The organism is Vibrio sp. 2-Bac 85 (assembly GCF_037546705.1).
Taxonomy (GTDB): Bacteria; Pseudomonadota; Gammaproteobacteria; order Enterobacterales; family Psychromonadaceae; genus Psychromonas.
The window spans coordinates 57672-115342 of record NZ_JALAAB010000015.1; the positions used below are offsets into that span (position 1 = coordinate 57672).

Consider the following 57671-nt stretch of genomic DNA (forward strand, 5'->3'; position numbering starts at 1 on the left):
ATGCTCACCATAAAAATAGTCCAACACCTCATTTTTCATGCCTACTCTCATAACTCGATAAAGTTAATAGATGAAAATTTGAAAATGTTTATTGCATAGACCAAACAACTGTATGTAATTCAAACGAATTTCGCCTATTAATGAACCACATTATTCAGCTATTACTCTACAACCTTCATTTAAATCAAATACATATCATATATCTATCTCTTTACAGGTTGATATATTGATCTATGATAACTTTCTTTAGTACACTCCTTTGCAAAAAATAATGCTTGTAACTCACTGTTTTAAAATATTAGTTGTTCTAAAAAACGAGCTGCTTTAAAAGACGAGTTTTGCATTAGATTGAATGTTTAAAGCATAACAAAGGTTTTGATATGAATAATATGAAGTTGTTTTATTTGGTTTTAGTGATCACAGGGTTATTTTGTACCGTGGTAGAAACGCTCACTTCACTACAACATAAATCACCTTCTTTGTTTTTACCTGTTGCGATTCTACTGTTTTTTACGGGGATCATTGGCGTATTTAATATTAAGCGAGAAGAGAAAAAAGCAAGGGTCGTTAAATCTGCAAAATAACAGCATCTGAATCGGAATACCTGCTCAAAATCAAAATAACCGACTCAAAATAACAACGTCAACAATCAGAATAGCTATCTTAAAAAATAACGATCAGGTGTCAGCTCAGCGACACCTTGTTTTGCTAATGGGTAAAACTCACGGTATTGTTTTGATTACTTTAGCGGGATTACCACCAATCACAACATTGTCAGGAAAAGACTTTGTTACTACAGCTCCTGACGCAACTACTACATTATGACCTAATGTTACACCTGGATTTATTGTCGCGTGCCCGCCTATCCAGCAGTTATCACCAATCTTTATTGGCTTTGCAAACTCGATTCCACTTACTCGCTCGATAGGGTCAATAGGATGACAAGCAGTATAAATACCGACTTGTGGTCCAAGCATGCAATTGTCACCAATAATAACTTCCGCACAATCCAATATCACACAGGCAAAATTAGCATAAAAATTTTCACCCACTTTAATGTTTTGACCATAATCACAATTAAAATGTGGCTCTATAGCAATGTTTTTACCCGTACGTCCAAATAACCCTTTTAGCAGTCTTTCTCTTTCTGCTTTTTGGTCTCGATTAGTCGCATTATATTTAGCGGTAACCTCCCTCACATTGGCACGAATCTGTGACAAGTTCTGATCACTTGGGTCATAAACTTCACCCGCCAGCATTTTATTTAGTTCATTCATTTTAATGTCCAACTTATGTTCGAAACGTATTATCTAATACTTATGCAGAAACTTATTTATACATTCCCTAGATTTGTTTAATAAACTCACGTCCTAGATTCTCACAATAAGTGCAATGTATCAGGATGTTGAATATAAACTATTTATTTCATCTTACATTAACCGTGAATTTAATAAGTCATTTAATTTCAAATAGGCGATGGTTTTAGCGATCAGTATAATAATGGTTATACATTATTTATGTTTTAGGTCGGTTTTTTTCTGTAGTTTTAAGTAAAAGTATATTAAGAAGTGACGTTAATTAAATAGCTGATAAACATTGAGCCTATACAGCTTTTCTTTTTACATCTTATAACCTTTGTTTCCCGTACCTTTACAATCAAAAAGGGACGGGAAAAATGCTATTCCCCCGCTCCTCTGATCGATTGCTCGCTGTTCTCAACAAGTATCGCAGTAGCGGTGTTTTTCAATAGCTCCCACTCGAGATCTTCAACAAAAACCCCTTTATTCCAAGCAGTATTTTGAACTCCACTGAGGTTTTTAGCATCTATATGCTTGCTATAACCCGAGGATAAATTGGCGATATCAAAATCATTAACCGATAGTTCAATGGTCATATCGTTTAACCCATTAACCTCTCGTTGCAGCATTTCTGCTAAAAATAACTCAGGTAACACACAACCTCTGTTCAAAATGTATAGGGTGTGTTTAGGGCTACTTCCATTATCCCATTGTGCTTTACAAGCAATACCTTTACCGGCCAACATCAATAATTCACTATAGGCCAACCAGCGATTGTGGCAGTTTTTTAACGACAGTTTTAAATGCTTATTAGCAATCATTTGTTCAAGTGCATAATCAATAATCACCGGTAAATGGCAAGCGACACTACTGCCATGCAGATCGGCTATTAAATGCCCATCAGTGACCTTAATATCAACGGGTTCATCTCTCTCTAAAGAGATAAACTGAGTAGCATTATTAAAATGCTTTACCCCATGCAAACCCACCATTTGTAGATCAGCCACCATATTTGCAATCAAATCAGCTTCACCACACACACGTCGCATACCCAGGAAAGCCTTATTCGTCACTGTAATTAATTCATTGTGTGTAACAATCATTTACTGCTCTCCTGTACTGCAATTATTGATTTATCTACTGCCGCATCTGTACTTTTATCAACGACTGCTTGCTGAGGTAACACTGGGAATAACCACTCACCATCATGGATCTCATTCAACAAAGGTGCACCTTGAAAGAAGCTAACCCTTACCCAACGATCTGAACGGGGGTCAAATTTAGTCGCCCCAAAAAAAGATAACTTACAGCGTAATAAATGCATTGGTAACGATTGTTTATGCAGCACATTCATTTGAATATCGCCCATTACTTTATTACCTAATGTCCATACTCGACGTGCAATGGCTCTATATTGTGGCTTTTGTAATAGAAACTCAGCCAAGGACATTTCTGGAGAGTAAGCTAATAAAGCATAATATAAACGATATACCTGACGACCAATGTCTAGCGGTAATTCTCGCTCCTCACCTATCTCTTCACCGCGAATACCTAAACGTGGTTCTTCCTTATCCTGCGAGCGATACCAAAACCAATAATTGTTTTCTGATTTGCTAAAATCAGTTTCAATAGCCCAGCGGTATTTGTCATTTAACAGTAATAATAAATCGTTAACTTTTTTACCCTTTGCAAGGTTTAAACTTTCATGTGTATTGACTTGATCTTGAAAGGCATCAACTAATTCTGGATAAATTTCCATTAAACAAGAAATTAAGATTTCTTGTGTTTCTACACTTAAGTCTTCAGTTGCATTCAGCAAGTCACGCCAAGTGTTACTGGCAGAAATTAAATCTTTTAATTGACCGTTAAAACGCTGTAACTCATTAACTGAACAATGATTTAACTGATCTTGATTTTGATTCTGCGTATTCACTTGTTGTAAATGACACACCGCTTTATTAAGTAAAAATAGCAATGCTTGATGCTTTTCAGAACCCGCAGGACAGTCTAGTACTAATGTTAATGCCGCTTCACGATTAGACATCCATTGGTCAACAATACAGGGATGATTAATTAAATAAGGTGCCATGCCTAAACCAGTCGCATTGCCCACACCAAGATAACGTTTTAGGTCATTACTTAAAGGAGACGCTTTTTCACCACCCTTCTGCTTTGCTAGGTAATCAATCCAATCTAAACTGAATTCACGTAACAAATATACCGCGCACATTTGAGCACTAAAGGATTGTTTAAAATCAGGGTTGTTCTCTAATATTTTAAAATCAGCAATACCAAATTTACCATTACCGTAAACAGCCGTAGTACGAAGAATATACCCCACATCAACCAGTTCATCGGAGGTCGGTTGCTTACCCTGAGCTAAATGAGAAACAATATGTTCAAACACACGCACACTTTTATTTGCTCTTGCTAATACCAGTACATTAGTTGGATTTCTACCAGCTTCTTGTAAAGGTACATTGGCTTGCAACTGAGCTAATAACTGTTCTGATACGTCTCCATAAACAAGCGCAAAGGTAACGTCCCATTTTTCAGCGATAACACGATCATTACGTTCATCGTCTTCTATTTCATTACAAAAAACGACTAGATGATAAACATGATTAGGTGTCTTAAGTTTATAAATAACATGCCCAAAACCCTGTGGCGATAGTTGCCAGAGATCCTTAGTGACTTGCCATTTCTGTTGTGCCATTTTACGAATTAAAGTACGAACAAAGCTTATTCTATTGGAATGCATAGCACCCAATCTTTGTGGTGCCATAACAACTTCTGGACGACGCATATTGACGTCATTATTTGTTAAACGATGTGCTTCCATACTGCTCACCACCTTTCAGTGTTAATGGTTTATATTTGGGCGCGATTTTAGCGCCCTTCTTGCTTAAATTCTTTATTACGACCTTTAGAAACCCTGTTCTTTTGCCATTTTCATCGCAATTTGAGGTGCATTCCACAAAGATGGTAATAAGATAATCGACACTGGCACAGCAGTTATAATGATGAAGGACTGCAGTGCAGATATTCCCCCTGACCCGATAGATATTAAGATCAATGCAGTCAAGCCCATCATTGCTCCCCAAAATATACGGATCATTGCATTTGGTTCAGTTTCGCCACTGATCACAACACTGATGGTATAGGTCATCGAGTCGCCGGTGGTGACAATGAAAATAGTAGTTAATATCAAAAATAGAATCGAGATCAGCATCGGAAACGGTAGTTGAGTCGTTACAGCTAATAAAGCGCCCGGTAAGTTAAAGCCCTCAAATGCTTTACTCACACTACCAGGTTCTGCTATTTCAAATGCTAACCCTGAACCACCCACTACGGTGAACCAAAAACATGTCACCAACGGCGCTATAATACTGATCGTGCACACTAGCTGACGAATACTTCTGCCGCGAGAGATACGGGCAATGAATATCGCCATCATTGGGCCATAACCCAGGAACCATCCCCAAAAGAATACAGTCCACCAGCTTAGCCAACCTTCATCACCACGGAATGTTGCCATCGGAATAAAGTTATTAACTAGACCACCAACGCCTTGAATATAACCATTGATGATAAAATTGGTTGGACCAAAAATTAAAATATAAATCATTAACGCAGAAGCTAAGATCACGTTATAACGGCTTAACATTTGCATTCCACGGTTGAGACCACTTAATGCAGATAACGTATATAAAACAATGGCAAACATGATAATTACAAGCTGAGTTGTAAAACCATCAGGGATCTCAAACAATACGTTTAATGCATAGCTAACTTGTAAGCCTAGGAAGCCAATAGGCCCAATAGTGCCGGCGGCAACGGCGACGATACAACACGCATCAATCAATGCACCGGTATGGCCTTTCAGTGCTCGATCACCAAGTACAGGATAAAGCAGAATACGTGGTTTTAATGGTAAGCCTTTATTGTAATGCAGGTGCATCACAACAATAGACGTTAAACTTCCGACGATAGCCCAAGCAAGGAATCCCCAGTGCATAAATGATTGTGATAATGCATTAAACGCCATTTGTTGCACATCTTCTGACGCCCCATAGATAGGAGGAGGACTAACAAAATGAGCAATTGGCTCTGCAGCCGCCCAAAAAACACCACCACCGGCCAACAAAGTACAAAAGATAATTGCCATCCAACGGAAACCGTCCATTTCAGGTTTATCAATACCACCCAAAATAACTTTACCGGTACGACCAGCGGCTAAAGCAAGACCAATTAAAAAAGTCAGTAACAACAACACTTGCCAATAAGGACCAAATACATTAACTGCCCATGAAAACCCCGTGTTGACTACACTGGCCAACAGTTCGCCATCGTATAAAGCCAGTAATACAAACAAACAAATAAAACCGCCGCTGTACCAAAAAGTAGGATTACCTAACGCTAACTTGGCAGCCGTCGAGCTATTATCTTTGTTCGAACTTGCATCGGATTGTTGCTTCCCATCAGCTAATTTATTACTTGCAACAAGCGAATTATCGATACCTGTAACTTTCATAGTATTAGTTAAATCAGTCATATCTGACTCCTAAAAAGTTTGTCTTGCTAATTTATTAATTAAGCCGTCTATTTGTGCACAAAACAAAACTATCGATTAAAGTCACTAATTGTTCTAAATCTTTGTTCTAAAGCTAGAATAGAGAGTTAAAATTATTAATTAGTTACGATAAATAGCTTCACTCAAATCGCTTTTACAAGCGTATGGACAGTTAATTTGTAAACTTGCTTTCACTGCATGCATCAAAGGAGAAACACAATTGGTCACTATCTTCAGGGGGCACTTTTGAAATACACCAGATGCCCAATTGCTCATCACCATTGATACATACTTTATTTACCACCTAAGCAATAATTTTATATTGAGAAGATGACTCCATGTGTGGGGTACTTTGTTGTGAGATTGGTGTAAGTCCTTTTTCTAAGAAGTTGCACCAATTACCACCAAGTATTAACCCAGCCTCAGATTCTTTGAACCCATGACTTATTAATCCGTTATAAATATTTTCCATACCAGCACTACCGCAGAACCAAGGTAACGAATCAGGCCACCCGGCATTACCAGCAGAACCTTCACCGTAATCCATGTCTTTTGACCAACGTCCATTTCGCATCCATTGCAATACACTTTGTGGTTGATTTAGACATAAATCACTGCCGATGCTTAAGTGCTCAACCCCGACCATATCCGCTGTTTTGGCGACCATTTGGCAAAATTGTTGCAATGTACATTGGCTGCCATTTGGTAAATGGAAGGGATACAAACTAAAACCTAACAAACCACCATTTTCAGCTAATGCTTTAATCACGGTATCTGACTTGTTACGTAAAGCATCGTAAGCAAAACTAGGGTTTGCATGACTAATGCAAATCGGACGAGAAGATAGTTCAATCGCTTCCAGCGTAGAACGCTCCGCACTGTGTGACATATCAATAATCATTCCAACACGATTCATCTCTTCTATCGCTTGTTTCCCAAAGCGCGTAATGCCTGTATCGTTCTTCTCATAACATCCCGTCGCCAATAAACTTTGGTTGTTATAAGTAAGTTGCATAATCAGCAAACCTTGTTGGCGCATTACTTCAATCAAACCTATCTCATCATCAATAGAGGAGCAGTTTTGCGCGCCAAAGAAGATACCGACCTTGCCCTGAGCCTTGGCAGCTTTAATGTCTGCCAAAGAGTGGATCGGCATAATTAAATCTGCATTTTGCTCAAACCGTAAATTCCACTCAGCAAAACGACTTAAGGTTTCGCGTGCATTTTCGTGATAAACCAAAGTAGCGTGTACCGCTGTGATACCACTTGCTTGAAGCGTTTGAAAATACTCTCTGCTCCAATTGCAATACTGCAATCCATCAATCACAATTTGTTTTTGATACATAATATTTCCTTACTTTCACTCTTTGTTAATTTGAACTGAGCACTAATCCGTTGTTCAGCTATATCTAACTGACCTTAATAAGGACGTTGATAAGTTGTTTTAACCACGGTGTAGAACTCTTTCGCATATTGACCTTGCTCTCTTGGACCGAAACTAGACTCTTTACGTCCGCCAAATGGTACGTGATAATCTGTTCCTGCCGTTGCTAGGTTAACCATTACACAGCCTGTTTGAGCTTGTTCTTTGAACATTGCACTGTTACGTAAACTCTGAGTAATGATGCCGCCTGTCAGACCAAAACGAGTGTCATTAACCGTTGCAATACCTTCTTCTAAATCGGCAACACGGATCACACTCGCCATTGGAGCAAACACTTCTTCTTGATTAACTTCCCAGCTATTTTTTGTATCTAACAATAAAGTCGGAGACATGTAATAACCTTCATGTTCAAGATTTAGTCGCTCTCCACCAAACCCTACTTCAGCACCGCTAGTGGTTGCTTTGTTTAGCCATGCAAAGTTTGACTCAAGTTGTTTCGAATCAACTACTGGTCCCATGAAAACGCCTTCTTTTAATGCATGGCCGACGGTTAGTTCACTCATACGTTTGATTAATGCTTCCACGTAAACATCGTGTACTTTATCCATAACCACTAAACGTGATGATGCCGTACATTTTTGACCTGAACCTGAAAATGAGCCGGCGATAGTTGCTTCAACAGCAATTTGAATATCTGCATCATCTGCAATTAATAGTGCATTTTTACTGCCCATCTCTAATTGGCTGCGAATGAAGTTTGGCGCCGTTGCCGCGGCTACTTTACGACCAGTATCCACTGAACCGGTAAAACTCACGCCATTAATCTCTTTACTGTGAATCAAGGCATCACCAACTTCAGAACCACTACCTAAAACAAGGTTAAAGGTGCCTGCCGGTAAACCTTGGCGAGAAATAATTTCAGTTAATGCAACAGCACTAGCAGGTGTTAAATTCGCAGGTTTCCAAATCACACTATTACCAAACGCAAGTGCAGGTGCTATTTTCCAAGCGGCAGTAGCTGTTGGAAAATTCCAAGGAGAGATAATCGCAATCACGCCCACTGCTTCACGCGTGACATCAACAGAAACACCTGGTCTCACTGAATCTGCGTTATCACCAATTTGACGTAATACTTCAGCGGCAAAATATTGGAAAAATTGACCTGCACGGTAAATCTCACCTCTTCCCTCTAAAAAAGGCTTACCTTCTTCACTAGATAATAAACGCCCTAGCTCATCACAACGCGCAATCAGTTCATCACCAATCGCTTGTAATACTGACTGTTTACGCTCAAGAGGTGTTTTTTCCCATTCTGGTTGCGCTTGTTTTGCTGCAGCAATCGCTTGTGTTACTTGTGCTGAACTTGCTTGAGCAAAATGACCTAGTGTTTGACTAATGTCAGACGGGTTAATATTAGCAACTGTGCTTACACCCGCTTGCCATTCTCCAGCAATATAAAGAGACTTTTCTGCTTGAATATTTTGTGCTTGAGCTGTCATGTTTATTTCCTTTTGTATTCGTTAGCGATGATGTTTTTTACATTTATTAACAAACTAGCGCTGTATTCTTTAATAGATAATTTTTAATAAACATTTACTAATAGATAACTGCTAATAAACATTTACTAATAAATAGTTACTGTTCAGATTGAACCGATGCATAGACGACTAATTCAACTAGCATCTCTTCTCTCGCGAGCCCTGCAACAACCACTGCTGCACGGTTTGGATAAGGAGCCTTAAAATACTCGGCATAAATATCATTAACTGTTTTTAGGTATGCACGATCGGTGACGTAAATTAACACCTGAACCACTGAATCTAAAGATTCTCCTGCCGACTCTAAGGTATGTGCTAGGTTTTCAAGCGTTTGACGTGTTTGTGCTTCGATCCCACCGGGTACAACAACACCACTTTGATCAATAGGTATTTGTGCGGTATATAAAGTGCCATTATTGACAATAGCCCATTCAAGTGGAGCTTTTGACGCAAAAAGCGCTGTTTTAACTGCATATTTGTTGTTCTTAACTGTTACGCTTTGATTCATTTTTTGGCTCTCCTTATAAAGTGAAAATATACTAACCGTTGACTATTGATAAATATAACGGTAAATTTTATAAAAGTGATAAGTAAAACTTATCACTTTGAGAGTTAATGCAATGTAGCAGACAGTTTGTAATGCTGTTGTCCGCGATAAATTGCTATTGATAAATAAAAAGCAGCAAATCTTGAATATGTGCGATCAGGAATAAACCATGAGCTTTAAAATCCAACAATTAAAACATTTTATTTTAGTCGTCGAGTCAGGAGGATTTCGCGCTGCAGCGGAACTTGCAAATCGATCACAAGCTGCACTTTCAACGTCAATAAAGGAGCTGGAGCGTATTCTAGGGCAGTCTCTTTTTGAAGCAGGTAACAAATCAACATTAACTCCTTATGGAGAAATATGCTTACCAAGAATTAAACAATTTATCAATGTTTACAATACGTTAGAATATGATTTAAAGGCTACAGCAGCGGGAAAAAAAGGCAAAGTTAGAATTGCCAGTGTACCCTCCGTGGCCGCCAAATTGATTCCGAGTGTGCTAGGTGCGTTTTATGAAAAATATCCTAACGTAGAGGTCAGTTTAATTGATGATAATGCGGCAGGTGTAGAGGCTCGTTTACTCTCTGGAGAGGTTGATTTAGCATTAGGTAATTGTTCTTATATTGACGAGCAAAAGATTGCATTTACCCCTTTAATTTCTGATCCAATTGGGGTGGTATGCCTAAAAGATAATCCATTAGCAGCACAGACTAAAGGTATAGAATGGCAAGCATTGTTAGATCAACCTTTCATTCGAAATGGGACCTGTGTCTTACTTGACCCAACTCCCGCACGGCTACTCAGTGAAAAAGCGATTTGCTCCGTCGAAAATATCACCTCTTTATTTTCGGTATTAGAACTGGGCATAGGCGTAACAACATTACCTAAATTAGCTTTTCCAACACATTCCACACACTTAACTTGGATTCCGCTGATTAATCCACTCATTGAACGACAAATTGGCATTTTCCGTTTAATTGATAAAATAATGTACCCTCAAGCGCTAGCGTTTCATGATCTGTGTATTCAGTATCTTACTAATTCAAAGTAAAATATGAACTCATAAGTTATGAATATGAGTTCATTTAAAGTACTTTAACATATAATTGAGAGGGCTATTTGAAGGAGCATGTGAGTTTAATAGTTGGCGGATTGAACATTGAAGATGCTGTTATTTAACATTTAATAACAGCATCTTCACTTGAAAGGCACCCATAAAAAGTGCCTTCAAATCACCGTTATGCACTAAAACGAGAGGTGAAATTACAACTCATTTAAATACTCATAAAAACCGGCTTCCTCCGCATAATCGTAAGCTGTTTTTCCTTCATTATTTTTTTGTTTTATATTCGTCCATGGTTGCTCCATTAACATCTCAAAAATACGACGGTTATCGTGCTTATTTTTAAATAAGAATATCAATGGACTATCTCCAGTTTCATTTGCATTAATGACCTGTGCATTATAATACGCAGGTTGCTGTAATAATAATGCAACCATATCTGCGTGATTGCCTTCTATAGCTGAGTGTAAAGCCGTCGATTTAGTTGAATTCGATGCTAATAAAGGATCCATATATTTTTGTTTAAGCAAAAATTTCACAATATTCATATGTCCACGAAAAGCAGCAGTATGAATCGGTGCGTAATAAGATTGTTTTTGTAAGTCTGCGCCATGCTCTGCTAAAAAAGTTAAGACTTCTAATTGATTATTTTTAGCAGCAAGGTAAGCCCCAGTGACTCCCAGATTGGCATCAAAATTAATATTGAAACCTTGACCGATTAAATATTTCACCATGCCTAACTGCCCTTCCGCAGAGGCCTCAGATAATAATGAAGAGCTATCATCGTTAGGGCTAAGTTGGTATATATTAGTCATTTTATTCACTTCACGTTTAAACTGCATTAGGTTACCGGCTTTAATCGCATCATAAGCAGCAAAACCTCCTTTTGCATTAAACCTTTCAAATATCTCAATCACTTGTTTATTGTTTTTATGCGAGGCCCATTCCCATGCGCTACTTCCCGCATAATCTTCTGCCCATAGTTCAGCGTCATTTTCTAATAACAAGCTAACCATCTCTGTTTGATTATTTTTAGCCGCATAAATTAATGGCGACAATAAATTGGTTGCTATACGTGCATTAACATCAGCCCCCTCTCCGATCAAATAGTTGGCAATGTTGATATAATTTCCTGCTTTATTTTTTCTATTACCAGATACCGAACTTAATAATGGCGTTTTAGTCTCCGTTCGTACTTTAATATCAGCACCGTTATCAACTAATAAGCGTAATATTTCTAAAGACCCGTCTTGTGCCGCTTGGTGTGCCGCTGACCAGTTTTTATAGTGTTCATTAATATCTGCCGTTTCCTGCAACACTTTTTTTATACGCTTCATATCTTTAGCATTAACTGCTGTTACGAGTTCTGAATAATCATCGCTTAATACCGTGTAGTCTTGTTGTTCAACTATTTGTTGGGTAATTGCATTTCTTAACACTTTATTTTGCAACTCTAGAAAAACTCGATCTCCTCCTTTTTGTAGGCTATCGTAAATATTTAAAGTCTCTTGGAAATACAACTCATCGCTAAATTCTTGATTTGTACTGTAACGATTATAAAAGGTTGAGAATGCAGGCAATATTTGACCATGAATGACATTATTGATTTGTGTATGTGTCATGCCTTGACCTTGATGCGCTAAGAGAAACAGTTCATTGGCATGATAAGCAGGCTGAAAGTAAGAAAGATAGGTTTTATAACGATCACTTTTTGCTTGCGATAAAAGCTGCAGAATATTGAATCCTACTAATTTATGCCCTTCATTTAAATAACTTGTTAATTGTTTTTTGAGGCCCTCAAAACTATCTTCAAATAGAAAGTTAATCTCCTTTTCGCCCTCTCCTTCAAGCGACAGATCCTCTTGGACCCGCCAATTTAACTGTTTAGTTTTTGATAATATATACCAGATCTCCGGTTCGATAACGAACTGCTCAAAACCGTTGTCGTTAAAGCGTATTATTTTTGCATAATGTAAATTATTGATTAAATCCTTATTCTGGCTCACTAACAATACATATTCAGCAGTTAAAGGTATTGTTTTCCAAGTAATGAAACCAATGTTGTAAGTATTATCTTTGTTTCTATTTAAATAAACTTTCCCTTCTTCATTATCTTCAGCATAAATATCACTTGGCCAATGATTAATGGTTTGTGAATGAAGTTGATTAAATTTATTTTCACTAACAAAAAAGCCGACTTTTTGATCCTTCTGTGCATAGCGACTAGTACTGACATCGCTATTGCTTACTTCGTGCAATACTTCCCTAGCATGTTCATTGCTTGTAGAAGATGAAGGATTAGTCGCACAGCTCAATACACTGAATGCCATAACCAATGTCGTTGTATATTTTATGATCTGTTTTTTTATCATGATGCCATCCTTGGTAAATTAGATTGATAACAATATAATAACAATACGCATTAATAATACCAGTTCCATGACATTACTGATTGGCTAGGCAGAGATGATAAAACAATAAAATACTATCCCTCAATATGCCTCAATAAATCATTAAAGACTTAAACGTTAGTTACACCGCTAAAAACATGATTAAACAAAACGTACCTCAGCTGAAGATATGCAAATAACGTTTGCATAACACATTTGCTAACGAACATCGGTTTAAGCTGCCACATACAAAAAAGCATCTCATACAATTTTATTTGCTTAAGATCCTAAATTTACAAAAGACAAACTCCCTAAGCGAGTAGATGCAGAAGTTAGCTCAGGTCACTTACCTGCTGAAATGTACGATAACTTCATAGGCGCTTACGCTTTTTCAGATTGGAATACAGACAAAAATGAATTTATAACCAGCTAAACTCAAAATTGAGTATTCTAGAAATAGCCCAATCAAAATGTAAATACCACCATAAAACGACTTAATTTTGAATTCGCTAATTCAATGTGGGGAGGAGTAAAAGAGGCTTCATTATGCATTCAATCAAATAGACTATTTTCATGATTTTTAAAGCAGAATTGATATGTTTTAAGTAATAAAATAATCAGCTATTGAGTGGTATTGGATGGTATTGCTATAAGCAGAAACGAAAAAGGCTTCTCAATGAGAAGCCTTTTTCTTAATGTGGCGGAGGAGGAGAGATTTGAACTCTCGGAGAGCTATTAACCCTCGCTGGTTTTCAAGACCAGTGCATTCAGCCGCTCTGCCACCCCTCCGCAGAACGAGGCGTATAGTATAGAAATTGAGATAAAAACCAAGTACTTTTTATAAATATCGACAAATTTTAATTTTTTTTAAAAAAATGAGTAAAGATTAAACAAAGCATATTGATTACTCATGGGTATATACCCATGAGACTTCAAAGTGCGAAGCCAACAAGGAAAATTAGTGACAAATGGTAGGCATACAATTTAACTTTAGAAAGATTAACTTCTTGGCGCTTCTATCGCTAAAATGATTAAAAGGTCCCATTCTTTTATGGTTATTTTATTTGTTCTACGAGGCACCTACGTAAATACCGATTCAGTGTTGCAATAATCACAAAGGGAAATCATTACCCCATATTGTTCTGATATCTGAACGCGTGCCAGAGAAAGCATTATGAAGTAATATAGGTATATGTCATGATCAACTTATAAAATAAAAAAGGGTTAAATTCCATGAAATTAGTGGCTTCAGATTACGATAAAACCTTCCATCGACACGATCAACAAGATTTAGAAACCAACATGGATGCGGTAGCTAAGTGGCGAAATAATGGCAATATTTTTGCTATTAGCACAGGTCGAGATGTTGCGAGTATGCTCAACGAAAAAAGAATGAGAAATATAGAGTATGACTACATTGTTTCTCTGAATGGCTCATTTGTTGTTGATATAGACAACAATGTATTGTTTAAGCAACCTTTAGAAAATACATTAGCCAGAGATTTAGTGGCGATGTTAAGAGAAAAAATGGGCGATGAAATTAACATCTCCAATGGCTTTGATGGTTTCAATATGACGCATAAAAGTGCCAGCCTCACCAACGCAGTGTCCAAAGAAATATTCGATAGAAATTCAACAATATATACAAAAACCATGCAAGCTGCGCTAGATGACGATGTGCTATTAATTGGTTGTTTAAATGATAATTTTGAACAGGCAGAACAACTCAAAAAAGAAATCCTACTCAAATATGAAAACCAAGTAGAAGTTTTTCTTAATTTAAATTACATAAACATAGTGCCTAAAGGTATCAGTAAAGCCACCGGAGTTGCTGTTCTCATAGAGCATGCCGGTATAGATGAGCAGTTTGTATCTGTTATAGGGGATGATTTAAACGACATTCCGATGATAGAAAGATACAAGGGTTATACGGTAAATAATGCAAGAGATGATGTGAAAGCAGCCTCTGTAAAATCATATAACAGTGTTGCAGAATTAATTGAAGACGTTTATTAAATAATAAAACTATATAGCTTAGAGATAGGCTAGTTTAGAGCTAGTTGAGTTTAGAAATAGATGATTAATGGGGTCACAATAATTCATGTGTTCCCATTATTTTTCAATGATAATACGATTTATATGCGGCTAGACTGTAATACCTAGACTGCGTCATAACAAACTACCTCTGAGTTTATAAAACTATTTCACTAAAAGGTAGGTTGATTATGGTTATTGATTGAGATTAATGCCGGCTAATTATTAGTGGTCTTAATTCAGTCAATAAAAACTAATTACATCGCATTTTTACGTTTATCAATGATCTGTTGAGCATGGGTAACCACAGATTCCATAGACAATTCAGTCGCTAGGTATCTAATACGGTAAAGTGAAATGAGAGGTAAATCTTCAATAGGCTGTTCTAGCAATGCTTTAAGTTGATTTTTATCACTGTTTGGATTGCTATCTTGGTTGTTTAAACCCGACATATATAGTTGGTTCCTTATCTTATTAAAATAGTGCCTGTAAGGGCTTTGTGATAGTGTCCTTTAAAATCGCGTAAAGCGCAATATTAATAATACGGCAGTTTTTATATTTTTAATGTCCAGTGCTGTTTTACAGCAAAATAAAAAGTCATCGATTGACAGAATCAACAAAAAATCAGATGGCTAACGTTGCATAAATTCTAACGCTTACTTAAAGTTAATGAATTCAACAGTTTTTTATAAGCTATTGTATCAAATAGCAATGTACTAAATAGCTGGACAAAAACTATTGATATATTCAGTGAATACACTTCATTATTTCAACGTCTCGACTATAACTAAATACGCTAGTTTCTATTAACACATAATATTTTGTTGTGTTTTTCTGTAATTATTAATCATTTTCAATAATTAAAGCTTATCAACAATAAACGCATTTATATTTTTTGTTGAAGCTAAACGTATCGCTTTTGCCTTCGCATAATCAGCATCGTTGTCCCATGCTAGCGCTGCTTCACGACTTGGGAACTGTATAATTACTTTCATTGCAGTCTCAGCCCCGTGTAATCTAAGCGCATCATTACTTGCAACAATAATCTCACCGCCATGTTTAGCGACAGTACTCCCGGTTATATGGTTTGAACCAGGATTATATTGCGCATATTGTACAGAGTCGGCGATATCGTAAGTAATAACAAAATAAGCTGTCATGTTTCAATTCCTTGAATATATTGAAAATTTAGATAAACCTTCTAATTAAATGATGAAGGCTGGAACCGTAAAAGTTTGGCCTTATCGCTATTTGACCTTATAGACAAGGTATTAACCTGCGAACTTGGGACTATTACGTCAATCTGCATATGATAAATATTATCTTAGAAAAGAAAATGATTTAACTCTCCAATCATTGTGGGAAAATAGTTCCATAATTTAAAATCTAATTTTATAAATATATCCACGTTCAGCCAACCCGAACCTCATATTAAATTGAGAATTAGAAATCGAGAATTAGAAATCGAGCATTAGAAAATCGAGAATGAGACAGCCATAAACTTTTTAAAGCCAAAGATCGGCAGTAAAATAGGGAGAAAAATAATAAGCAAAACCAGTAACGAAGTGAAACAAACTTCCCCCGCTACTCTCTGCAAAATATTCGAAAAAAGGTTAATGCTAAGTTCCGTTTACATATTCTTTTTGCGCATGAGCCTTGATGTGATTGCATATATGAAAGCACTTTGTAAGAGCAAAGAGAATGCCATTGAGAACTCATACCAATCATAATAAAAAGTTGGAGCGTTGTTGCCCAATACACCTGTCGCTTCAATGATTTTAAGCGGCCAAACACAATATAAGTTTGATAGTTCACCATCCAAAACCATCAATAAAAATAACGTCATAACTGAAAAAACAAATGAAATTGTAAAGACCTTCACTAGCAACACCCCATATTAGCTCGAACAGAAAACAGATTATTAGGCAGAAGAATCCATGATTATAATGGATAGATAAAGCAATCTAATCTATTTTAATTTGATATCACAATAGCAATTTTGATTAACTAATCAAGAAGTTAACAAGCAGAATAAAACCTTAATCATATGTACAAGTAGAAAATTTGATTAACTACAAAAATATGAAGTCACAGGAGTACTGTGCGTAGATATATTTAAACTGAAAGTTGGGAGAAAGAAGTTATGGGTAGCTAGCATTTGTTGGCGGCGATGTTTAAATGATTGACCAGTTTATTTATCTCTACAACACAAATAAGCACGTCGAACATAATGAGAGATAAAGTGATAATAAGGTGTATGTATCGCAAGTGATGCTTAGAGAAGAATTAAAAAAGCAAAACGCAAGACTTGATCGTGTTTCGTGAGATAGTTCGTCTACGCTCATCCAGTCAACTTTATTCTTATCAACAGTGTTTTCGCCCTGTCAGCGACGGTAACTGTCAGCTCCTTCGCCATGTACAAGGCTTTCCCCTGCTCAGACTACTATGGGCTGATCTGACTTCCAAAAGATCTTCGTTTGCCTTGCTTTTCACTCAACTTCCCTACCACCTTCCTTGTGGAATACCTTTGGATCTCTCAAGTTCTCAATGCATCTCTACATACATGCCACGGCTTGAAAACTCCGCTGACTCGCCACAATCTCACCACTGCGATTGCTTTGCTTGGACTTCGATGGCGTTGCAAACCTCGTCAGTCAGATCTAATATTTATCGGAGCGATACCAGCACTTCAGGGACACGTCCCCCCTATGGCCTATATGATTCTCTGTGTACGCTTCACCTTTCTTGTTCATCTGGAGCGATAAATCGCAGATAAGTGATACACGAATCACAGACTCCGCCAAAGGCGCAACACTCGATACAGGTGGTTGGTTAAACCTTACCTGACAGGGACTTACACCCTGCAAGTCGCATCAAGCTTAGCTTGACTCACCAACGCCGCACTAAGCGGGCTAAAATGGTTGGCTATACTTGTTGAGGCACGAAAAAAGCCAACTTTTTTGTTCCCTTTAATTGCCTTGTTATGTTTTTTATACCATAATCCAATATATATTGGTACTAACTAAAAGGTTTTAATTATGGCTAAAAATACGAGCGTTACTTTAGGTGATCATTTTGATCAGTTTATAAGCCAACAACTTCATTCAGGTCGCTACGGTTCGGCAAGTGAAGTACTTAGAGCAGGCTTGCGAGCATTAGAAGACGAAGAAGCAAAACTACTTAATTTGCGTAATATGCTAGTTCAGGGTGAGCAAAGTGGCACCGTTGATTATAGCTATGACTCATTAATTGCTGAACTCGATAAAGATAGCCATTGATGAATAAATTCGCACTCTCAGCTAAAGCGAAATCAGATTTAATTAAAATTGCAAAATACACCCAATTAACATGGGGGCAAGCACAACGAAATGATTATTTAAAAATATTAGATTACTCATTTCAATTACTAGCAGATGAACCTGAAATCGGAGTCAACTGTGATTATATTAGAGAAGGCTATAGTAAATACCCCCAGGCAAACCATGTAATTTATTACAAAGATCACAAAGTAAATCAAATTCTCATTGTCCGAATCCTACATAAAAGCATGGATGTAAACCGCGCACTCTGATAAAAACCTAACAGCGAAATTAAGCAGAAAAATACGGAATACATTAATTTGTTAAAATTGATCTAACCATACGCTCATAAGATCTAAAATCCAAAGCTTAAAATTAAAAATCAAATATTAATCATGTGGTTAGATAGAATCATTCTCTATTAACAAGAGAGAAGTACAGTGATACCCATTTTGTATATCAAGGCATAATAATTTATAGAGAAGAAAAGCTAATACTGAAGAACAATCAAAACCTAGAGAGCAAAAAGGCTCATCACTTTTCAGTCATGAGCCTTTTCTAATGTTACTGAAACGAAAAAGGGCTTCTCAATTGAGAAGCCCTTTTTCTTAATGTGGCGGAGGAGGAGAGATTTGAACTCTCGGAGAGCTATTAACCCTCGCTGGTTTTCAAGACCAGTGCATTCAGCCGCTCTGCCACCCCTCCGCAGAACGAGGCGTATATTATAGAAACTGAGATAAAAGCCAAGTACTTTTTTACAATTAAAGTTCGAACGCTTAATTTCCAACCAAAAAGAGCAAGTTACAATCAATCGCCATTCATGCAATTGAGACAATATTATTAATTGAACCAATTAGCGCTGATTGATTGAGGATAGTTACATTGAAATAGTTACATTGGTTTATTGAAATAGCCAAGACTGATTTATTGAAACAATTAACATTGGTTTGTTGAGATAGTTAACGTTGGTTTACTCAAATAGTTAATATTGATTTATCGAGGTGACTTTAAAATAACGCCTTATATATTCGAGATAAATACCAAAAGGTCGGCTCACCATCAGCATTAATAGTGAAGATGAAATAACAAGGCTAATTATTTCATTAACGTCTGCTCCTGCAATGGCTAATGTGATGATATAAATGGGCAATTGAAATGACATGAACGCTAAAGCATCAATCACTGTTTTATATAAACGAGTATTAGGTTGTGTCCATTTAAAACAGCAATCACGCCAAATTGCATAGGGCCTAGCGGTTAATACCATCATAGGTATCATGATCAAACGTGTAATAAATACTTCGCTAGGATCCATTCCTGCTATGAACAACTCAGTACAAGCGGCAATAACAGTAAAGAAGATAATAGTGGCGAGAGTATCAACTATAAAACAACGCATCTTCATTATTATATTCACCTTCAATGTTAAGCGCCCTTTCAGTATTTCATCACGGGGTATATGTATTGATTCATTTTTACAGCTCTCGTTAAAAGGACTTATTTTACTCACAACAAAATACATGAGAAAAGCAGAGCATTCAATTTAGCAGATAAAAATTAATGACAATTAAAAGAAGATTAGATTTTTAAGGAAGTGATTACTAAATACAGTGACAATGGCAACAATGGAAAGTTGTAAAGATAGAAAGTAATTTATAAGGTATAGGTTATAAGGTAGTAGAAACGAAAAAGGGCTTCTCAATTGAGAAGCCCTTTTTCTTAATGTGGCGGAGGAGGAGAGATTTGAACTCTCGGAGAGCTATTAACCCTCGCTGGTTTTCAAGACCAGTGCATTCAGCCGCTCTGCCACCCCTCCGCAGAACGAGGCGTACTATATCTAGATTTAAAAAAAAGCCAAGCTTTATTTTAACATTTCTCAAAATTAGTTTTAATTTTCAACATTTGCGCACTTCAACCTTTAATTCCCCTGCAATCACCTTTACTATTCATCACTTAAGTTGAGGAAGTTTAACGAGTTATATTATTCGCTTTTATTTCAACCCTCGTTTTTCTATAAACGCCTCTTTCTCGAACATTATTATCGCTATTCACTTAAGGTTTCCAGCATGTTTCAAGACAATCCATTATTAAATCAACTTAAACAAACCATGCAGGAAAACACCCCAAAACGCACAGGGATTGTCAAAGCCTCTGAACGTGGGTTTGGTTTTTTAGAAACCGATAAAGGTAAACGCTTTTTTATTGCGCCCAGTGAAATGAAAAAAGTATTACACGGTGACAAAATAACTGCCTCTATTACAGAGAATGGTGATAAGTCATCAGCACAACCTTTACAATTAAAACAAACTAACACCACAGAGTTTGTTGCTCAACTTTCTATTAAAGATAAACGTATCTCGATTAAACCTAATAATCCGTTATTACAGGGTTTCTTTAAAATTAAAGGCGCTATGCAACTTAGCAATAAAGGTTACCATGATGGTGATTGGGTAAAGGTTAAATTACTTTCCCACGCCCTTGATGATAATGGTTTCTTAGTTGAAGTGGTTGAGAAAGTCGCTGAGCATAACGACCCATTTGCGTATCGCTTAATTGCAGTCGCTACACATCAATTACCTAATAAAGCCCCTGAATTTGATCATCCTTGGCAGGTTATCGATGCAGACCTTGAACGACAAGATTTAACAAAGATGCCCTTTTTTACTATTGACGGTGTTAATACACAGGATATGGATGATGCATTGTACATTGAAGAAAATGAACAAGGTTGGGCACTAACCGTTGCTATTTCCGATCCTTCTGCTTACGTGCCTGAAAATAGCGAAATGGATGCGGAAGCGAAAAAACGTTCGTTTACTTTATACTTACCTAACTTTAACGTGCCGATGTTACCGCGTGATTTAAGTGATAGTTTATGTTCACTGAAAGAAGGTGAAAAACGCGCGACTATCTGTTGTACCTTGCAAATTGATAAAAGCGGTGAAATCCTTGGCGAGCCCATTTTTTTTGCTGCCTGGATAAAATCTCATTATCGTCTCAATTACCATGATGTTTCGACTTATCTAGAAAACGAAACGCTAGCAGAAGGTCAATGGAAACCTAATAAAGAATTAGGGCCATTATTAAAAGTGCTTGAACAAGCGACTGAAGTCCGTCATCAATGGCGTTGCGAAAATACCGTAGTAATTAAAAGCCAGCCCGATTACACTTTAAAGCTAAATAATAAAGGTGAAGTTTACGAGATTCTATGTGAACCACGCCGTACAGCGAACCGTTTAGTTGAAGAGTCAATGATTGCCGCGAATGTTTGTGCCGGTGACTTTCTTGCAAAGCATTGCCAAACGGGAGTGTTTAATGTGCATTCTGGTTTTGCTTCGGACAGATTAGAAAAAGCCGCTACTTTATTAGCAGAATATGGCATCACCGTTGAAGCTGCAACATTAGCAACGCTAGAGGGTTATATAAAAATGCGCCAAGATGTGGCGTTATTACATAATGCTTACTTAGATCATCGTTTACGCCGTTTATTATCTTATGCAGACACAACGCCTTCCCCTGCGCCGCATTTCACTATGGGAGTCGACCATTACGCGACTTGGACATCACCAATCCGTAAATATGGGGATTTAATTAACCATCGTTTAATCAAATCAGTATTAATGCAACAAACAGCAACTGAAATTGATGCTGATATCGGTGTACACCTTAATGAAGCGCGTAAAGTACAGCGTATGGCTGAGCGTGATGTGAATAATTTATTATATTGCTGCTATTTGAAAGACCAAGAGAACTCAGATTGGCGTTATAAAGCAGAAATATTTGATATCGTTAAAGCGGGTTGTCGCGTGCGTGTTCAAGAAAACGGTGCGACTTTCTTTGTACCAAGTAGCTTGTTAGGTAAATCTTCTGAAGCTAAAAAAATAGAATGTGTTCGTGAACAAGGCGTGGTTAAAGTAGCCGATCAAATTGAATTGCAATTAGGTGATGTGATTGATGTAATGCTAACGTCGGTTAAACCCGAGTCTCTTCAATTAATTGCTAAACTTGCTGATCCACTAGCTTAAACAACTTTTAATCATCTCAAAACACACTTCTAATAGTCCTCTAATCAGTTGATCTTTAAGATCAACTGATTAACGCCTTTGTTTGTTAACGACAAAAAGCGACTTTGTTAAACTCTATGGTACAATGACCCCAATTTAACATTCCAATACTAGAGATTTTTTCTTGAAGCCAATAACTCCCCACAAAGACCGCAATTTATTTTCATATCCAAAATACAGAGGCGACTCTGCTAAGGCAGCTCCTTTTTTACCTATGTCACGTAAAGAGATGAAGCAGCTTGGCTGGGATAGTTGCGACATTATTATAGTCACAGGTGATGCTTATGTGGATCACCCTAGTTTCGGAATGGCTGTCATTGGTCGTATGCTTGAAGTACAAGGTTTCAGAGTCGGTATTATCGCTCAACCTGATTGGCATTCAAAAGATGCATTTATGGAACTAGGTAAGCCTAATTTATACTTTGGTGTGACTGCCGGTAACATGGATTCAATGATCAACCGTTATACGGCTGAAAGAAGACTAAGACATGATGATGCTTATACGCCAAATGATGAAGGCGGTAAACGTCCGGATCGTGCCGTTGCTGCTTACACACAACGTTGTAAAGAAGCTTACAAAGGTATTCCCGTTATTATTGGTGGTATTGAAGCGAGCTTACGCCGTATAGCACATTATGACTATTGGTCTGACAAAGTCCGTCAATCTGTTTTGTTTGATGCAAAAGCGGATCTATTAATTTACGGAAATGCAGAACGTCCGCTAATTGAAATTTCACACCGTATTGCACAAGGTGATGATATCAAAACCATTACCGATGTACGTGGTAGTGCTTTTCTAACCAATTCAGCCCTTCCTGGCTGGACAGGTATTGATTCACGCAGTGTTGATAAGCCAGGTAAAATAGATCCTATCTATAGCCCTTATCAAGATTTAAGCGAAAAATGTGATACGGCGAAAGATGAAAGCGATGCTGCTGATGAAGCATCAGACATCACTAAAACAGCGCAAGTTATCCAAATGACCCCTCATAAAGGCACGCCGCAAGAAGAGCGTGAAAAAAGATGGGAAGAGAAAGCAAAAGCTTGGTCAACGACTTATATTAATTTGCCAACTTTTGAGCAAGTGAAAGAAAATAAAATGCTGTATGCACATGCATCGCGTATTTTTCACCAAGAAGTTAACCCAACCTCTGCAAAAGCATTAATGCAGAAGCATGGTAGTCGTGCTATCTGGTTAAACCCACCTGCAACCCCATTAGAAGAAAGTGAAATGGATGGTGTATTTGGTTTACCTTATGCGCGTGTTCCGCATCCAAGTTATGGCGATGCTAAAATTCCAGCTTACGATATGATAAAAACATCGATCAATATTATGCGAGGTTGTTTTGGTGGTTGTACTTTCTGTAGTATTACAGAGCATGAAGGCCGCATAATACAAAGTCGTTCGCAGGAATCAATCATCAATGAAATTGAAGACATTAAACTTAAAGTACCTGGGTTTACTGGCGTAATTTCAGACCTTGGTGGTCCAACGGCTAATATGTATAAATTACGTTGTAAGAGTGAAAAAGCCGAAGCAACTTGCCGTAAACCCTCTTGTGTATGGCCAACTATTTGTGGTCATCTCGATACTGACCATACGCCAACAATTGAGCTATATCGCGCGGCACGTAGAGTACCTGGCATTAAGAAAGTATTAATTGCATCAGGTGTTCGTTATGACTTGGCGATCCAAGATCCTGAATATGTTAAAGAACTCGCGACGCATCACGTGGGCGGATACTTGAAAATAGCGCCAGAACATACCGAAGAAGGTCCATTAAATAAAATGATGAAACCGGGTATGGGTAGCTACGATAAATTTAAAGAGCTGTTTGATCATTACTCAAAATTAGCCGGTAAAAAACAATACTTGATCCCATACTTTATTTCAGCTCACCCTGGCACAACAGATATGGATATGATCAATCTAGCAATGTGGCTAAAAGAAAATGATTTTAAGTTAGATCAAGTACAAAACTTTTATCCTTCACCTTTAGCGAACGCCACGACTTTGTATCACACAGAAATTAATTCATTGCGTAATGTTAAAAGAAACAGTGAAACAGTGTCCATTCCAAAAGGAACCGTTCAACGTCGATTACATAAAGCGATACTGCGTTATCATGATCCAGATAATTGGCCAATTATTCGTGAAGCGTTAACCAAAATGGGATTAGATAAAACCTTGATTGGTAGTAAAGCAACGTGTTTAGTACCAAAAGAAACGCGTGCTGAAATCCTTAACAGAAATGCTACCAAAGCAAAAGCACCGTTAAAAGGCAATAAAGTTGCTGCAAAAAATAAGGGTAAAGTGACGAATAATAAGCGTGCGCCTAAAGCAAAATTTGGTAGTAAACCAGCAAATGGAAAACAAGGTTTAACGCGCTTTAGTACTAACCAATTTCAAAAGTAAGCTTTGATTTTGGTATGGCGGGGTAGAAAGTAATGCTTAAGTAAAGCTTATAAATACCCTCACTATCTGCGATAAATTATCTTTGAAAAAAGCGTTAACTTTTAACTAAGTTAGCGCTTTTTTGTATCCATTATATTTATATGATTTTCACTAAAAATTTAAATGTTGAAGTCTTTTAAATAAACTAATTTAATCTAATTGCAGCGCGCCTGTTTGCTTCAACTTACATATTTGGTTTAAAAATGAATTAATACGATAGGGTTGAAAATGAGTGGGCATTTTATTTTCCAACGCAGGAATAGGTGCTCGATCATCACGTAGATGCTTCAATATTAAGGATAATAAAGCAGAAAGATAACGCTTAAATTCATCGCTTTGATACAGTTTATCCCAATTGATAATATATTCATTACTCACCCCTTCTATCAACTGCTCTAACTGATAGGTGTAGCGTTGAATTTCCGTATCTCCCATGCAATATTCTTTTACTAACTGCAGAAATAGATCTAAACATTCCCCACGCGGTACCAGAGTAAAAAACTCTTTTTGTTTAAGCGCGGTTTCATTACCTTTATTAGCATTCGAATTAGAATTAGAATTAATAATACGAAATAAAATTTCAAACATATGCACAATAGTTCTGTCTAAAATGCGCTGCTTTGGTACTCGCTGATGTTTCATATCATCGGCAACAATTTTATAAAGCGTTAATAAATCAACCTTGTCAGCGACTTGTCGAGACAATTTATCAGCAATAGACACTGGAATACGATTGGCCAACAGCGTATTTAGTGTTGTTCTGGTGAGTGTTTCCTTTAATGCATTGTGTGCTTTTTCTGTGCCTTCAAATGGCACATTCTTATTTGCAGACATTTTATTCCTTTAAGTGATGCGAACTATCTGCTGAAGCTATAACTCATAAACGGCAACCTTTAGGCCTCACTAAAGTGCAAAGCAAGGCCAAACAGGGTCTATAACTTTGATCGGCCGGTAAATGAATGCGATAAGGTGGTGCTATCTACAAACTCTAGCTCTCCACCTACTGGCACGCCGTGTGCGATACGACTTACCTGAATACCATGTTTTCTGGCCATTTCTGCGATGTAATAAGCCGTTGCTTCACCTTCTACCGTAGGGTTAGTGGCTAAAATAACTTCATTAGTCTTACCTGCTTGCATCTGTTTTTCTAATAGATTCAAACCCAGTTGGTCTGGACCTATACCATCGAGTGGTGATAAGTGCCCCATTAATACAAAATACGTACCTGAGAAAAGTGCAGTTTGTTCTATCGCCACCACATCAACGGGCATTTCTACAATACAAATAGTACCGTTGTCATTGCGTTTTTGGTTGTTACAAATAGAGCAAAAATCTTCTTCGGTAAATGTACGGCACTGTTGGCAATGGCCTATCTCGGCTACCGCTCTTGCTAACATGTCACTTAACTTAAGCGCACCATTACGATTTTTATCTAATAAATGATACACCATACGTTGTGCCGACTTTGGCCCAACACTTGGTAAACATTGCAAGGCTTGCATTAACTCATCTATTAAAGGTCTACTTGACATTATCTCTTCTTCTATTTTTAAGCATTATTTAAGGTGTTTTTATAAGGCTCTGGGTATAAGGTTCATTTTATTAAAGTTATTCGTAACTACTCAGGCCGTCGCTATTTAAGCCTATTTATTCGTTGAAAAATGCTCATTTAAACCACTAAACTGCGCTTTTTCGCCTTGAATAAATAGCTTAGCTCTGAGCATTTACGTTTTTATTTTGCTAAAAAGCACTCAGTTTTAATGGGTCCTGAGTAGTTACAGTTATTCTACTATTGATATCAACATCTGATTGTAATATTTTTAGTCAAATTCAGTGACTTTTTCCAATTCATAAAATGATTCAGTAATGGTATCCAGTTTATCATCTAATAATGCTCTAGCATCATTTAGACCCTGATTATAATAATAACTACCCACTTTTTCGGTAAAGAAATCTAACAAAAATTCAGCATCAAATTGCCCAAGATCTTGATCCAGCTCTTTTTCAAAATACTTTTGTATTTGATCTACTATTGTGGCTTTTTGTGCATTTGAAAATTTAATTTCAGCCATTTTCATTCCTCTATCAACGGGTAGATAATTTATTAATCACTTTACCTTATTTCAGCTCTGTAATTTTTATTTGCTCAATGGTCGGCTGTAAGTCTTTATATAGATTAATTGCCACCTGTTCAGCTAAGTGTAAATACGGATCAACTAGCTCAGGAAGATCACCTTTAGCTACCGTTGGCGTACCTGCATCGGTATCTTCTCGGTATCGAATATGTAATGGTAATTCACCTAAATAAGGTAAATTAAATTGTTCTGCTAATTTTCGTCCGCCACCGGTTCCAAAAATTGCTTCTTGATGGCCACATTTAACGCAGGAATAAACGCTCATGTTCTCAATTAATCCAGCGACATGTACGTCTACTTTATTAAACATGATAACCCCTTTTTGAGCATCAATTAATGCAACGTCCTGCGGGGTTGTGACTATAATGGCACTGGTAACAGGTACATTTTGCGACATTGTTAATTGAATATCGCCGGTACCCGGTGGCATATCCACAATCAAATAGTCTAATTCAGGCCAGTCCGTTTCATTCAACACTTGTTGCAAGGCTTTACTCGCCATAGGACCACGCCATACCATGGCATCTTTATCATCGATTAAAAAGCCAATGCTATTACCCACAATGCCATGAGCGCTAATTGGCGTTAATAGTTTGCCATCAGCAGAGGTCGATTTAGTTTGTTTTTTACCGATCATAGTAGGCAAAGATGGGCCATAAATATCTGCATCTAATAACCCTACTTTTGCACCATTCTTGGCCAACGAAATAGCAAGGTTAACACTGACCGTAGATTTACCCACTCCGCCTTTACCCGATGAAACGGCAATAATGTTGTTTATATTAGGATTAGTTTTGGCCACTTTTTTGTGCTCAAAGGTGGGCACTTTGTAGCTAACATTCCACACTGCAGGTTGTTTGAATAAGGTTTGTAATGAATCAGCTGTTTGTTGTTGTAAAGAAGCTAACCATTTAGGTGCATAGAAAGGTAAACGTAAATTGATTTCAGCTGAGTCTTCTTTAATAACTAATAAACGCTGCTCAATAAATTTTTTAAATATTGTTTCTTCAATTGATTTTTCTAAACATTTTAAAACTTTTTGTTCGATAGTTTTCTTTTTAAACAGCATGATAAACCCTTAAAACTGAATTGATGAGTGAGTTTATCAAAATCATTAGATAAATCATCCTTATTAAAAATAGGCCTTAATACATACTGATACCTACTAGCTATCAAGAAACCTAGATAAGAGTGGGATTTATAATGTTTTTTGGGTAGAATTACTGGCTTAAAAAATCCGCTTAGACTTAAGGAATATCAAATAAAATGGCTAATCAAGATCGTAATATCCTTGTTACCTGCGCCCTTCCCTATGCTAATGGTCCAATCCATTTAGGGCATATGCTTGAGCACGTACAAGCTGACATCTGGGTTCGTTTCCAGCGCTTACGCGGTAATAACATTCATTTTGTTTGTGCTGATGATGCACACGGCACGGCTATCATGCTGAAAGCGCAAGAAATGGGTATCACTCCTGAGCAATTAATTGCACAAGTACAAGCTGATCATGAGAAAGATTTTGAAGGGTTTAACATCAGTTTTGATAACTACCATTCAACACATTCAGAAGAAAATAAAGCATTATCATCACAAGTTTATTTAGCATTACGTGATAACGGCTACATAACTAAAAAAGTGGTTTCGCAATTATACGACCCAGAAAAAGAGATGTTTTTACCGGATCGCTTTGTAAAAGGTACTTGCCCAAAATGTAAAGCAGAAGATCAGTACGGCGATAACTGTGATGTTTGTGGCGCGACCTATAGCCCAGCTGAAATGATTAATCCAAAATCAGTGGTTTCTAATGCAACACCGGTGATGAAAGATACAGAAAACTTATTCTTTGATGCGCCACAATTTCAAGACATGCTTGTTGAATGGACTAAATCAGGCGCACTACAAAATGAAGTGGCTAATAAGTTAAGTGAATGGTTTGAAAGTGGCTTAAAAGCGTGGGATATCACTCGTGATGCACCTTACTTTGGCTTTGAAATCCCTGATGCACCGGGTAAATTTTTCTATGTATGGTTAGATGCACCTATCGGTTACATGGGCAGCTTTAAAAATCTGTGTGATCGTACCGATGGTCTTAACTTTGACGATTACTGGAAAAAAGACAGCACAGCTGAGCTTTACCATTTCATTGGTAAAGACATCATCAACTTCCACGGTTTATTCTGGCCAGCGATGTTAGAAGGTGCTGGTTTCCGTAAACCGACTGGCGTTAATGTACATGGTTATGTCAGTGTTAATGGTGAGAAAATGTCTAAATCAAAAGGCACCTTCATCAAAGCAAGTACTTATCTTGAAAACTTAGATCCTGAGTGTTTACGTTATTATTACGCTGCGAAACTAACATCTCGTGTTGATGATTTAGACTTTAACTTAGAAGACTTTGCGCAACGAGTTAACTCTGATGTGGTTAATAAGTTAGTTAACTTAGCTTCTCGTACAGCTGGCTTTATTGCTAAAAAATACGACGGTCAACTTTCTAAAGAAGTTTCTGAACCTGAGTTATACCAACAGTTTGTTGATGCCGGTGAGTCCATTGCAACGCAATTTGAAAACCGTGAATTCGCTCGCGCTATTCGTGAAATCATGGCATTGGCTGATATTGCCAATAAATACATTGATGACAAAGCACCGTGGGCATTGGCTAAAGTTGAAGGCAAAGAAGTTGAAGTGCAAGATATCTGTTCAATGGGTATTAACTTGTTCCGTGTGTTAATGACGTATTTGAAACCAATCATGCCAAAACTAACCGAGCGTAGTGAATCATTTTTAGATGAAACGTTAACTTGGGACAGCATTCAAACACCATTAGCTGGCCATAAAATTAATAAGTTTAAAGCTTTATTCCAACGCATTGATCCTAAACATGTTGAAGCCATGGTTGAATCATCTAAAGCAAGCGCAGCTGCCGATGCAGCTGCTAAAGAAAAAGCTGCAGAAGCTACACAGGCTGCAAGTCAAAGTGAGTTAGATAAAGAACCGATTGCCGCTGAGATTGATTTTGATACTTTTGCTAAAACGGACTTACGTGTTGCTTTAATTGCTAAAGCTGAACATGTGCCTAAAGCTAATAAACTGTTAAAACTAACCTTAGACTTAGGCGGTGAAACACGTACTGTATTTGCTGGTATTAAATCAGCTTATAACCCTGAAGATTTGGAAGGTAAATTAACGGTGATGGTAGCCAACCTTGCACCACGCCAAATGAAGTTTGGTTTGTCTGAAGGCATGGTATTAGCAGCGGGACCTGGCGGTGAAGATATTCATATTTTAAACCCAGATTCAGGTGCAAAACCTGGTCAGCGTATTATGTAGCTGCGGCGGCACTTAGTTAATATAAAAGTGTTAATATAAAAGTGTTAATATAAAACCATTAATAATAGTTCACGTTACGCATGACTAAAGTGACTAGAAACGAAAAAGGGGCTTAATCAATTGATTAAGCCCCTTTTTTATTATGATTTTATTGATAAAAATATTTAAAAATTATTTAAAGCTACTTAAAAACAAAACCGTTTACCACGTTTTCTAAGTATTCTTGAGCACCAGACACAGGGGTTGGTTGAAAATCACTTTTAGCCGCATGCTCAGCTAATGCAGCGAGTGAAAGTTTACCACTTAAAATATCTTTGCCCATTTGGTCATTCCAACCAGCATAACGATTAGCGATATTTTTACCTAAAATATCATTTTCGATCATACCCGCTGCGCGCTCTAATGAAGCAGCCATTACATCCATTCCGCCAATATGGCCGTGGAAAAGGTCAGCACCATCAATTGATGGACGACGAACACGTGAGTCAAAGTTGAAACCACCCGTTGTAAAACCACCCGCTTTAAGAATTTCGTACATAACTAACGTATTCTCTTCAACACTATTTGGGAATTGGTCAGTATCCCAGCCTAGTTGAGGGTCACCTCGGTTAGCATCAACTGAGCCAAATAAACCTAATGATGTCGCTGTTGCGATTTCATGTTGGAAGCTATGACCTGCTAACGTGGCATGATTAGCTTCGATGTTGACTTTAATCTCATTTTCAAGCCCGTACTGTTTTAAGAAACCATAAACAGTTGCCGTATCATAATCATATTGATGTTTAGTAGGCTCTTGAGGTTTTGGCTCGATTAAAATAGCACCTTTAAAACCTATTTTATGCTTATGTTCAACAACCATCTGCATCATTCGGCCCAACTGCTCACGCTCTTGGCGCAAATCAGTATTTAATAGTGTTTCGTAACCTTCTCTACCTCCCCACAATACATAGTTATCGCCACCTAGGCGTTGTGTTGCACCCATTGCATTAAATATTTGAGTAGCGGCATAAGCAAACACTTCAGGGTTCGGATTGGTTGCAGCACCGTTCATATAACGTGGGTTAGAGAACGCATTTGCAGTACCCCAAAGCAGTTTTAGGCCGGTCTCAGCTTGTTTCGCTTCTAATACATCAACCATTTCAGCAAAGTTATTTTGGTATTCTTTTAGCGAATTACCCTCTGGTGCAATATCAGTATCGTGAAAACAATAATAGGGTACGTTTAATTTTTTAAAGAATTCAAAAGCAGCATCTGCTTTCATTTTTGCCATGTCCATTGCATTACCCGGTTTGTGCCAAGGTCTGTCAAAGGTACCGGCACCAAAAACATCTGAACCAGGCCAACAAAAGTTATGCCAGTAACAAGCGGCAAAACGTAAATGGTCTTTCATTGGTTTGCCAAGAATAATTTTTTCTGCATCGTAGTGGCGGAATGCGAGTGGATTTGTTGAGGTTGTACCTTCAAACTTGATTGGAGAAACACTTTTAAAAAATTCAGTCATAATAATGATTCCATTGGTTGATTAAGAAAGATGTTATTTAAACTCACCTCATCTTTTTCTTTTTCTGCAATTCATTCAATTATGATATTTGTTAGCTCTATTCACTGATTTAACTAACGTGGCAAACCTCACACTTATTTTTTTATTTTTTGATGATTTATGTGAATGCAACCAACTATTATTAATATTACAGGTTAACAATAAGGCATATTGCTTAAACATTTTACTCAAGCAGATTTATCATACGGTACTCTTTTGGTGTCATCTCAATGTCTTTTTTAAAAACGGTATACATATATTGAAGCGATGGATATCCACATAAATCTGGAATTTCAGCAATAGCAATGGTGGTAGAATTGAGAAGTTGGCAAGCTCGTTTAAGCTTAGCATTATGAATTTCTTGGTGTACCGAGTGCCCTCTTTCATCCTTAAAACGTGACTCTAAATTTGAACGAGAAATTCTTAAATGATCTAACACTTGATCAACTTTAATACCGTTATAAGCGTTATTACGAATATAATGCATCGCTCTAATAACCAGAGGATCATTAATCGCCTGAAAATCACTACTCTGGCGCTCAAAAACTTTTGAAGCAGGTATAATTATACGCGGTAACTGCGCTAGTTGATGATCAACTGATAAAGTATTATCTACTGGTGTTACTAATTTTTGATGCAGCATTTTAGCCGCAGCGTATCCCATCGCTTTACACCCTTGTCCCACAGAGCTCAATGACACTCTGGTGAGATAACGTGTTAACTCTTCATTATCAATACCTATGATTGCAATCTTATCTGGCACCATTAACTCCAAGTGTTCGCATACTTGTAATAAGTGCCTTGCTCGGGCATCGGTTACCGCAATAATACCAACCGGTGTTGGTAATCTTTGTAACCAGTCAGCTAAACGGTTCATATCATATTGCCAGCTTTCTGCAGTCGTTATATTTCCTCTATAAACGGAACCTGAATAGTTTTCTCTAGTGAGCATGCTTTTAAATGCTTTTTCTCTTTCAGCCGCCCATCGATTGGTAGGCCCATCGGGTAAGCTATAAAATGCAAAATGCTCTAACCCTTTATCCATTAAGTGCAGAAAAGCGGTTTCGACTAAATTTTTATTATCGGTACCGATATATGGCACATTAGGGTAGTCTTTTTCATTCTCATAGGAACCACCTACCCCTACGACTGGAATATTTAGAGTAGAAACAAGTGACTTAATGTCAGGATCATCCAAGTCTGCAATAATGCCGTCTCCAACCCAGTCTTTGATTTTAGCTAAATTTGTACAAAAATTTTCTTCAAAGAAAATATCCCAATCACATTGCGTTGCTTGTAGGTATTCGCCAACCCCCTTAATAACCTGACGGTCGTAAGCTTTGTTGGCATTAAATAAAAGGGCAATTCGATAATTTTTTTTCATAACACTCTACTCTGGGAATCGGTGGCACAATAAAAACATGCATTTATAACGTTAAAACAATCTCATTAAAGTAAATATCAAGGATGTTTTTTGCTTTTTAAATAAATCAAAAGTTAAAATATTCAACAATAAAAAAACAGTAAAATTAAAGTAAAACAATAAGTTAAGAATCAATCATTTTTTAACTGTAACCTAGTGTTGTACCATAGCTCTATTTAAACAGTATCATTTACTATGCAATTTGTGAGCTATCACTCAATCAACAAATCAGAGAATCGTACTATTAAAAATCATAATTGTTATCGTAAATAATAAGCATCAAAATAACCCCATTAATGGTCATTGACTTAAATAAACGGTTATATAAATTGAATTAACCCTCATTCTTTATTTGTAAAAGGAATATTACATGTTCATTGGTATCGATCTCGGTACATCTGGGGTAAAAGTAATTTTGCTCGATGTAAATGATGTTATTCTAGCGACAAAATCAGTCGCGATCTCAGTATCACGCCCTTTCCCTTTATGGTCAGAACAAGATCCAGAATCTTGGTGGACGGCCACAGACCAAGCAATTAAAGCATTAGCCTCTGAACATGACTTATCAAAGGTACAAAGTATTGGTATTGCAGGTCAAATGCATGGTGCGACATTATTAGACAAAGATTCAAATATTTTAAGGCCTGCTATTTTATGGAATGATGGGCGTTCTGAAAAAGAGTGTCTTGAAATTGAGCAGTTAGTGCCAAATAGTCGAGATATTACGGGCAATATTATGATGCCGGGTTTCACGGCTCCAAAATTAAAATGGATACAAAAACACGAACCGGAATGTTTTTCAAAAGTTGCAAAGGTGTTGTTACCTAAAGATTATTTAAACTTCCGATTAACAGGCGATTTTGTATCGGACATGTCCGATGCCGCCGGTACCATGTGGTTAAATGTAGGTAAAAGAGATTGGGATGAGCAATTGCTTGCGGCAACGGGTTTGTCACGTGACAACATGCCTACATTATTTGAAGGAAATCAAGTCACTGGGCATTTATCGAATGTCATTGCTCAGCGATGGGGAATGGACAACGTTCCTGTTGTAGCTGGTGCAGGCGATAATGCAGCAGGTGCAATAGGTGTTGGTATCATCAAACCTGGACAAGCTATGTTGTCATTAGGAACTTCTGGCGTTTATTTCGCTGTTACTAATGGTTTTACACCCAACCCTGAGTCTGCATTACATAGTTTTTGTCATGCATTGCCTTCTACTTGGCACTCTATGTCAGTTATTTTAAGTGCAGCATCTTGCTTGAACTGGGTTGCTGAATTAACAGGAGCAGCCGATGTTGCAAACCTATTAGCAGAAGTTGAGAACGATGCAAATCCAACGTCAGAAGTGATTTTTTTACCTTATTTATCAGGCGAGCGCACACCACATAATAATGCCAATGCTAAAGGTGTGTTCTTTGGCATGACACATGAAACTAAAAGAGCGGAATTAGGTAAAGCAGTGTTAGAGGGCGTTGCTTTTGCTTTGGCAGACGGTCTTGATGCTTTACATGCCACAGGTGTTGATCCTGAGGAAATATCCTTGATCGGCGGCGGTGCACAAAGTCCCTATTGGCGTCAAATGTTAGCGGATATATTTAATAGAAAACTAGCTTATCGTTCTGGTGGAGAAGTAGGTCCAGCATTAGGGGCTGCTCGCCTTGCTCATTTAGGGGTGACAAAAGATAAAACAGTATCAGAGATATGCCCTGTTCCAACATTAGTTCAAATGCACTTACCTGATAGCAGCAAACACCTCGCCTATGGCGCTAAACGTGAAAAATTTCAAAAGCTGTATATGCAATTAAAAGATCTTTTTTAAATTAGAATAACCATAAACCAATACCCATCTTATCAACAATGCCAGTAATAGCTTACTGGCATTGTTGCATCTGAATGTCCCTTTTTAATCCCCGTATTTGTAGTGAATTGTAGCGCAGTGCAATAGAAACGAATCAATACCAACACTCTTAAGTGATGAAATTTGCTCCTTTCACAATAACGCATTCTGCATCTCCAGAATCAGGTAATGGTTGAAATAAATCCCACAATATCTTGTGTAATGCATTTATGATTTGAATCTAAGCAATGATTTGAACGACATAATTCACGGTATTAATAATCAAGGAGTAGTTGTCCTTTCAATACTATTTTGCACCGAATCAATAATTTTTAGGGAAGGTTAAGCTTATCTGTTTTGTTATTAGGACGTCTTTATTCAACACGTATATTCGCATAATAGGTCAAAATTTATTAAGGAGAATTCATTCTAAACGGCAAAGTTCCTCAACAACTAAACATTTCAAGCCTTGTTAATAACTGTACTTAAATACTTTAGTTAAATATTGTAGTTAGACACTGCAATTAATCACTATAGTTAATCATTGCGCTCCAATAAATGATTGATACAAAAAAGCCCAAAGTGATTACTACCTTGGGCTTGAAAACAATAGTGCTTTGGTTAAATCCTAACCTCTATGCTTACTTGCACTATCCATCCAAACAGCTAATAACAATACCCCACCTTTTACTATGTATTGCCAAAAAGTAGGGACATCCATCATACTCATCCCATTATCCAGCGATGCCATGATAAAGGCGCCAATCACCGCACCGATAACAGTACCTACGCCACCAGCCATACTTGCACCACCAATAACACAAGCAGCAATTGCATCTAGCTCAGCTATATTACCTGCAGATGGAGAACCAGCACCTAAACGAGAACTCAGAATCAAAGCAGATATCGCCACTAAAAACCCATTCATTGCATAAACAGATAATTTAGTTTTTTCTACATTAATACCGGATAAACGACTCGCCTCAATATTGCCACCAATCGCATAGATTCTGCGTCCAAACCGAGATTTAGCCGCGATAAAAGTACCCACTAAAGCAAAAAATATAAGTAATAAAACTGGTGTAGGCACACCACGATAATCATTAAGTAAAACAATTGCGACTAATACTGCCACTGCAATTAAGGTGTTTTTTGTTAATGCGCTTTGAGTGCTAGGTACAGATAATTGATATTTTTTGCGTAAACCATTACGTTTTTTCTGCCATCCAAAATATCCTGCTAAACAACCTACACCGATCATTAAACTGACCATATCTGGTAAGTAACTCTGACCAATTACACTCATATCATCCGATATAGGCGCAACGGTTGTACCATCTGTGATGCCAATTAAAATACCACGAAACGCTAAGTAACCTGCTAGTGTAACAATGAAGGAAGGTACTTTTCTGTACGCAACCCACCAGCCATTCCACGCGCCTAATACAACACCAGCAAATAAAGTAATAACAATAGTTAGTGGCAACGGCAAGCCAAACCATACATCTAAAATGGCGGCAATACCCCCTAATAAACCCATTAGAGAACCAACAGATAAATCAATCTCACCACTAATAATAACAAAGACCATTCCAATCGCTAAAATACCTGTAATGGCAGTTTGTCTTAACAGGTTAGAGATATTTCTTGGCGTTAAATAACTCCACTCAGTCATAATACTAAAAAACAGCATAATAAATACAATCGCGGCGGCCATCACAACTAGCTGTATATTTACATTTTTAAACCTATCTTTCATACTTACACTTGCAGTGTTTTTAGTGTCATTTGCTTGCTTTATCATGCTACAACTCCTTCGGATAACGCACAATTCATGATTATTTCTTGGGATAAGTTCTCATTGACTAAGTTCCCTTTAATGATGCCTTCATGCATCACTAAAACGCGGTCACTGATACCAAGTACTTCTGGCAGTTCTGATGAAACCATAATGATGCTCAACCCGGTTTTCACTAGCTCAAACATGAGTTTATAAATTTCATATTTAGCGCCTACGTCGATACCACGTGTTGGTTCATCTAATATTAAAATACTTGGGGTAACCATTAAAAATCTAGCCAAAATGGCTTTTTGTTGATTACCACCGGATAAACTACTAATCGGTATTTCTGTATTGGGTGTTTTTACCGTTAGTCTTTTTGCGCTATCTGCAACCTTATTTGCTTCCAAAGTATCATTTACTATTCCAGCTGATGTAAACTGATCAAGAGCAGCTAGTGACATATTTTTACCAACAGACATAATAGGTACAATACCGTTGCGTTTGCGATCTTCCGGTACCATTGCAATGCCAGCAACTAAAGCATCTCGACTACTTGCTGTTTTAATTTCTTGGCCATTTAAAAAATATTTCCCTTCGTGTTTACCTTGATAACAACCATACAAACATTCCATTAACTCTGTACGGCCGGCACCAACTAAACCTGAAACCCCAAGGATTTCTCCTTTACGCAGTTCAAAACTGGCATTTCTTACTTTTGGTATCGCTGAATTAGCTTTATCCCATGCATTAACATTTTTAACTTCGAGAATAACCTCTCCAATATCATGCTCTTCACGTGGGAATAGTTGCTTCATTTCTCGACCAACCATCATTGTCACAATATCGTCGGTTGTCATATCCGCTGCTTCCCGTGTACCAATAGGAACACCGTCTCGAATGACACATATTTTGTCTGAAATATTCTTCACTTCGCTTAGCTTATGAGAGATATAAATACAGCTCACGCCAGAGTCTCGTAACTCGGTGACCAGATTTAATAAAATTTCTGTTTCAGATTCAGTTAAAGGAGCAGTAGGCTCATCTAACACTAATAATTTGGCATTTTTAGACAATGCCTTTGCTATTTCTACTAATTGTTGTTGACCAACACCTAAGTCACCCACTTTGGTTTCTGGGGAAACAGAGAGTCTTACTTTTTTAAGTAATATTTCGGCTTCATAATGCATTAACTCAAAATCCATAATGCCAAATTTACATAATTCAGAGCCAAGAAATAGGTTTTCAAGAATACTTAATTCTTTAACTAAAGTGAGCTCCTGATGAATAATGCCAATACCTAATTGTTCAGTGTCAGAGATATTTCTAGGTTCTAATTTTTTACCTTTATAAATAATTTCACCTTCATATGAGCCATGAGGGTAAATACCACAAAGTACTTTCATTAATGTAGACTTACCAGAACCATTCTCTCCACATAAAGATAAAACTTCGCCTTTATTTAAGCTGATACTGACGCCATCTAACGCTTTAACAGGACCAAAACATTTAACGATATTGTTCATTTCCAATAATGGATGCATAAAAATCACTCCTTATAAGTAGCGCTAAACTGATGCTTAGCGCTGACAAATTCTTATTGGTAAACGTCTTTTTCAGAATGGAAGCCATCTGCAACGATAGTTTCTTTAATGTTTTTAGCATCGACCGCAATTGGGCTTAATAACCATGAAGGGACATCTTTCATGCCATTATTTAACTCTGCATTTTTTTCAGGTTCTTTCCCGTTACCTAAAACAACAGCAATTTCAGCCGCATGTGTTGCTAATGCAACGATAGGTTTATAAACAGTCATCGTCTGTGTACCAGCGATAATACGACGTATAGCTGCTAAATCTGCATCTTGACCTGAAATTGCAACTTTGCCTGCAAGACCTTGTGCTTCAAGTGCTTGAATTGCACCGCCTGCTGTTGCGTCATTTGATGCAACCACTACATCGATGTTGTTGTTGTTCGCAGTTAATGCATTTTCCATTATTTTTAATGCGTTTTCTGCTAACCAATAATTAACCCATTGATCACCAACAATTTCGATATCACCAGCATCGATTTTAGGTTGAAGAATGTTCATTTGTCCTTTACGGAACAGTTTCGCATTACTATCTGTTGGCGCGCCACCCATTAAGAAATAACGACCTGAAGGTTTCGCTGCAACCATCGCTGTTGCTTGCATTTCACCTACAATTTCATTATCAAATGACAAGTAAAAATCGATATCCGCATTGCTAATCAAGCGATCATAAGCAAGTACTTTGATCCCATCAATTTTAGCTTCTTTGATTACGTTAGAAAGTACCTCACCGTTTGTAGGAATAATCACTAGTACATCAACGCCTCGTGAAATCATATTTTCGATTTGAGATATTTGAGTTTGTTCGTTTCCGTTAGCAGATTGAACATAAACTTTAGCGCCTTGTTTTTCTGCAGCTGCAACAAAAATATCTCTATCTTTCTGCCAACGTTCCAATCTAAGGTCATCAATTACCATCCCTATTTTTAAAGATTTAGCAAAAATAGGAGTGCTAATTGTCATCAAAACTACGCATAGTAGGGTTATGAATTTTTTCATTATAATGTCCTTTAATAATGTAATTTTTTGTTAAGGTGTATACCCGTTACTATTCACATTCAGTGAATGGTTAGACATTAACGTTAGAATTAAAGGAAATCTTTTCAGTAATTTCATAATCTCTTTGTCATTTTTTGTTTTTTCAATTAACTGTGATCGTAAGCATGCAAGGCATTTTTCAATCAATTAAAGCGCTGAGAGACGCATCACAAAGTTAATGCTTTTACCTCTAAACTAATATTGATTGATAAAAAAGCTGAGTATATGAAACAGAACAATGTCAATTCAGAGCAAAAAATTAAACGAGAAAGAAGTTTTAAAAGGAGACTCAAAAAGTAAAGCTTTAGGCGTTACTTTTTAATAATAGATAAGCCGAAAGTATTATTTTTCGCTATAGGATGCAGTACTACTTCGTACTAACAGTTGTGTTGGTAATATTGTATCTTGGGCTGCTTTCTCATCAAATAGCACATGCAATAGGGTTTGCATTGCTGTTTTTCCTATTTGCAACTGTGGTTGCTGTATCGTCGTTAATTGAGGCGTTGTATATTGGGCAAAAGGCAGATCATCAAAACCGATAATGGACAATTTTTCCGGTACGTTCAATCCTACTTCAAAAGCAGCACGCATCGCGCCCAATGCCATCATGTCATTAAAACAAAATAAAGCAGTCATTTTATATTGTTTATATAAACGATGAAATGCGCTGTAACCAGAGTGAAAACTAAAATCCCCACTATCAATGGCTAATTCGTCGAGTTCAAGTGAAGCATTTTCTAAACTTTGTCGGTAGCCATTTTTACGGGCAACACAAATCGGATTGTCCATTGGCCCTGTTATGCAAGCAATGCGCTTATGCCCAATATCCAATAAATAATCTATTGCATTTTTTGATGCCGTGTAATTATCTATTCGAACGGTTGGGACCGGGAAATTCTCAAAATATTCACAGGCCATAACAATAGGAATGTTAATCCCCTCTTTTACTTCTTCAGGTAGTTCAGACGTTAACGAAATAATGCCATCAGCTTGTTTGGTTTTAACTAAATCGATATACGCATTGGCTTGCTCTACGGCATGTACTGAATCCCCAAGCAAAACTTTATAGTCATTCTTTTTGGCAATAATTTGAATGCCTCGAACAATGTCAGCAAAAAACTGATTAGCAATATCAGGTAGAATAACGATCACCGTTTTAGATTCACAACGCCTTAAATTTCTAGCACTAACATTGGGTGAGAATCCACATTCAAGCATTGCTGATTGTACTTTTTTTCTTGTTTTTTCTGATACTTTTTCAGGATGTGTCATCGCACGGGAAACCGTTGCGGTTGATACTCCAGCAAGTTTAGCGACATCTTTTACATTTGCCATAAAAGCCCTTAGGTAGAATTTTTTAAAGGTACAAAAAACAAAAAACATTCTTTTGTTACATTAATTGTAACGGACAAATATTACCTCAAAAACCTTCATAAAGCTAAAACCAAAAAACAATAAAAATAAAGCATTGATAAATAATATATTTTTTAAATAAACCGATTCAACCTCAAATTTTACAGACTGTTTTTTGTACAAGCAATATAGTTTTCGTTACATTAATCCAACAAAAAATGTAATCGATTACATTAATAACAAGGAGTGACAACATGAAAACAATCCAAGGCCCAGCTTTGTTTTTAGCGCAATTTGTATCAGACCAAGCCCCTTTTAATAACCTAGAAAACATTGCGACTTGGGCAAGTGGTATTGGTTATAAGGGTTTACAAATACCCACTTGGGATAAACGCTTATTTGACCTTGAAAGAGCTGCAAATGATCTTGCTTACTGCCAACAAATACAAGATTTATTAGCTGGGCTTGATCTTCAAATAACTGAATTATCGACCCATGTTCAAGGTCAATTGGTTGCTGTACATCCAGCTTATGATGAAATTTTTGATAGCTTTGCACCGACCGAGTTTCATGGCAATCCGGTTGCTCGTCAAAAATGGGCTGTGGAGCAATTAATGTTTGCTGCAAAAGCCTCTAAAAACTTGGGATTAACAGCACATGCCACTTTTTCAGGATCATTGCTATGGCCTTATATATACCCCTGGCCACAACGCCCAGAAGGGTTAATTGAAACTGGCTTTAAAGCGCTAGGAGAACGCTGGTTACCTATTTTAGATGCGTTTGATCAAGCTGGTGTTGACCTTTGTTACGAAATACACCCAGGTGAAGATCTACATGACGGTATCAGTTTTGAGATGTTCTTAGATGTTGTTGATCAACATCCTCGCGCTAGTATTTTGTATGACCCAAGCCATTTTGTACTGCAACAACTTGATTACCTTTCCTTTATTGATAAATACCACGAACGAATTCGTATGTTCCATGTAAAAGATGCTGAGTTTAACCCTACAGCACAACAGGGAGTTTACGGTGGTTTCCAAAGTTGGGTTGAACGTGCTGGACGTTTTCGCTCTTTAGGAGATGGGCAAGTTGATTTCTCAGCCATTTTTTCAAAGTTAGCGCAATATAACTTCTCAGGATGGGCAGTTGTTGAATGGGAGTGTTGCTTAAAACATCCAGAGGTAGGTGCACAGCAAGGCGTTGAGTTTGTGAAAAGTAAAATGATCACGGTTACCGATAAAGCTTTTGATGACTTTGCAGGTAGTGAGCCTGATACAGAAATGAATTCACGCATTCTTGGTTTAACGCAATAAAGAAGAGGTCAACATGAAACGCTTAAAATTAGGTATGGTCGGTGGCGGCACAGGTGCATTTATTGGTGCAGTGCATCGTATTGCAGCAAGAATAGATGATCGCTTTGAGTTAGTTGCTGGTGCATTAAGTTCAAATCCAGAAACGGCCAAACAATCAGCCAAAGAATTAAATATTGAAGAAGACAGAGCTTACACGTCATACACACAGATGGTCGAGCAAGAAAGCCAAAGAGAAGATGGTATTAATGCAGTCGCCATCGTGACTCCCAATTTTTTGCACTACCCTATCGCAAAAAGTTTTTTAGCCGCAGGCATAAATGTCATTTGTGATAAACCAATGACCTGCACATTAGAAGAAGCACTGAGTTTACAGGAAATTGCACAACAAAGTGGCTGCATATTTGTATTAACTCATAACTACAGTGCTTACCCATTGGTGCGTCAAGCTAAGCAGTTAGTGACAGATGGAGCGCTTGGTCCGTTACGCTTAGTACAGGTTGAATACGTCCAAGACTGGTTATCAACAGCGACTGAATTAGAAGGAAATAAACAAGCAGAATGGAGAAGCGACCCTAAACGTAATGGCCCTGGTGGTTGTTTAGGCGATATTGCTACCCATGCTTTTAATTTAGCCTCCTTTATTAGTGGTTTAAAACTGAATCAAGTAAGCGCGGATTTAAATACCTTTGTTGAGGGTAGAAAACTAGACGATAACGTCAATGCAATGCTGCGTTTTGAAAAAAATGTAAAAGGTATGTTGTGGTCTTCACAGGTTGCACCGGGTAATGAAAATGGACTCAGAATTCGTATTTATGGCGAAAAAGCCGGTATTGAATGGGCACAGGAAAATCCAAACCAATTGTTATTTAGCCCACTTGGTGGCGCTAAACAAATAATTACCAGAGCAGGAGCCGCCTATACTGGTGCTCCTCATTTAGTACGCACGCCAGGTGGCCATCCAGAAGGTTATCTTGAGGGTTTTGCTAATATTTATTATGAAGCTGCAGACCTTATTCTCGCTCAGCTTGCTGGTGAAAATACCACGCAATTACAACAAGCGAGTTTACTGCCTGGCACTCAGGAAGGTGTGGAAGGTTTGCGTTTCATTGAAGCAGTTATTGCATCTTCTGAACAAGATGGCAAATGGATTGCAATGGAGCCAGTACATGAATAAAACGCTGAATGAACCCATCTTACGCCTAGAAAATATCCGTAAGTCATTTTCGGGAGTACAAGTTTTACATGGTATAGACGTGACAATTAATAGTGGCGAAGTATTGGGTATTCTTGGTGAAAATGGTGCGGGTAAATCAACGTTACTTAAAGTGATTAGTGGTTTACATCAAGCTACATCGGGTAGCGTGTACCTTGATCAAAAACAGATACATATTAAAAATCCTGCTGTTGCTAAAAAATATGGGATCGCGATGATCCCACAAGAATTTAACCTTGTTTCCACTCTCAATGTTTTTGAGAATGTATTTCTTGGACAAGAACTGAAACAAGGCCGTTTTCTTGATAAAAACAAAATGCGCGAACGTACCCAAACATTACTTAATCAACTTGAAACCCATTTAGATCCCGACGCTTTAATTGAGACATTAAGTGTTGCTGAGAAGCAGATGGTTGAAATAGCTAAAGCCTTGGTACACGACGTGCGTATTTTGATCATGGATGAACCAACCACTGTATTAACCAACCAAGAGGTGGCGGTATTATTTAGGCTAATTGACAAGCTTAAAGCACAAGGTGTCACCATTGTATTTATTTCTCATAAGCTAAAAGAAGTGAAATTGTTGTGCGACCGATTAATGATTTTACGAGATGGGCATTTAGTTTCAATTGAGCCGGTAGCAGGCCTAAATGAGCAAGAAATGGCCTCTAAAATGGTTGGGCGAGAGCTTAATCAAATTTTTCCTGAGCATTCACAAGCCAGCACCGAAATAGCCTTGCAAGTTGAACAACTTAGTATTAACAACCTGCTTCATAATATTGAATTTAAAGTACATCGTGGTGAAATTTTAGGTTTTGCAGGTTTGATTGGAAGTGGTCGAACTGAAATGGCGGAAGCGATTATGGGCTTGCGTAAAAAAAATAGTGGTAAGGTAAAAATATTTAACCAAGATGTCACCATTCATGCCGCTAAAGACGCTGTAAAACATGGACTTGCTTACCTCAGTGAAGATAGACAAGGCAGTGGTTTAATTATGAATTTTAACCTGCCAGAAAATATTAGTTTGATTTCTTTGAAAAAATATATCAAAGGATTTATTCAACATAAAAAAACCACAGAGTCTGCCGCTCGATATAGTGAACAGTTTGCCATTAAGGCCCCTTCTTTAGATAGCGAATTACAATATCTAAGCGGTGGCAATCAGCAAAAAGTTTACCTCGCAAAATGGATGGATACAGATCCTGAAATTTTGATTTTAGATGAGCCCACTCGTGGGGTAGACATTAATACCAAAAAAGACATTTATCATTTTATCCACTCCTTAACCGAACAAGGCAAAGCCGTGATTATCATTTCATCTGAGATGGAGGAATTGATCGGTCTGTCACATCGTATTTTAGTCATTCGAGAAGGAAAAATTGCCGGAGAGTTAGTAGGCAAAGAGATTGAAGAGCAAAAAATAATGTTTTTAGCCGCGGGCGTTAATGACAAAACACCTCGAATGGAACCAATATTATGAGCGAAACAACTGAATTAGGAAAAAATAAAATGACCAATAAAAGTGTAAGTGAAACAGCAATACAACCATCTGCTTTATCTAGGTGGATAAAGTCAATTAGTTTAACCAGTATGGCTCCTCTAATTGCACTGATTGTTTTATTGATTCTCAGCGCCATGGTGAGTGATCATTTTTTAATTCCGCGGAACTTAACCAATGTGTTAAGACAAGTATCCTATACAGGCATCATTGCGTTGGGTATGACCTTTTTGATCATTGCCGGAGGAATTGACCTCTCTGTTGGCTCAATGTTGGCATTAGTTGGGGTGCTAGTGATTATGATCCTAAACCATCTTGGCGATGGATGGATGGCAGTGATGATTGCAATTAGTGCTGCAATGGCATTAGGTGCATTTTTTGGTGCAATTAATGGTTGGTTAACTACAAAAGGAAAAATAACCGCCTTTGTAGCCACGTTAGCAACCATGTCTATTTTCCGTTCTTTTACATTATACATCAGTGATGCCGGAGAAATGGTATCGCGAAACAATCTCTATTCAGACGTTGGAACAGGATATTTTCTTGGTTTACCCGTGCCAGTATGGGTATTTCTCATTCTAGCTATTATTGGCCATATATTACTTCGTCATACCGCCTATGGACGACACCTTTGTGCCGTCGGTTCTAATCCAAAAGTGGCCAGTTATTCTGCTATTAATGTATCAAAAGTCTATTTTTTAAGTTTTATTATTTTAGGTTTTACCGTTGGTATATCTGCAGTGATGTTGTCATCTCGCCTCAACTCTATCAGCCCCGGTGATGCGGGCCTATTTTACGAGTTAGACGCGATTGCTGCGGTCGTTATCGGTGGTACAGCACTATCCGGCGGAAAAGGCACTATTTGGGGTACGGTTATCGGCGCGATTATTTTAGGGATAATCAATAACATGCTTAACCTTTCGGGTGTTTCCCCCTACTTACAAGGTGCGGTAAAAGGCTTTGTGATCTTAATAGCCGTTTTAATGCAATACAAACGAGCACAATAAATTTACATATTTATACAACATTATAAAACACTGTTTTTTTAATAGTTCGCTTTTAAGAAATCTTTTTTAAAAGCAATTAAAAAAGCAACATACTACAAACCAAGGAGAGCTAACAATGAACTTATTTAAAAAAATGGGCAAATTAGCATTAGGTGCCATTCTATTAACCACTTTTGCCAGTCAATCAGCAATTGCAGCTAAATATAAGGTAGGTGTTTCTGTTCCATCAGCAGACCATGGATGGACAGCTGGACTACTATGGTGGGCGAATAAAGCGGTTGCAGACTTTAAAAAGTCAGATGATGATGTCGAATTCTATGTCGTTGCGGCAAGCTCTGGTTCAAAACAAGTGGGTGATGTTGAAGATTTAATGATCCGCGGTATTGATGCTTTAGTTATATTGCCGCATAACCCTGCAACATTACAAACAGTCATTAATGAAGCTTATGACAGTGATATCTATACTGTTGTAGTTGACCGAGAACTAGAAACACCGAGCCAAAATGTATTTATTGCAGGTGATAATGCAGGCCTAGGCACAGTGAGTGGTAAATGGTTAGCTAAAGAGTTAAAAGAAAAAGGTAACATTGTGGTGATTGAAGGTATGCCTATTCCGATTAACAAGCAACGTGTAGATGCATTCGATGCAGAAATTGCTAAGCATAAAGGTATTAAAATACTTGATAGCCAAACAGCTGATTGGTCAACTCAAAAAGCATTAGCAGTAATGGAAAATTTTCTACAAAAACATCCTAAAATTGATGCAGTATGGTGTCAAGATGACGATATGCTAAAAGGTGTTTTACAAGCAATCAAAGAATCTGGTCGTACTGATATCAAAACAGTATTAGGTGGTGCTGGTTCAAAAGATATCTACAAAATGATTAAAGACAATAACCCTGTTGTTCGTGCATCAGTTACTTACCCTCCAAGCATGGTTGCTTCAGGTATTGCATTAGCGGTAGCTGGTTTGAAAAATGAGAAAATAGGAAAAATGTATCATACGTCTCCATCTCGAGTGATCCTTGCGGCTGAGCTCGTTGATAAACATAACGTAGATGCATTTTATACGCCAGAGTCAGCTTATTAATTTACCCGCTCTAAAAGTAAAATATAGCGAGCTTAAGTAAAGATTATTTATCTCGTACTATGATGCCCTCTTCTATTCAACTTGAATTGAAGGGGGCATTTTTGTATTAAAAAATGCAAATATATAATTCACTGATATATGTGCTATGACGTAACTAGATTTTGGCATAACTAGGTTTTAGCATAAATAGATTTTGGTTAAGCCAACTTGTATATCGCTAATCCAGTGCAAGAAAAGGTCTAAAAGATCAGCAATAGAAAACATGCATGACGTAATAAAAATAGCCCCTGCTATGTTAAAATTTCTACTGTATCTAATAAATGGACTTGGCTTAATGAAACAAAAAATCACGGGTTATCATAAAGATCACGAAGAGCATTGGGTTGCACAGTTAGTCTGTGGTCACTTTCAACATGTTAGGCATAATCCTCCCTGGATGGTTCGATTATGGGTAACCACCAAACAAGGCCGAAATTCGATGATCGGACAGCAATTAAATTGTGTCAAATGTGACAACTGCGCTGAAAAAGATCAGCGTGATTAAATCCATTAAGTAAAACAAAGAGAGGATCATACTTCCTCGATTATTTCACCGCTACAGATGCTTTTAATGATGGATTTTTAATTACTAAAAGAATGCCGCTCAAAATCATCATACTGGATATAACAAACACCAATGACACGGATTCACCAAGGAAGACAAAGCCTGCAATGGCAGCTAATACAGGCACTAATAATTGTACAACGGCTGCAACGTTATGACGTAATGACGTTAATGCTTGGTACCACAACAAATACCCTAGCGCAGAGGCAAATACACCAGATAAGACAGCATATAGCACTCCCTCTATTGTTAACTGGGTAGTCTCAATATTAATAAATGCAAAAATGAATAGGAATGGCAAAGTACGGAAAAAATTAAAAATGGTATCAGCACTTGGGTCAGTACTTTTTTTACCTGCTAAAGTATAAAAAGCCCAGCTTATACCAGACATACACATCAATATAAATGCAATTAAAGAAGGGCTGGACATTTGTGGTGCTAATAAATAAATAAAACCAGCAACGGCTAGAATTAAACCTAATAACTCGGCACGACTTAATAGGTGCCCTTTAAATAAACGTGTTACCAACATGGTGACTTGCACAGTAGCGAATAATACTAAGGCCCCCGTTGCGGTATCTAACTGAATATAGGCGTATGAAAATGTTAGTGCATAAATAAACAACCAAATTGCATTAATCCAACTACCTGTACTTTTTTTGTTAATAACGCCCTGCTTTGCGACTTTTTTTAAATCAATAAAAAAATGCTTAACAGCGAGGAAAATAGCTAAGAAAATGCAACCAGAAAACAATCGGATCACAGTAAAGCTACCTGCATCGATTTGGTTATCACCGAGAGCTAATCGACAAAAAACGGAATTAGCAGCAAAAGCTAATAATGCTAACGTGGTTAATACAAAAGTATTATTAAACATAACAGGCTTATTCCCATGAAATATAAAAATAAAGCCTGCGTAAAACAGGCTTTAAGAGTAGTATTTTTTTATAATCGATTTGCATTAACCGATACTATTTTATTGATTAACTAAGTTAATTTAATGATGGCTAAAATACGCCGTTTAAAAAAAGATCAGCTTTAAGCGACGATAAGTGCACTCACTAAACCAATCAAACCACCAAATACACCGCCCCATACAACTAACCAACCTAAGTGTTTTTTGATCATTGCTTGAATGATCTCTTTCACTAATTGTGGCGTCAGTTCATTCAAACGCTGCTCTATTATTTTTTCTATTTTAGCTAAAATATCTTGCATCATATCTGGCTGTTCAATTTCAGTTTTTAATAGTTCGATAAATTTTTCATCGTTAGTTAAATCGATTATTGATGTTTTCATATGTTTGATAAAAGGTTCTCTTAATGGTTTCAATGCTTCTTCACCACCAAACATATCTAACATAGCACCAAATGAGGAGTTCATAATCACTTTTATTAAACCGTCATAGGTTGGATTTAAGTCCACTTTTTCGATCACGGGTTGTAGATTGAGTTGTGCAGGCGAAAAACTACCAGCAGATAAAAAACGATCCACATTTTCTGCAGTAAAGAATTGCGTCATCATTAAACTTCTAATCCCTGACTTAAATTCTTCAAAGTGAGCGGGTACAACACCTGAACCATATAAGAATGGAACTTTTTCAAACAACATAAATATAGCAAGCCAGTTGGTTAAGGCTCCCGATAGCGCAAACAATCCCACCATAATTAATATAGCTGCAATTTCAGTTTCACCCAGTACAAACCCAAAACCTAAGATTAATGCTGCAATTAGGTTAGTGGCTAAACTCTTGTTCATCTCTGTTCCTTGTTTTAGTTATTGTTTTAGTTATTGTTTTAGTTATTGTTTTGGTTATTTTCATGACTGTTAATTTTAAAATTTTGTGTTTTTTAATCGGGCAATTAAATAGACTAAAGACTAATCTAAAACGGCACTTTTTACTTGAATCTAAGAGCCCATAAAATTAATTATCCATTTTTTATCGAAAAAAAATCCAGTTATAAATAACTGGATTTTATTATCATTACACATAATCACTGTAATTATTTTGAGATTTCTTCACGTAACTTTAAGCTACGAAGTGCTTTATCTAACACACCGTTAACAAATTTGTATGACTCATCGGTTGCAAAATCTTTTGCTAATTCGATCGCTTCATTTAGCACTACTTTAGGCGGCACATCAGTACGGTAAGTTAACTCAAACATCGCTAAACGTAATACGGCAATATCAACCATATCAACATCGTCAATTTTACGAGATAGGTACGGAGAAAGTTTTTCATCTAACGATTCAACTCTCTGTACAACACCCATCAACAATTCTTTAAAGTAAGGAACGTCAGCTTTTGACATATCTTGGTCAACAGAGAATTGTTCAATAATTTGTGACACACCTGTTTGCGTGATTTGCCATTGATAAATAGCTTGCACAGCAAACTGACGAGCACGACGACGTTCAGCAGGTTTCATTTTCATTATCCTAATTCCGCCATCACATTAACCATTTCTAATGCGCTTAAAGCAGCTTCGCTACCTTTGTTACCCATTTTAGTTCCAGCACGCTCAATTGCTTGATCAATTGAGTCTGTTGATAAAACGCCAAATGCAACAGGAATATCGTTATCTAACGATACAGTTGCTAGGCCTTTATTACATTCGTTAACCACTAATTCAAAGTGCGGTGTACCACCACGGATAACACAACCCAATGCAACAATAGCATCAAACTTTTTAGATGTAGCAGCACGTTTAGCTACTAATGGCAGCTCAACAGCACCCGGTACTCGAATCACTGTGATGTTCTCATCAGCAACTTGACCTGTACGTTTAAGGGTATCAACTGCGCCAGCAAGTAACTGCTCATTAATAAAGCTGTTAAAGCGAGAGATTACGATTGCGATTTTAGCTTGTGGAGCGGCTAAGCCACCTTCAATTATTTTCATTTTCTACCCTTATTACAAAATTTTTGTGCATTCTAACACAGTTTATTTCTATACTGACACTGTTTATTCGGTGATGTATTCAACCACTTCTAGTCCAAAACCAGATAATGCATGGTACTTTTTCTGCGAACTAAACAAAGCCATTTTTTGCACGCCTAAATCACGTAAAATTTGCGAGCCAACACCGACGCGACGACTTGCACCTTGTGCTTTAGCGGCAATACGTTCACCGGCATCTTCTTGCTGAATATTTTTAATTTGTTCGATCAATGATTCTGCCGTTTCTTGGTGTCCTAACATCACTAACACTCCACCATCTTTGGCTAAACGCGCCAAAGCACTATGCATTGGCCAAGTGCGAGGACTTAAACGATCAGAAAAGAAGTTATCAGCAAATGTATTTTGTAAATGAACACGCACATTAGTAATAGCATCGCTTTTTACTTCACCATTAACTAGCGCAAAATGTACTTGTTTGTCGATAGTATCTTGATAAGCGACCAAATCAAATTCACCAAATTCAGTCGGTAATTTACATTCGCTAACACGTTCAATGGTCGTTTCATTGTTGTTACGGTATTCAATTAAATCAGCAACTGTGCCTAGCTTAATATTATGTTGCTTAGCAAAAACTTCCAAGTCAGCACGACGCGCCATGCTGCCATCTTCATTTAAGATTTCAACAATCACGCCAGCAGGTTCGCGACCCGCAAGACGAGCTAAATCACAACCAGCTTCAGTATGTCCGGCACGAGTTAACACACCACCTTCTTGTGCTTTAAGCGGGAATATATGGCCAGGCATCACGATATCTGTCGGTTTTGCATCTTTACCAATAGCGGCTAATACAGTCACTGCGCGGTCTGCAGCAGAAATACCCGTTGTCACGCCTTCCGCAGCTTCAATAGAAACCGTAAAGTTAGTTGAAAATGCAGCCGTATTATCTTCTACCATTAATGGTAACTTTAATTTTTCACAACGAGCTTCTGTCAGTGTTAAACAAATCAAACCACGACCATATTTTGCCATGAAGTTAATTGCTTCAGGCGTTACTAGGTCCGCAGCCATGATCAAATCACCTTCATTTTCACGGTCTTCGTCATCCATTAGGATAACCATTTTGCCTAAGCGAATATCTTCGATGATTTCTGCAGTTGTATTTAACTTCATTTTTGTTCCTTAAACCTTATGAATTAACCCATGAACCCGCTTTTTGCTAGCAGTTCCATTGTCGACTGTTGTTTTTTATTTGTGTCAGCAGCATGTTCGCCTAATACTAAACGTTCTAGATAACGTGCAATCACATCCACTTCTAAATTAACACGACTGCCAACAGCATAATGTTGCATCGTGGTTTGACTGATAGTATGAGGGATGATGGTTAATTTAAAACTAGCGCCATCGACATCATTTGTTGTAAGACTGATCCCATCAACGGTAATCGAGCCTTTTTTAGCAATATATTTAGCCAAATCACCGGGTGCTTTGATCCAATATTCAACTGCATTGCCTAATGGAGAAATAGACGTTATTTCCCCAACCCCATCAACATGACCACTCACAATATGACCACCAAAACGGTCATTCATTTGCATGGCTTTTTCGAGGTTGACCACAAATCCGGGTTGAATATTTGCAAAGCCACTTAATCGAATAGTTTCATGCGAGACATCCGCATCAAATGAGCTTTCACCTAAACGTGTTACGGTTAAGCAAACACCATTATTGGAAATACTATCACCGAGTTTGACGTCGTTCATATCTAACTCGCCAGCATGCACGGTGATAGTCATATCTTTTTCATTATTTTTAATTGCAGTGATTTTGCCCACTGCTGCAATAATGCCTGTAAACATATTATTCTCGATGGTTAATCAGACGAATATCATCACCTATCTGCATCACAGAGTGTAATTTAAGGGTAATAATTTCGTTCATCGTGGAAAAGTTAGGTAAGTTTACTAAGTTTCTGCTTTGATCGCCCATTAATTTTGTCGCTTGATAGAGAATAAATTCATCAACCAGCTCTTTTTTGAACAATTCGCCAGCTAAAGTTGCACCAGCTTCCACCCATAGGTCATTAATTTCATATTCGTTTAACAAAATCATTAACGCATTAAGGTCGATACGTTGATGATTGTCTGCGCTACAAATAACTTGCTCGACTTCCGCCACACAATTTTTGAATGCACTGCTATCTCGAGTTTGTAACGACACTAATAAAACTTTACCGGGTAAGTTAAATAATTTTTCTTGTAATGTACATTGGTTATTAGAATCTAAAATAATGCGCATCGGTTGGCGCAGATTAGCTTCACTCATTAATTCGCTATTAAAAGCAGGACTGGCTAAAAGCTCTTGATAACGCACATTCAAACTAGGATCATCGGCTAACACAGTATTTATACCTGTTAAAATAGCGCTTTGCTGTGCACGATAATATTGCACATCTGCTCTTGCATCTGGGCCTGTTATCCATTGGCTAAGTCCATTTTTCAATGCTGTTTTACCGTCTAGACTTGACGCCATTTTTACAGTTATTCTTGGACGCTTATATTTCATTCGAGTAATAAAGCCTAAATTTAACTGCTCAGCCTCTTTGGTTAACAACCCCACATCGACTTTAATCCCCGCTTCTTGTAATAAGGCAATACCACGCCCTGCAACTTTAGGGTTAGGATCAACCATTGCAACTACAACACGTTTAACACCCGCTTTAACTAATGCTAAAGCGCACGGAGGCGTTCGTCCAAAATGAGAGCAAGGCTCTAGGGTGACATAACACGTAGCACCAATAGATTGTTGTTTGGCAATTGCTAACGCATTTACTTCAGCGTGACCAGCCCCCGCTTTGTGATGCAACCCCTCACCAACGATCTTGTTCTCTTTAACAATCACACACCCTACATTTGGGTTAGGAGAAGTAGTGAATCTGCCACGTTCAGCAAGTGCGATGGCACGTTGCATATATTTTTCATCAAGCTCGGTAAATAGCATTTTATTAGTACTTTTATTGATTTTAATAATTAATTCATTCATTAATCGGAACAATTAACGTGCTGTATTTTCAACAAGCAGTCAATAATCTTAAGCTTTATTGGCAATATTTATGCTTTATTTAATGCTTTCATTTATTGGTATCTAATCTAGCAATTTCTTCACCAAACTCTTTAACGTCTTCAAAAGCACGATAGACCGAAGCAAAACGAATGTAAGCAACTTTATCCAAGCTTTTAAGTAAATCCATCACTAATTCGCCGACCATTTTGGAAGGTATTTCACGCTCGCCAGTTGCGCGCAATGTAGATTTTAATTTATTCACTGCACTTTCTACCGCTTCAATACTAACCGGACGTTTTTCTAGTGCGATATTTATACCCACAAGCAGTTTTTCTTCATTAAATGGTTCACGGCTGCCATCTGATTTAATCAAACGCGGCATAATAAGTTCCGCTAATTCAAAGGTAGTGAATCTTTCATTACACTCATTACATAAACGACGACGACGAACTTGAGAGCCTTCAGAAACAAGACGTGAATCAATAACTTTTGTATCTTGGGCATTACAAAAAGGACAAAACATAGTGTTTTTCTCTGTTCAATAAACGACGAAATGATAATTTAACATATTTCGATCCCTATAATGATGAGTGCATTAAGCAAGCGCTCACATTAAGGCTTAAAATAGGCGCTTAAGTTAACATATTTATACTCTACGATGGCAGTTTATAAAGTATATTTTATGTTAAAAAGTGATATCTATTTGTTCTAACAGAGGTTAACGTTATGATAGATACTTACAAATTGATCATTTAGACTGTACTTTATATAAGTTATTTATATGAATGTTAACTAGGTCTAAAATTTACATTGTTTGGTTTTAAAAAATAAGGAAGCACAATGACACAACAAAATATGATAATCGGTGGAGGATGTTTCTGGTGTGTTGAAGCAGCTTTTAATCAAGTAAAAGGTGTTACAAGTGCCATTTCAGGATATACCGGCGGTCAAAAAGAAACAGCAGATTATGAAACAGTTTGTTCAGGTACAACGGGACATGTAGAAGTGGTTAACGTTACTTTCGATAGTGAGCAGATTAGTTACTCACAATTATTAAACTTATTTTTTAGCGTACACGATGCAACACAGGTTAATCGTCAAGGTAATGATACCGGTACACAATATCGCTCTGCTATATTTTACTGCAATGAAGAACAACAACAAATAGCGCAGGCATTAGTTGAGCAAATTAATGAGCAACAGTTATTTGATAAAGATATCGTGACAAGCGTAGAACCTCTTGAGACTTTTTATGCGGCAGAAGATTATCATCAAGGATATTATTTAAAAAATCCAGAACAAGGTTATTGTATGGCTGTGGTTGCGCCTAAGTTTCAAAAATTTAAAGCGCAACATGCGCAATTAATGAAAGAATCATAACTGATAAATCCAGCTTGTTATTTACAGAGCCTATTTTATAAAAAAGGGTTAAATAGTTTACTCACTATTTAACCCTTTTTTGCTTTAGCATTCTGATAAAACACTTAGTTTGAAAAGAATACTTGTTTTGAAAGAATACTGGTTAAGTGTTAATTCACATCACTAGGTGCAATAATGAAACCTTGATAACCCGTTGCTTGTAACTCACTGACCCGTTCTAGCTGTTCGTAATCTTCAACTGCTGTAATGATTACATCCACACCAGAACCGAGCGCAGTGTTAATTACTGCACGCGTTAATACAAGTCGCTGTGTCAGGTCTCCTACATCCATTTCGTTACTCATATCACATGACAGTGATTGATCTAGTTTTACATAGTTTGGTTTAATATTTTGTAAGTAAGATAGTGACGCCATCTCTCTTCCATAGTGGTCAATACCAATTTGCGCTCCCACTTCTTTAATTAAATTAGCAAAGTGAATACTCTGTTCAGGGTGATTTAAAATAGCATCCTCTTGAATTTCAAAATAAAAACGACTTTGATCAGGTTGCGCTTTCAAAAATCCTTTTAACCAACTATGAAATTGCAAATCAAGCACGCTGTCATGCGTAATATTAATGGCTACTTTCTTATTACTAGACTTCATTGTAGGGTTTTCAACAATGGCTTCAATTAATGATTTATCGAACTGACTGCCGAGCTCTAACTGCTCTATGTAAGGCATAAATTTAGCCGCACGTATCTGTTTATCATCAATAGTAATAATACTGTAAATTTCATGATGTAAAATTTTGTCGTTTGTAAATGAAACAGAAGGATGCCATTTAAATTTTAGCGATTTATTGGCAATGGCCTCTTTTAAATGAGTGTGCCATTGCGTTAATGTCATATCTTGTTTAACAACACTCTCGTACCAGTGACTCACTTTTGATTCATTTAAAGCATGTTGCAATGCATTATCTGCGTTCGCTAATAATTCAGAAGCCGTTATGTCATCAGTACGAATCGCACCACCAATGGCAAATTGCTCCTCACCATCATAATTTGCATTCTGCATGGCTTCGCTAATTAAGCGAGATACTTTTTGCAAATAGACATTTAGTTGCGGTTGAGATGCTTTAGTGACTAGAAATACAAACTCTCGATTAGAGATACGAGCAATAAAGCTTGGGCATACCGCAGGTAAAGTCTGTTGCATTTCTTTGGCTAAAATTTGGATCGTATTATCTCTAACTTGATACCCAAATTGATCATAAATTGTTTCTAACCAATCTAACCTTGCGATTAATAAACCGCCATAACCGGGATCTTTAATCCAACTTGCAAGTTGTGAATTGAGATATAAACGATTGGGTAATTGCGAAACAGTATCGGTTAATTTTCCTTTTTTTAAGGTAACCACTTCTTTATCTAACTGTGAAAACACTGCTTGTAATTGACCAGACATACTATTGATCGCTAGTACAACTTCTTTAAGCTCTGTTGTTTCAGGGATTGCTAAATTAGGTTGAAATTCTCGTTTTGCAATCAGTTTAGCTTGATCTGCGACACGATGTAATGGTGCAAGAATACGTTTTAAACGAAGATTTAAAATAATTAAAGAGACAAAAAAGATAACTGCTAATGCAATTAATGTATCGCACATTACTTTCCATAATTGGCTGTAACCAATCGCTGGATTTGCTTCTAAATTTAATGTTGCCAGTTGGATCCAGCCATTAGTAATAACACTCTCAGTACTTTGTGACTCAAATAAATTTAGGTCTAAAAACCACTGTGGCACGCCCGCTACTTTAATTGGATTTTCCCATACTTGAGTTTTATTTGTTTCTAACCAAGTCAGGCTAACTTTTTTATAAAATCCACCTTCAAAAATAACATTAATCACAGTTTCAGCTGAGGCTACATCTCCTGTTTCAAGGTGTGGTTTTAACATTAATGTAAGCGCATTAGTTGTATTATTTAAGTCCGACGCTATCTGACTATCCATAAATGTTTTTGTTTGGGTAAACTGAAAATACGCCAAACTCGTTGCTACTAGTAAAAACAGCCCTAGTAATAATGAGTTGATCTGATTAAACAGTGTCATAAATAAGTTACTCCATTGATGTAACAGGTTGCTTTAATTGATTAAGTCCCATGCGATGATTTAAATCATTCCATCGTTTGAGTCTACTGGGTTTCCCTGCCACACGGCCTTGTCTTTTTTCATTGTTTAACCATAACTGTTTACCGTTAAAGCTATACACAGGGATTAAATCTTGACGCTCACTTGCTTTTTTTATACGCCCATCGATGTTATCTAAAATTAATGGTTCCGCAGTTGGATGTTTATAATAAGCCACAACCATATGGTATTGGTTAAGCGTTAAGGATTTAACCATGACGATACGTAATTTATCGTCTGCAACTCCTACAGCCAATAAACTAAAATACTTTGCTAACGCAAAATCTTCACAGTCCCCTGCATTGGCACCTATAAACTCTACGGGTGTTGCCCAATAATTACTTTCACCCCACAGTTTTTGATCCGTTGTAAACTGTAGTTGATTAAAAAAACGGTTAGTACTAATTAATTTTTGTTGTTCATCTTTATATTGCTTATTAAGAACTTTTAACCATGCGGAACCACGCTTTGCCGCACGTTCTCCATAGTTCTTTTGCAATACAGAGATTAACTTTTTGGTATCTATATTTATCGGAATGCTTGCATATAGGTAAACACTACTCATATATACAAACAAACCAATAAAGAATATTTTTTTTAATAAACCATATTTACTATGCATTTAGTTCATAATTATTGCTCACGATGATCAACGGTATAAATAGTCCATTTCATATCTACAATATCTGCTGCACCATCTATCTCAGCAACAATACGTCTATTTTGAGCATTCACATATTCATCATTACCTTCAAACAGAA

At 37.3% G+C, this 57671-nt stretch carries 48 protein-coding genes, 3 tRNA genes and 1 pseudogene (1 of these 52 only partly in view); 17 read left to right on the plus strand and 35 right to left on the minus strand.

Features of this window, described 5'->3' with window-relative positions; all coding sequences use genetic code 11:
- Window positions 1–380 precede the first annotated feature (380 nt).
- Window positions 381–584 (plus strand): hypothetical protein, encoded by a 204-nt coding sequence (locus MT390_RS14820; RefSeq protein ID WP_499441937.1) that lies wholly within the window; start codon window positions 381–383, stop codon window positions 582–584.
- A gap of 138 nt (window positions 585–722) precedes the next feature.
- Here MT390_RS14820 and MT390_RS14825 read toward each other — a convergent pair whose 3' ends face one another.
- From MT390_RS14825 to MT390_RS14855, 7 genes are all read right to left on the minus strand, one after another.
- On the minus strand, window positions 723–1277 hold the full coding sequence (locus MT390_RS14825) for a sugar O-acetyltransferase (protein ID WP_499441938.1): 555 nt from the start codon (window positions 1275–1277) through the stop codon (window positions 723–725).
- Window positions 1278–1678: 401 nt separating this feature from the next.
- Window positions 1679–2401, minus strand: coding sequence for a DUF3726 domain-containing protein (locus MT390_RS14830; protein WP_499441939.1), 723 nt, complete (start codon window positions 2399–2401; stop codon window positions 1679–1681).
- Window positions 2398–4140, minus strand: coding sequence for a hypothetical protein (locus tag MT390_RS14835; protein WP_499441940.1), 1743 nt, complete (start codon window positions 4138–4140; stop codon window positions 2398–2400). The genes MT390_RS14830 and MT390_RS14835 overlap by 4 nt, the downstream gene beginning before the upstream one ends.
- A gap of 84 nt (window positions 4141–4224) precedes the next feature.
- Window positions 4225–5817, minus strand: a complete 1593-nt coding sequence (locus MT390_RS14840; RefSeq protein ID WP_499441990.1) for a BCCT family transporter — start codon at window positions 5815–5817, stop codon at window positions 4225–4227.
- 358 nt (window positions 5818–6175) lie between these two features.
- Entirely contained in the window at window positions 6176–7216 is a 1041-nt protein-coding gene (locus tag MT390_RS14845; RefSeq protein WP_499441941.1) for a membrane dipeptidase, read from the minus strand.
- Between the two features lie 74 nt (window positions 7217–7290).
- Complete coding sequence (locus tag MT390_RS14850) at window positions 7291–8754, minus strand: aldehyde dehydrogenase family protein (protein ID WP_499441942.1); 1464 nt, start codon at window positions 8752–8754, stop codon at window positions 7291–7293.
- A gap of 136 nt (window positions 8755–8890) precedes the next feature.
- Window positions 8891–9301 (minus strand): RidA family protein, encoded by a 411-nt coding sequence (locus MT390_RS14855; RefSeq protein ID WP_166372447.1) that lies wholly within the window; start codon window positions 9299–9301, stop codon window positions 8891–8893.
- Window positions 9302–9509: 208 nt separating this feature from the next.
- Between MT390_RS14855 and MT390_RS14860 the strand changes: the two genes are divergently transcribed.
- Complete coding sequence (locus tag MT390_RS14860; protein ID WP_499441943.1) at window positions 9510–10391, plus strand: LysR family transcriptional regulator; 882 nt, start codon at window positions 9510–9512, stop codon at window positions 10389–10391.
- Window positions 10392–10603: 212 nt separating this feature from the next.
- On the opposite strand, the gene MT390_RS14865 is transcribed toward MT390_RS14860, so the two are convergent.
- The gene (locus MT390_RS14865) at window positions 10604–12775 is read right to left on the minus strand and encodes an ankyrin repeat domain-containing protein (protein WP_499441945.1); all 2172 of its coding nucleotides are present in this window, start codon (window positions 12773–12775) and stop codon (window positions 10604–10606) included.
- Window positions 12776–12993: 218 nt separating this feature from the next.
- Here MT390_RS14865 and MT390_RS14870 point away from each other — a divergent pair.
- Window positions 12994–13214 (plus strand): annotated as a pseudogene (locus MT390_RS14870) (NAD(P)H-dependent oxidoreductase); the annotation flags it as partial.
- A gap of 277 nt (window positions 13215–13491) precedes the next feature.
- Here the strand turns inward: MT390_RS14870 and MT390_RS14875 are convergent.
- A tRNA-Ser gene (locus MT390_RS14875) sits at window positions 13492–13582 on the minus strand.
- Window positions 13583–14026: 444 nt separating this feature from the next.
- On the opposite strand from MT390_RS14875, the gene MT390_RS14880 reads away from it, so the two are divergent.
- Window positions 14027–14809, plus strand: a complete 783-nt coding sequence (locus MT390_RS14880) for an HAD family hydrolase (protein WP_499441946.1) — start codon at window positions 14027–14029, stop codon at window positions 14807–14809.
- Window positions 14810–15084: 275 nt separating this feature from the next.
- Here MT390_RS14880 and MT390_RS14885 read toward each other — a convergent pair whose 3' ends face one another.
- Both MT390_RS14885 and MT390_RS14890 read right to left on the minus strand, forming a co-directional pair.
- On the minus strand, window positions 15085–15279 hold the full coding sequence (locus tag MT390_RS14885) for a hypothetical protein (RefSeq protein WP_166372443.1): 195 nt from the start codon (window positions 15277–15279) through the stop codon (window positions 15085–15087).
- 408 nt (window positions 15280–15687) lie between these two features.
- Complete coding sequence (locus tag MT390_RS14890) at window positions 15688–15987, minus strand: DUF1330 domain-containing protein (protein ID WP_166372441.1); 300 nt, start codon at window positions 15985–15987, stop codon at window positions 15688–15690.
- Between the two features lie 1878 nt (window positions 15988–17865).
- Here MT390_RS14890 and MT390_RS14895 point away from each other — a divergent pair.
- Window positions 17866–18105: a type II toxin-antitoxin system ParD family antitoxin gene (locus MT390_RS14895; RefSeq protein WP_166372440.1), complete on the plus strand. Its 240-nt coding sequence runs from the start codon at window positions 17866–17868 to the stop codon at window positions 18103–18105.
- Window positions 18105–18398 (plus strand): type II toxin-antitoxin system RelE/ParE family toxin, encoded by a 294-nt coding sequence (locus tag MT390_RS14900; protein ID WP_499441948.1) that lies wholly within the window; start codon window positions 18105–18107, stop codon window positions 18396–18398. Before MT390_RS14895 ends, MT390_RS14900 begins: the two co-directional genes overlap by 1 nt.
- Before the next feature lie 342 nt (window positions 18399–18740).
- Here MT390_RS14900 and MT390_RS14905 read toward each other — a convergent pair.
- From MT390_RS14905 to MT390_RS14915, 3 genes are all read right to left on the minus strand, one after another.
- Window positions 18741–18831: transfer RNA gene (locus MT390_RS14905), tRNA-Ser, on the minus strand.
- A gap of 277 nt (window positions 18832–19108) precedes the next feature.
- Entirely contained in the window at window positions 19109–19531 is a 423-nt protein-coding gene (gene alaE, locus MT390_RS14910; RefSeq protein ID WP_499441949.1) for an L-alanine exporter AlaE, read from the minus strand.
- A 320-nt stretch (window positions 19532–19851) separates the two neighbouring features.
- Window positions 19852–19942 (minus strand) — tRNA-Ser (locus MT390_RS14915).
- Between the two features lie 250 nt (window positions 19943–20192).
- Between MT390_RS14915 and MT390_RS14920 the strand changes: the two genes are divergently transcribed.
- Window positions 20193–22151, plus strand: a complete 1959-nt coding sequence (locus tag MT390_RS14920) for an exoribonuclease II (protein WP_499441951.1) — start codon at window positions 20193–20195, stop codon at window positions 22149–22151.
- A 163-nt stretch (window positions 22152–22314) separates the two neighbouring features.
- Window positions 22315–24606 carry a YgiQ family radical SAM protein gene (locus tag MT390_RS14925; RefSeq protein WP_499441953.1) on the plus strand — a complete coding sequence of 764 codons (2292 nt, stop codon included), beginning with the start codon at window positions 22315–22317 and terminating at the stop codon, window positions 24604–24606.
- A 189-nt stretch (window positions 24607–24795) separates the two neighbouring features.
- On the opposite strand, the gene MT390_RS14930 is transcribed toward MT390_RS14925, so the two are convergent.
- The 4 genes from MT390_RS14930 to apbC form a co-directional block, all read right to left on the minus strand.
- The gene (locus tag MT390_RS14930) at window positions 24796–25479 is read right to left on the minus strand and encodes a hypothetical protein (protein WP_299668372.1); all 684 of its coding nucleotides are present in this window, start codon (window positions 25477–25479) and stop codon (window positions 24796–24798) included.
- Window positions 25480–25577: 98 nt separating this feature from the next.
- Window positions 25578–26177: a recombination mediator RecR gene (gene recR, locus MT390_RS14935; RefSeq protein ID WP_166373052.1), complete on the minus strand. Its 600-nt coding sequence runs from the start codon at window positions 26175–26177 to the stop codon at window positions 25578–25580.
- 288 nt (window positions 26178–26465) lie between these two features.
- Window positions 26466–26717 carry a DUF2164 domain-containing protein gene (locus MT390_RS14940; protein ID WP_166373053.1) on the minus strand — a complete coding sequence of 84 codons (252 nt, stop codon included), beginning with the start codon at window positions 26715–26717 and terminating at the stop codon, window positions 26466–26468.
- A gap of 46 nt (window positions 26718–26763) precedes the next feature.
- On the minus strand, window positions 26764–27849 hold the full coding sequence (gene apbC / locus MT390_RS14945; RefSeq protein ID WP_499441955.1) for an iron-sulfur cluster carrier protein ApbC: 1086 nt from the start codon (window positions 27847–27849) through the stop codon (window positions 26764–26766).
- A 197-nt stretch (window positions 27850–28046) separates the two neighbouring features.
- Between apbC and metG the strand changes: the two genes are divergently transcribed.
- On the plus strand, window positions 28047–30107 hold the full coding sequence (metG, locus tag MT390_RS14950) for a methionine--tRNA ligase (RefSeq protein ID WP_499441956.1): 2061 nt from the start codon (window positions 28047–28049) through the stop codon (window positions 30105–30107).
- 181 nt (window positions 30108–30288) lie between these two features.
- Here metG and xylA read toward each other — a convergent pair whose 3' ends face one another.
- Together xylA and MT390_RS14960 are read right to left on the minus strand one after the other, a co-directional pair.
- A complete protein-coding gene (xylA, locus tag MT390_RS14955; RefSeq protein ID WP_182691051.1) occupies window positions 30289–31608 on the minus strand; it encodes a xylose isomerase in 1320 nt (439 codons plus the stop codon).
- A gap of 223 nt (window positions 31609–31831) precedes the next feature.
- Window positions 31832–33031, minus strand: a complete 1200-nt coding sequence (locus MT390_RS14960) for a XylR family transcriptional regulator (RefSeq protein WP_499441958.1) — start codon at window positions 33029–33031, stop codon at window positions 31832–31834.
- A 409-nt stretch (window positions 33032–33440) separates the two neighbouring features.
- Here MT390_RS14960 and xylB point away from each other — a divergent pair, with 409 nt between their 5' ends.
- On the plus strand, window positions 33441–34892 hold the full coding sequence (gene xylB / locus MT390_RS14965) for a xylulokinase (RefSeq protein WP_499441959.1): 1452 nt from the start codon (window positions 33441–33443) through the stop codon (window positions 34890–34892).
- A 646-nt stretch (window positions 34893–35538) separates the two neighbouring features.
- Here the strand turns inward: xylB and MT390_RS14970 are convergent.
- From MT390_RS14970 to MT390_RS14985, 4 genes are all read right to left on the minus strand, one after another.
- Window positions 35539–36669, minus strand: a complete 1131-nt coding sequence (locus MT390_RS14970) for a sugar ABC transporter permease (RefSeq protein ID WP_499441992.1) — start codon at window positions 36667–36669, stop codon at window positions 35539–35541.
- Between the two features lie 41 nt (window positions 36670–36710).
- Entirely contained in the window at window positions 36711–38234 is a 1524-nt protein-coding gene (locus tag MT390_RS14975; protein ID WP_166373060.1) for a xylose ABC transporter ATP-binding protein, read from the minus strand.
- Between the two features lie 53 nt (window positions 38235–38287).
- Window positions 38288–39280 carry a D-xylose ABC transporter substrate-binding protein gene (gene xylF / locus MT390_RS14980; RefSeq protein ID WP_299668398.1) on the minus strand — a complete coding sequence of 331 codons (993 nt, stop codon included), beginning with the start codon at window positions 39278–39280 and terminating at the stop codon, window positions 38288–38290.
- Between the two features lie 381 nt (window positions 39281–39661).
- Window positions 39662–40654, minus strand: a complete 993-nt coding sequence (locus MT390_RS14985) for a LacI family DNA-binding transcriptional regulator (RefSeq protein ID WP_166373062.1) — start codon at window positions 40652–40654, stop codon at window positions 39662–39664.
- 272 nt (window positions 40655–40926) lie between these two features.
- Here MT390_RS14985 and MT390_RS14990 point away from each other — a divergent pair, with 272 nt between their 5' ends.
- The 6 genes from MT390_RS14990 (at window position 40927) to MT390_RS15015 (ending at window position 47337) form a co-directional block, all read left to right on the plus strand.
- Window positions 40927–41985, plus strand: a complete 1059-nt coding sequence (locus MT390_RS14990; RefSeq protein WP_499441961.1) for a sugar phosphate isomerase/epimerase family protein — start codon at window positions 40927–40929, stop codon at window positions 41983–41985.
- 13 nt (window positions 41986–41998) lie between these two features.
- Window positions 41999–43159 carry a Gfo/Idh/MocA family protein gene (locus MT390_RS14995; RefSeq protein WP_499441963.1) on the plus strand — a complete coding sequence of 387 codons (1161 nt, stop codon included), beginning with the start codon at window positions 41999–42001 and terminating at the stop codon, window positions 43157–43159.
- Window positions 43152–44678, plus strand: coding sequence for a sugar ABC transporter ATP-binding protein (locus tag MT390_RS15000; protein ID WP_499441965.1), 1527 nt, complete (start codon window positions 43152–43154; stop codon window positions 44676–44678). The genes MT390_RS14995 and MT390_RS15000 overlap by 8 nt, the downstream gene beginning before the upstream one ends.
- Window positions 44675–45703, plus strand: a complete 1029-nt coding sequence (locus MT390_RS15005; RefSeq protein ID WP_299668412.1) for an ABC transporter permease — start codon at window positions 44675–44677, stop codon at window positions 45701–45703. Before MT390_RS15000 ends, MT390_RS15005 begins: the two co-directional genes overlap by 4 nt.
- A 115-nt stretch (window positions 45704–45818) precedes the next feature.
- Window positions 45819–46793 carry a substrate-binding domain-containing protein gene (locus MT390_RS15010; protein ID WP_499441967.1) on the plus strand — a complete coding sequence of 325 codons (975 nt, stop codon included), beginning with the start codon at window positions 45819–45821 and terminating at the stop codon, window positions 46791–46793.
- A gap of 334 nt (window positions 46794–47127) precedes the next feature.
- A complete protein-coding gene (locus MT390_RS15015; protein WP_499441969.1) occupies window positions 47128–47337 on the plus strand; it encodes a DUF3565 domain-containing protein in 210 nt (69 codons plus the stop codon).
- Window positions 47338–47377: 40 nt separating this feature from the next.
- On the opposite strand, the gene MT390_RS15020 is transcribed toward MT390_RS15015, so the two are convergent.
- From MT390_RS15020 to nrdR, 8 genes are all read right to left on the minus strand, one after another.
- Entirely contained in the window at window positions 47378–48274 is an 897-nt protein-coding gene (locus tag MT390_RS15020) for a DMT family transporter (RefSeq protein ID WP_499441971.1), read from the minus strand.
- A 161-nt stretch (window positions 48275–48435) separates the two neighbouring features.
- Window positions 48436–49155: a DUF445 domain-containing protein gene (locus MT390_RS15025; protein WP_499441973.1), complete on the minus strand. Its 720-nt coding sequence runs from the start codon at window positions 49153–49155 to the stop codon at window positions 48436–48438.
- Window positions 49156–49400: 245 nt separating this feature from the next.
- Window positions 49401–49835 carry a transcription antitermination factor NusB gene (gene nusB / locus MT390_RS15030; RefSeq protein ID WP_499441975.1) on the minus strand — a complete coding sequence of 145 codons (435 nt, stop codon included), beginning with the start codon at window positions 49833–49835 and terminating at the stop codon, window positions 49401–49403.
- Window positions 49835–50302, minus strand: a complete 468-nt coding sequence (gene ribH / locus MT390_RS15035; protein WP_166373071.1) for a 6,7-dimethyl-8-ribityllumazine synthase — start codon at window positions 50300–50302, stop codon at window positions 49835–49837. Before ribH ends, nusB begins: the two co-directional genes overlap by 1 nt.
- 63 nt (window positions 50303–50365) lie before the next feature.
- Complete coding sequence (gene ribBA, locus MT390_RS15040) at window positions 50366–51472, minus strand: bifunctional 3,4-dihydroxy-2-butanone-4-phosphate synthase/GTP cyclohydrolase II (protein ID WP_166373072.1); 1107 nt, start codon at window positions 51470–51472, stop codon at window positions 50366–50368.
- Window positions 51473–51495: 23 nt separating this feature from the next.
- Window positions 51496–52158, minus strand: a complete 663-nt coding sequence (locus MT390_RS15045) for a riboflavin synthase (RefSeq protein ID WP_499441978.1) — start codon at window positions 52156–52158, stop codon at window positions 51496–51498.
- Between the two features lies 1 nt (window position 52159).
- The gene (gene ribD / locus MT390_RS15050; protein WP_499441980.1) at window positions 52160–53341 is read right to left on the minus strand and encodes a bifunctional diaminohydroxyphosphoribosylaminopyrimidine deaminase/5-amino-6-(5-phosphoribosylamino)uracil reductase RibD; all 1182 of its coding nucleotides are present in this window, start codon (window positions 53339–53341) and stop codon (window positions 52160–52162) included.
- 88 nt (window positions 53342–53429) lie between these two features.
- Window positions 53430–53885, minus strand: coding sequence for a transcriptional regulator NrdR (gene nrdR / locus MT390_RS15055; RefSeq protein ID WP_166373075.1), 456 nt, complete (start codon window positions 53883–53885; stop codon window positions 53430–53432).
- Between the two features lie 317 nt (window positions 53886–54202).
- Here nrdR and msrA point away from each other — a divergent pair, with 317 nt between their 5' ends.
- Entirely contained in the window at window positions 54203–54742 is a 540-nt protein-coding gene (msrA, locus tag MT390_RS15060; RefSeq protein ID WP_499441982.1) for a peptide-methionine (S)-S-oxide reductase MsrA, read from the plus strand.
- 149 nt (window positions 54743–54891) lie between these two features.
- On the opposite strand, the gene MT390_RS15065 is transcribed toward msrA, so the two are convergent.
- The 3 genes in view from MT390_RS15065 to MT390_RS15075 are tightly spaced (at most 11 nt apart) and all read right to left on the minus strand, a layout consistent with a single transcriptional unit that may run on beyond the window.
- A complete protein-coding gene (locus MT390_RS15065) occupies window positions 54892–56832 on the minus strand; it encodes a bifunctional diguanylate cyclase/phosphodiesterase (RefSeq protein WP_499441983.1) in 1941 nt (646 codons plus the stop codon).
- Between the two features lie 7 nt (window positions 56833–56839).
- Complete coding sequence (locus MT390_RS15070; protein ID WP_166373078.1) at window positions 56840–57532, minus strand: transglutaminase-like cysteine peptidase; 693 nt, start codon at window positions 57530–57532, stop codon at window positions 56840–56842.
- A gap of 11 nt (window positions 57533–57543) precedes the next feature.
- Window positions 57544–57671, minus strand: the end of a protein-coding gene (locus MT390_RS15075; RefSeq protein ID WP_166373079.1) for an OmpA family protein. It continues 478 nt past the right edge of the window; only the last 128 of its 606 coding nucleotides appear in the window; its start codon lies off the right edge, out of view; it ends in the stop codon at window positions 57544–57546.

Coding starts and splice junctions, on each gene's coding strand:
- MT390_RS14820 (WP_499441937.1), top strand. CDS start 381: ATGAATAATATGAAGTTGTTTTATTTGGTTTTAGTGATCACAGGGTTA.
- MT390_RS14825 (WP_499441938.1), bottom strand. CDS start 1,277: ATGAATGAACTAAATAAAATGCTGGCGGGTGAAGTTTATGACCCAAGT.
- MT390_RS14830 (WP_499441939.1), bottom strand. CDS start 2,401: ATGATTGTTACACACAATGAATTAATTACAGTGACGAATAAGGCTTTC.
- MT390_RS14835 (WP_499441940.1), bottom strand. CDS start 4,140: ATGGAAGCACATCGTTTAACAAATAATGACGTCAATATGCGTCGTCCA.
- MT390_RS14845 (WP_499441941.1), bottom strand. CDS start 7,216: ATGTATCAAAAACAAATTGTGATTGATGGATTGCAGTATTGCAATTGG.
- MT390_RS14850 (WP_499441942.1), bottom strand. CDS start 8,754: ATGACAGCTCAAGCACAAAATATTCAAGCAGAAAAGTCTCTTTATATT.
- MT390_RS14855 (WP_166372447.1), bottom strand. CDS start 9,301: ATGAATCAAAGCGTAACAGTTAAGAACAACAAATATGCAGTTAAAACA.
- MT390_RS14860 (WP_499441943.1), top strand. CDS start 9,510: ATGAGCTTTAAAATCCAACAATTAAAACATTTTATTTTAGTCGTCGAG.
- MT390_RS14865 (WP_499441945.1), bottom strand. CDS start 12,775: ATGATAAAAAAACAGATCATAAAATATACAACGACATTGGTTATGGCA.
- MT390_RS14880 (WP_499441946.1), top strand. CDS start 14,027: ATGAAATTAGTGGCTTCAGATTACGATAAAACCTTCCATCGACACGAT.
- MT390_RS14885 (WP_166372443.1), bottom strand. CDS start 15,279: ATGTCGGGTTTAAACAACCAAGATAGCAATCCAAACAGTGATAAAAAT.
- MT390_RS14890 (WP_166372441.1), bottom strand. CDS start 15,987: ATGACAGCTTATTTTGTTATTACTTACGATATCGCCGACTCTGTACAA.
- MT390_RS14895 (WP_166372440.1), top strand. CDS start 17,866: ATGGCTAAAAATACGAGCGTTACTTTAGGTGATCATTTTGATCAGTTT.
- MT390_RS14900 (WP_499441948.1), top strand. CDS start 18,105: ATGAATAAATTCGCACTCTCAGCTAAAGCGAAATCAGATTTAATTAAA.
- alaE (WP_499441949.1), bottom strand. CDS start 19,531: ATGAAGATGCGTTGTTTTATAGTTGATACTCTCGCCACTATTATCTTC.
- MT390_RS14920 (WP_499441951.1), top strand. CDS start 20,193: ATGTTTCAAGACAATCCATTATTAAATCAACTTAAACAAACCATGCAG.
- MT390_RS14930 (WP_299668372.1), bottom strand. CDS start 25,479: ATGTCTGCAAATAAGAATGTGCCATTTGAAGGCACAGAAAAAGCACAC.
- recR (WP_166373052.1), bottom strand. CDS start 26,177: ATGTCAAGTAGACCTTTAATAGATGAGTTAATGCAAGCCTTGCAATGT.
- MT390_RS14940 (WP_166373053.1), bottom strand. CDS start 26,717: ATGGCTGAAATTAAATTTTCAAATGCACAAAAAGCCACAATAGTAGAT.
- apbC (WP_499441955.1), bottom strand. CDS start 27,849: ATGCTGTTTAAAAAGAAAACTATCGAACAAAAAGTTTTAAAATGTTTA.
- metG (WP_499441956.1), top strand. CDS start 28,047: ATGGCTAATCAAGATCGTAATATCCTTGTTACCTGCGCCCTTCCCTAT.
- xylA (WP_182691051.1), bottom strand. CDS start 31,608: ATGACTGAATTTTTTAAAAGTGTTTCTCCAATCAAGTTTGAAGGTACA.
- MT390_RS14960 (WP_499441958.1), bottom strand. CDS start 33,031: ATGAAAAAAAATTATCGAATTGCCCTTTTATTTAATGCCAACAAAGCT.
- xylB (WP_499441959.1), top strand. CDS start 33,441: ATGTTCATTGGTATCGATCTCGGTACATCTGGGGTAAAAGTAATTTTG.
- MT390_RS14970 (WP_499441992.1), bottom strand. CDS start 36,669: ATGAAAGATAGGTTTAAAAATGTAAATATACAGCTAGTTGTGATGGCC.
- MT390_RS14975 (WP_166373060.1), bottom strand. CDS start 38,234: ATGCATCCATTATTGGAAATGAACAATATCGTTAAATGTTTTGGTCCT.
- xylF (WP_299668398.1), bottom strand. CDS start 39,280: ATGAAAAAATTCATAACCCTACTATGCGTAGTTTTGATGACAATTAGC.
- MT390_RS14985 (WP_166373062.1), bottom strand. CDS start 40,654: ATGGCAAATGTAAAAGATGTCGCTAAACTTGCTGGAGTATCAACCGCA.
- MT390_RS14990 (WP_499441961.1), top strand. CDS start 40,927: ATGAAAACAATCCAAGGCCCAGCTTTGTTTTTAGCGCAATTTGTATCA.
- MT390_RS14995 (WP_499441963.1), top strand. CDS start 41,999: ATGAAACGCTTAAAATTAGGTATGGTCGGTGGCGGCACAGGTGCATTT.
- MT390_RS15000 (WP_499441965.1), top strand. CDS start 43,152: ATGAATAAAACGCTGAATGAACCCATCTTACGCCTAGAAAATATCCGT.
- MT390_RS15005 (WP_299668412.1), top strand. CDS start 44,675: ATGAGCGAAACAACTGAATTAGGAAAAAATAAAATGACCAATAAAAGT.
- MT390_RS15010 (WP_499441967.1), top strand. CDS start 45,819: ATGAACTTATTTAAAAAAATGGGCAAATTAGCATTAGGTGCCATTCTA.
- MT390_RS15015 (WP_499441969.1), top strand. CDS start 47,128: ATGAAACAAAAAATCACGGGTTATCATAAAGATCACGAAGAGCATTGG.
- MT390_RS15020 (WP_499441971.1), bottom strand. CDS start 48,274: ATGTTTAATAATACTTTTGTATTAACCACGTTAGCATTATTAGCTTTT.
- MT390_RS15025 (WP_499441973.1), bottom strand. CDS start 49,155: ATGAACAAGAGTTTAGCCACTAACCTAATTGCAGCATTAATCTTAGGT.
- nusB (WP_499441975.1), bottom strand. CDS start 49,835: ATGAAAATGAAACCTGCTGAACGTCGTCGTGCTCGTCAGTTTGCTGTG.
- ribH (WP_166373071.1), bottom strand. CDS start 50,302: ATGAAAATAATTGAAGGTGGCTTAGCCGCTCCACAAGCTAAAATCGCA.
- ribBA (WP_166373072.1), bottom strand. CDS start 51,472: ATGAAGTTAAATACAACTGCAGAAATCATCGAAGATATTCGCTTAGGC.
- MT390_RS15045 (WP_499441978.1), bottom strand. CDS start 52,158: ATGTTTACAGGCATTATTGCAGCAGTGGGCAAAATCACTGCAATTAAA.
- ribD (WP_499441980.1), bottom strand. CDS start 53,341: ATGAATGAATTAATTATTAAAATCAATAAAAGTACTAATAAAATGCTA.
- nrdR (WP_166373075.1), bottom strand. CDS start 53,885: ATGTTTTGTCCTTTTTGTAATGCCCAAGATACAAAAGTTATTGATTCA.
- msrA (WP_499441982.1), top strand. CDS start 54,203: ATGACACAACAAAATATGATAATCGGTGGAGGATGTTTCTGGTGTGTT.
- MT390_RS15065 (WP_499441983.1), bottom strand. CDS start 56,832: ATGACACTGTTTAATCAGATCAACTCATTATTACTAGGGCTGTTTTTA.
- MT390_RS15070 (WP_166373078.1), bottom strand. CDS start 57,532: ATGCATAGTAAATATGGTTTATTAAAAAAAATATTCTTTATTGGTTTG.